63 protein-coding genes and 1 tRNA gene (2 of these 64 cut by a window edge) are annotated in these 53,563 nt (G+C 58.2%); 31 read left to right on the forward strand and 33 right to left on the reverse strand.

Annotated features, from left to right (window positions below; translation table 11 throughout):
* Positions 1 to 710: the 3' portion of an ABC transporter permease gene (locus MHN28_RS03860; protein WP_370645649.1), read on the forward strand. Its footprint begins 97 nt before the window's first position; only the last 710 of its 807 coding nucleotides appear in the window; its start codon lies off the left edge, out of view; it ends in the stop codon at positions 708 to 710.
* Here MHN28_RS03860 and MHN28_RS03865 read toward each other — a convergent pair.
* Both MHN28_RS03865 and MHN28_RS03870 read right to left on the reverse strand, forming a co-directional pair.
* Positions 707 to 1,942, reverse strand: a complete 1,236-nt coding sequence (locus tag MHN28_RS03865) for an MFS transporter (RefSeq protein WP_239336089.1) — start codon at positions 1,940 to 1,942, stop codon at positions 707 to 709. The two genes, MHN28_RS03860 and MHN28_RS03865, sit on opposite strands and share 4 nt — an antisense overlap.
* A gap of 110 nt (positions 1,943 to 2,052) precedes the next feature.
* Positions 2,053 to 2,958 (reverse strand): DMT family transporter, encoded by a 906-nt coding sequence (locus MHN28_RS03870; protein ID WP_239336091.1) that lies wholly within the window; start codon positions 2,956 to 2,958, stop codon positions 2,053 to 2,055.
* Between the two features lie 273 nt (positions 2,959 to 3,231).
* Between MHN28_RS03870 and MHN28_RS03875 the strand changes: the two genes are divergently transcribed.
* Together MHN28_RS03875 and argF are read left to right on the forward strand one after the other, a co-directional pair.
* Positions 3,232 to 4,419: an aspartate aminotransferase family protein gene (locus tag MHN28_RS03875; RefSeq protein WP_239336093.1), complete on the forward strand. Its 1,188-nt coding sequence runs from the start codon at positions 3,232 to 3,234 to the stop codon at positions 4,417 to 4,419.
* A 75-nt stretch (positions 4,420 to 4,494) separates the two neighbouring features.
* Positions 4,495 to 5,421 (forward strand): ornithine carbamoyltransferase, encoded by a 927-nt coding sequence (gene argF, locus MHN28_RS03880; protein WP_239336095.1) that lies wholly within the window; start codon positions 4,495 to 4,497, stop codon positions 5,419 to 5,421.
* Here the strand turns inward: argF and MHN28_RS03885 are convergent.
* On the reverse strand, positions 5,418 to 5,975 hold the full coding sequence (locus tag MHN28_RS03885; RefSeq protein ID WP_239336097.1) for a ferric reductase-like transmembrane domain-containing protein: 558 nt from the start codon (positions 5,973 to 5,975) through the stop codon (positions 5,418 to 5,420). The two genes, argF and MHN28_RS03885, sit on opposite strands and share 4 nt — an antisense overlap.
* A 47-nt stretch (positions 5,976 to 6,022) precedes the next feature.
* A complete protein-coding gene (locus tag MHN28_RS03890; protein WP_239336099.1) occupies positions 6,023 to 6,511 on the reverse strand; it encodes a twin-arginine translocation pathway signal in 489 nt (162 codons plus the stop codon).
* Between the two features lie 193 nt (positions 6,512 to 6,704).
* Between MHN28_RS03890 and MHN28_RS03895 the strand changes: the two genes are divergently transcribed.
* The 3 genes from MHN28_RS03895 (at position 6,705) to MHN28_RS03905 (ending at position 9,680) form a co-directional block, all read left to right on the forward strand.
* Positions 6,705 to 7,553 carry a phytanoyl-CoA dioxygenase family protein gene (locus MHN28_RS03895; protein ID WP_239336101.1) on the forward strand — a complete coding sequence of 283 codons (849 nt, stop codon included), beginning with the start codon at positions 6,705 to 6,707 and terminating at the stop codon, positions 7,551 to 7,553.
* A 123-nt stretch (positions 7,554 to 7,676) separates the two neighbouring features.
* Positions 7,677 to 8,639, forward strand: coding sequence for a pirin family protein (locus MHN28_RS03900; protein WP_239336103.1), 963 nt, complete (start codon positions 7,677 to 7,679; stop codon positions 8,637 to 8,639).
* 66 nt (positions 8,640 to 8,705) lie between these two features.
* Positions 8,706 to 9,680, forward strand: coding sequence for a 2-dehydropantoate 2-reductase (locus MHN28_RS03905; protein ID WP_239336105.1), 975 nt, complete (start codon positions 8,706 to 8,708; stop codon positions 9,678 to 9,680).
* A gap of 26 nt (positions 9,681 to 9,706) precedes the next feature.
* Here MHN28_RS03905 and MHN28_RS03910 read toward each other — a convergent pair whose 3' ends face one another.
* From MHN28_RS03910 to MHN28_RS03925, 4 genes are all read right to left on the reverse strand, one after another.
* Positions 9,707 to 11,185, reverse strand: coding sequence for an inorganic phosphate transporter (locus MHN28_RS03910; RefSeq protein WP_239336107.1), 1,479 nt, complete (start codon positions 11,183 to 11,185; stop codon positions 9,707 to 9,709).
* A gap of 91 nt (positions 11,186 to 11,276) precedes the next feature.
* On the reverse strand, positions 11,277 to 11,741 hold the full coding sequence (locus tag MHN28_RS03915) for an NUDIX hydrolase (RefSeq protein ID WP_370645650.1): 465 nt from the start codon (positions 11,739 to 11,741) through the stop codon (positions 11,277 to 11,279).
* Between the two features lie 102 nt (positions 11,742 to 11,843).
* Entirely contained in the window at positions 11,844 to 14,282 is a 2,439-nt protein-coding gene (hrpB, locus tag MHN28_RS03920) for an ATP-dependent helicase HrpB (protein WP_239336109.1), read from the reverse strand.
* A 41-nt stretch (positions 14,283 to 14,323) separates the two neighbouring features.
* The gene (locus MHN28_RS03925) at positions 14,324 to 15,031 is read right to left on the reverse strand and encodes a DUF3108 domain-containing protein (protein ID WP_239336110.1); all 708 of its coding nucleotides are present in this window, start codon (positions 15,029 to 15,031) and stop codon (positions 14,324 to 14,326) included.
* A gap of 84 nt (positions 15,032 to 15,115) precedes the next feature.
* Between MHN28_RS03925 and meaB the strand changes: the two genes are divergently transcribed.
* The 5 genes from meaB to MHN28_RS03950 all read left to right on the forward strand — a co-directional run bounded on the left by meaB (position 15,116) and on the right by MHN28_RS03950 (position 19,874).
* Positions 15,116 to 16,093: a methylmalonyl Co-A mutase-associated GTPase MeaB gene (meaB, locus tag MHN28_RS03930; RefSeq protein ID WP_239336111.1), complete on the forward strand. Its 978-nt coding sequence runs from the start codon at positions 15,116 to 15,118 to the stop codon at positions 16,091 to 16,093.
* Between the two features lie 146 nt (positions 16,094 to 16,239).
* The gene (locus MHN28_RS03935; RefSeq protein WP_239336113.1) at positions 16,240 to 17,376 is read left to right on the forward strand and encodes a Hint domain-containing protein; all 1,137 of its coding nucleotides are present in this window, start codon (positions 16,240 to 16,242) and stop codon (positions 17,374 to 17,376) included.
* Positions 17,377 to 18,310: 934 nt separating this feature from the next.
* Positions 18,311 to 18,598: a 50S ribosomal protein L28 gene (gene rpmB / locus MHN28_RS03940; RefSeq protein WP_239336116.1), complete on the forward strand. Its 288-nt coding sequence runs from the start codon at positions 18,311 to 18,313 to the stop codon at positions 18,596 to 18,598.
* Positions 18,599 to 19,005: 407 nt separating this feature from the next.
* On the forward strand, positions 19,006 to 19,356 hold the full coding sequence (locus tag MHN28_RS03945; RefSeq protein WP_239336119.1) for a hypothetical protein: 351 nt from the start codon (positions 19,006 to 19,008) through the stop codon (positions 19,354 to 19,356).
* Between the two features lie 44 nt (positions 19,357 to 19,400).
* On the forward strand, positions 19,401 to 19,874 hold the full coding sequence (locus MHN28_RS03950; protein ID WP_239336122.1) for a copper chaperone PCu(A)C: 474 nt from the start codon (positions 19,401 to 19,403) through the stop codon (positions 19,872 to 19,874).
* A gap of 88 nt (positions 19,875 to 19,962) precedes the next feature.
* On the opposite strand, the gene MHN28_RS03955 is transcribed toward MHN28_RS03950, so the two are convergent.
* Positions 19,963 to 20,571, reverse strand: coding sequence for an HdeD family acid-resistance protein (locus MHN28_RS03955; RefSeq protein WP_239336125.1), 609 nt, complete (start codon positions 20,569 to 20,571; stop codon positions 19,963 to 19,965).
* 68 nt (positions 20,572 to 20,639) lie between these two features.
* On the reverse strand, positions 20,640 to 21,335 hold the full coding sequence (locus MHN28_RS03960) for an NAD-dependent deacylase (protein ID WP_239336128.1): 696 nt from the start codon (positions 21,333 to 21,335) through the stop codon (positions 20,640 to 20,642).
* A 28-nt stretch (positions 21,336 to 21,363) separates the two neighbouring features.
* Here MHN28_RS03960 and MHN28_RS03965 point away from each other — a divergent pair, with 28 nt between their 5' ends.
* Positions 21,364 to 21,807 (forward strand): low molecular weight protein-tyrosine-phosphatase, encoded by a 444-nt coding sequence (locus MHN28_RS03965; RefSeq protein WP_239336842.1) that lies wholly within the window; start codon positions 21,364 to 21,366, stop codon positions 21,805 to 21,807.
* Here the strand turns inward: MHN28_RS03965 and MHN28_RS03970 are convergent.
* Entirely contained in the window at positions 21,804 to 22,745 is a 942-nt protein-coding gene (locus tag MHN28_RS03970) for a LysR family transcriptional regulator (protein ID WP_239336131.1), read from the reverse strand. The genes MHN28_RS03965 and MHN28_RS03970 overlap by 4 nt on opposite strands.
* Before the next feature lie 64 nt (positions 22,746 to 22,809).
* Entirely contained in the window at positions 22,810 to 23,118 is a 309-nt protein-coding gene (locus tag MHN28_RS03975) for a hypothetical protein (protein WP_239336134.1), read from the reverse strand.
* A 199-nt stretch (positions 23,119 to 23,317) separates the two neighbouring features.
* Here MHN28_RS03975 and MHN28_RS03980 point away from each other — a divergent pair, with 199 nt between their 5' ends.
* Both MHN28_RS03980 and lepA read left to right on the forward strand, forming a co-directional pair.
* Complete coding sequence (locus MHN28_RS03980) at positions 23,318 to 24,163, forward strand: DUF1963 domain-containing protein (RefSeq protein ID WP_239336137.1); 846 nt, start codon at positions 23,318 to 23,320, stop codon at positions 24,161 to 24,163.
* Between the two features lie 59 nt (positions 24,164 to 24,222).
* Complete coding sequence (lepA, locus tag MHN28_RS03985) at positions 24,223 to 26,022, forward strand: translation elongation factor 4 (RefSeq protein WP_239336145.1); 1,800 nt, start codon at positions 24,223 to 24,225, stop codon at positions 26,020 to 26,022.
* Positions 26,023 to 26,105: 83 nt separating this feature from the next.
* Here the strand turns inward: lepA and MHN28_RS03990 are convergent, their stop codons facing one another.
* A complete protein-coding gene (locus MHN28_RS03990) occupies positions 26,106 to 27,023 on the reverse strand; it encodes a hypothetical protein (RefSeq protein WP_239336147.1) in 918 nt (305 codons plus the stop codon).
* A 393-nt stretch (positions 27,024 to 27,416) separates the two neighbouring features.
* Between MHN28_RS03990 and MHN28_RS03995 the strand changes: the two genes are divergently transcribed.
* The 3 genes from MHN28_RS03995 (at position 27,417) to MHN28_RS04005 (ending at position 29,024) form a co-directional block, all read left to right on the forward strand.
* Positions 27,417 to 27,770 (forward strand): hypothetical protein, encoded by a 354-nt coding sequence (locus MHN28_RS03995; protein ID WP_239336149.1) that lies wholly within the window; start codon positions 27,417 to 27,419, stop codon positions 27,768 to 27,770.
* Between the two features lie 136 nt (positions 27,771 to 27,906).
* Positions 27,907 to 28,392 carry a hypothetical protein gene (locus tag MHN28_RS04000; protein WP_239336151.1) on the forward strand — a complete coding sequence of 162 codons (486 nt, stop codon included), beginning with the start codon at positions 27,907 to 27,909 and terminating at the stop codon, positions 28,390 to 28,392.
* Between the two features lie 182 nt (positions 28,393 to 28,574).
* Positions 28,575 to 29,024, forward strand: coding sequence for a hypothetical protein (locus MHN28_RS04005; protein ID WP_239336154.1), 450 nt, complete (start codon positions 28,575 to 28,577; stop codon positions 29,022 to 29,024).
* A gap of 851 nt (positions 29,025 to 29,875) precedes the next feature.
* On the opposite strand, the gene MHN28_RS04010 is transcribed toward MHN28_RS04005, so the two are convergent.
* The 3 genes from MHN28_RS04010 to MHN28_RS04020 form a co-directional block, all read right to left on the reverse strand.
* A complete protein-coding gene (locus tag MHN28_RS04010) occupies positions 29,876 to 30,067 on the reverse strand; it encodes a hypothetical protein (RefSeq protein WP_239336157.1) in 192 nt (63 codons plus the stop codon).
* Positions 30,068 to 30,257: 190 nt separating this feature from the next.
* Entirely contained in the window at positions 30,258 to 30,395 is a 138-nt protein-coding gene (locus MHN28_RS04015; protein ID WP_239336160.1) for an entericidin A/B family lipoprotein, read from the reverse strand.
* A gap of 297 nt (positions 30,396 to 30,692) precedes the next feature.
* Positions 30,693 to 31,034 carry a helix-turn-helix transcriptional regulator gene (locus MHN28_RS04020; protein WP_239336163.1) on the reverse strand — a complete coding sequence of 114 codons (342 nt, stop codon included), beginning with the start codon at positions 31,032 to 31,034 and terminating at the stop codon, positions 30,693 to 30,695.
* 334 nt (positions 31,035 to 31,368) lie between these two features.
* Here MHN28_RS04020 and MHN28_RS04025 point away from each other — a divergent pair, with 334 nt between their 5' ends.
* From MHN28_RS04025 to MHN28_RS04050, 6 genes are all read left to right on the forward strand, one after another.
* Positions 31,369 to 32,001 (forward strand): ATP-dependent Clp protease proteolytic subunit, encoded by a 633-nt coding sequence (locus MHN28_RS04025; protein WP_239336169.1) that lies wholly within the window; start codon positions 31,369 to 31,371, stop codon positions 31,999 to 32,001.
* 134 nt (positions 32,002 to 32,135) lie between these two features.
* Positions 32,136 to 33,401, forward strand: coding sequence for an ATP-dependent Clp protease ATP-binding subunit ClpX (gene clpX, locus MHN28_RS04030; RefSeq protein ID WP_058282413.1), 1,266 nt, complete (start codon positions 32,136 to 32,138; stop codon positions 33,399 to 33,401).
* Positions 33,402 to 33,464: 63 nt separating this feature from the next.
* Entirely contained in the window at positions 33,465 to 33,827 is a 363-nt protein-coding gene (locus tag MHN28_RS04035; RefSeq protein WP_239336171.1) for a RidA family protein, read from the forward strand.
* 79 nt (positions 33,828 to 33,906) lie between these two features.
* The gene (locus tag MHN28_RS04040; RefSeq protein WP_239336173.1) at positions 33,907 to 34,290 is read left to right on the forward strand and encodes an NADH:ubiquinone oxidoreductase subunit NDUFA12; all 384 of its coding nucleotides are present in this window, start codon (positions 33,907 to 33,909) and stop codon (positions 34,288 to 34,290) included.
* Positions 34,291 to 34,303: 13 nt separating this feature from the next.
* Positions 34,304 to 34,756 carry an outer membrane lipid asymmetry maintenance protein MlaD gene (gene mlaD, locus MHN28_RS04045; protein WP_239336176.1) on the forward strand — a complete coding sequence of 151 codons (453 nt, stop codon included), beginning with the start codon at positions 34,304 to 34,306 and terminating at the stop codon, positions 34,754 to 34,756.
* Positions 34,753 to 35,121, forward strand: coding sequence for a DUF2155 domain-containing protein (locus MHN28_RS04050; protein WP_239336179.1), 369 nt, complete (start codon positions 34,753 to 34,755; stop codon positions 35,119 to 35,121). The genes mlaD and MHN28_RS04050 overlap by 4 nt, the downstream gene beginning before the upstream one ends.
* On the opposite strand, the gene aat is transcribed toward MHN28_RS04050, so the two are convergent.
* From aat to MHN28_RS04070, 4 genes are all read right to left on the reverse strand, one after another.
* Complete coding sequence (gene aat, locus MHN28_RS04055; RefSeq protein ID WP_239336182.1) at positions 35,076 to 35,708, reverse strand: leucyl/phenylalanyl-tRNA--protein transferase; 633 nt, start codon at positions 35,706 to 35,708, stop codon at positions 35,076 to 35,078. The genes MHN28_RS04050 and aat overlap by 46 nt on opposite strands.
* 48 nt (positions 35,709 to 35,756) lie before the next feature.
* Positions 35,757 to 37,106 (reverse strand): acetyl-CoA carboxylase biotin carboxylase subunit, encoded by a 1,350-nt coding sequence (gene accC, locus MHN28_RS04060; protein WP_239336186.1) that lies wholly within the window; start codon positions 37,104 to 37,106, stop codon positions 35,757 to 35,759.
* A 9-nt stretch (positions 37,107 to 37,115) separates the two neighbouring features.
* The gene (gene accB / locus MHN28_RS04065) at positions 37,116 to 37,619 is read right to left on the reverse strand and encodes an acetyl-CoA carboxylase biotin carboxyl carrier protein (protein ID WP_239336189.1); all 504 of its coding nucleotides are present in this window, start codon (positions 37,617 to 37,619) and stop codon (positions 37,116 to 37,118) included.
* 151 nt (positions 37,620 to 37,770) lie between these two features.
* Entirely contained in the window at positions 37,771 to 38,307 is a 537-nt protein-coding gene (locus MHN28_RS04070; RefSeq protein ID WP_239336192.1) for a LuxR C-terminal-related transcriptional regulator, read from the reverse strand.
* Positions 38,308 to 38,511: 204 nt separating this feature from the next.
* Here MHN28_RS04070 and MHN28_RS04075 point away from each other — a divergent pair, with 204 nt between their 5' ends.
* The 5 genes from MHN28_RS04075 (at position 38,512) to MHN28_RS04095 (ending at position 44,422) form a co-directional block, all read left to right on the forward strand.
* On the forward strand, positions 38,512 to 39,807 hold the full coding sequence (locus MHN28_RS04075) for a helix-turn-helix domain-containing protein (RefSeq protein ID WP_239336195.1): 1,296 nt from the start codon (positions 38,512 to 38,514) through the stop codon (positions 39,805 to 39,807).
* A gap of 76 nt (positions 39,808 to 39,883) precedes the next feature.
* On the forward strand, positions 39,884 to 40,264 hold the full coding sequence (locus MHN28_RS04080; RefSeq protein WP_239336198.1) for a response regulator transcription factor: 381 nt from the start codon (positions 39,884 to 39,886) through the stop codon (positions 40,262 to 40,264).
* Positions 40,261 to 40,575 carry a hypothetical protein gene (locus MHN28_RS04085; protein ID WP_239336201.1) on the forward strand — a complete coding sequence of 105 codons (315 nt, stop codon included), beginning with the start codon at positions 40,261 to 40,263 and terminating at the stop codon, positions 40,573 to 40,575. The genes MHN28_RS04080 and MHN28_RS04085 overlap by 4 nt, the downstream gene beginning before the upstream one ends.
* Positions 40,563 to 43,241: a sensor histidine kinase gene (locus MHN28_RS04090; protein ID WP_239336204.1), complete on the forward strand. Its 2,679-nt coding sequence runs from the start codon at positions 40,563 to 40,565 to the stop codon at positions 43,239 to 43,241. Before MHN28_RS04085 ends, MHN28_RS04090 begins: the two co-directional genes overlap by 13 nt.
* 77 nt (positions 43,242 to 43,318) lie before the next feature.
* Positions 43,319 to 44,422, forward strand: a complete 1,104-nt coding sequence (locus MHN28_RS04095) for a FliM/FliN family flagellar motor C-terminal domain-containing protein (RefSeq protein ID WP_239336207.1) — start codon at positions 43,319 to 43,321, stop codon at positions 44,420 to 44,422.
* Between the two features lie 13 nt (positions 44,423 to 44,435).
* On the opposite strand, the gene MHN28_RS04100 is transcribed toward MHN28_RS04095, so the two are convergent.
* Genes MHN28_RS04100 through MHN28_RS04115 form a run of 4 tightly spaced genes read right to left on the reverse strand, consistent with a single transcriptional unit; the run spans position 44,436 to position 46,626 of the window.
* The gene (locus MHN28_RS04100; protein ID WP_239336210.1) at positions 44,436 to 44,867 is read right to left on the reverse strand and encodes a TIGR01244 family sulfur transferase; all 432 of its coding nucleotides are present in this window, start codon (positions 44,865 to 44,867) and stop codon (positions 44,436 to 44,438) included.
* 9 nt (positions 44,868 to 44,876) lie between these two features.
* Positions 44,877 to 45,308: a DUF6691 family protein gene (locus MHN28_RS04105; RefSeq protein ID WP_239336213.1), complete on the reverse strand. Its 432-nt coding sequence runs from the start codon at positions 45,306 to 45,308 to the stop codon at positions 44,877 to 44,879.
* A complete protein-coding gene (locus tag MHN28_RS04110; protein WP_239336216.1) occupies positions 45,308 to 45,730 on the reverse strand; it encodes a YeeE/YedE family protein in 423 nt (140 codons plus the stop codon). The genes MHN28_RS04105 and MHN28_RS04110 overlap by 1 nt, the downstream gene beginning before the upstream one ends.
* Before the next feature lie 32 nt (positions 45,731 to 45,762).
* Complete coding sequence (locus MHN28_RS04115) at positions 45,763 to 46,626, reverse strand: MBL fold metallo-hydrolase (RefSeq protein WP_239336219.1); 864 nt, start codon at positions 46,624 to 46,626, stop codon at positions 45,763 to 45,765.
* A gap of 244 nt (positions 46,627 to 46,870) precedes the next feature.
* On the opposite strand from MHN28_RS04115, the gene MHN28_RS04120 reads away from it, so the two are divergent.
* Complete coding sequence (locus MHN28_RS04120) at positions 46,871 to 47,086, forward strand: hypothetical protein (RefSeq protein ID WP_239336222.1); 216 nt, start codon at positions 46,871 to 46,873, stop codon at positions 47,084 to 47,086.
* 9 nt (positions 47,087 to 47,095) lie between these two features.
* On the opposite strand, the gene MHN28_RS04125 is transcribed toward MHN28_RS04120, so the two are convergent.
* Complete coding sequence (locus MHN28_RS04125) at positions 47,096 to 47,314, reverse strand: hypothetical protein (protein ID WP_239336229.1); 219 nt, start codon at positions 47,312 to 47,314, stop codon at positions 47,096 to 47,098.
* Positions 47,315 to 47,475: 161 nt separating this feature from the next.
* Here MHN28_RS04125 and MHN28_RS04130 point away from each other — a divergent pair, with 161 nt between their 5' ends.
* The gene (locus tag MHN28_RS04130; protein WP_058272185.1) at positions 47,476 to 47,742 is read left to right on the forward strand and encodes a DUF2312 domain-containing protein; all 267 of its coding nucleotides are present in this window, start codon (positions 47,476 to 47,478) and stop codon (positions 47,740 to 47,742) included.
* Between the two features lie 18 nt (positions 47,743 to 47,760).
* On the opposite strand, the gene MHN28_RS04135 is transcribed toward MHN28_RS04130, so the two are convergent.
* Positions 47,761 to 48,657 (reverse strand): hypothetical protein, encoded by an 897-nt coding sequence (locus tag MHN28_RS04135; RefSeq protein WP_239336232.1) that lies wholly within the window; start codon positions 48,655 to 48,657, stop codon positions 47,761 to 47,763.
* A gap of 162 nt (positions 48,658 to 48,819) precedes the next feature.
* Between MHN28_RS04135 and MHN28_RS04140 the strand changes: the two genes are divergently transcribed.
* Positions 48,820 to 48,895, forward strand: a tRNA-Thr gene (locus MHN28_RS04140).
* 249 nt (positions 48,896 to 49,144) lie between these two features.
* On the opposite strand, the gene MHN28_RS04145 is transcribed toward MHN28_RS04140, so the two are convergent.
* From MHN28_RS04145 to MHN28_RS04175, 7 genes are all read right to left on the reverse strand, one after another.
* Positions 49,145 to 49,558, reverse strand: coding sequence for a hypothetical protein (locus MHN28_RS04145; protein WP_239336235.1), 414 nt, complete (start codon positions 49,556 to 49,558; stop codon positions 49,145 to 49,147).
* Positions 49,555 to 50,547 carry a hypothetical protein gene (locus MHN28_RS04150; RefSeq protein ID WP_239336238.1) on the reverse strand — a complete coding sequence of 331 codons (993 nt, stop codon included), beginning with the start codon at positions 50,545 to 50,547 and terminating at the stop codon, positions 49,555 to 49,557. Before MHN28_RS04150 ends, MHN28_RS04145 begins: the two co-directional genes overlap by 4 nt.
* A gap of 5 nt (positions 50,548 to 50,552) precedes the next feature.
* Positions 50,553 to 50,822 (reverse strand): hypothetical protein, encoded by a 270-nt coding sequence (locus MHN28_RS04155; RefSeq protein ID WP_239336240.1) that lies wholly within the window; start codon positions 50,820 to 50,822, stop codon positions 50,553 to 50,555.
* Positions 50,823 to 50,870: 48 nt separating this feature from the next.
* Complete coding sequence (locus tag MHN28_RS04160; RefSeq protein WP_239336242.1) at positions 50,871 to 51,683, reverse strand: DNA adenine methylase; 813 nt, start codon at positions 51,681 to 51,683, stop codon at positions 50,871 to 50,873.
* A 135-nt stretch (positions 51,684 to 51,818) separates the two neighbouring features.
* Positions 51,819 to 52,214, reverse strand: coding sequence for a hypothetical protein (locus MHN28_RS04165; protein ID WP_239336244.1), 396 nt, complete (start codon positions 52,212 to 52,214; stop codon positions 51,819 to 51,821).
* A complete protein-coding gene (locus tag MHN28_RS04170; RefSeq protein ID WP_239336247.1) occupies positions 52,214 to 52,900 on the reverse strand; it encodes a hypothetical protein in 687 nt (228 codons plus the stop codon). Before MHN28_RS04170 ends, MHN28_RS04165 begins: the two co-directional genes overlap by 1 nt.
* 2 nt (positions 52,901 to 52,902) lie before the next feature.
* Positions 52,903 to 53,563 carry the 3' portion of a phage tail protein gene (locus MHN28_RS04175; protein ID WP_239336251.1) on the reverse strand. 488 nt of this gene lie beyond the right edge of the window, so 661 of the gene's 1,149 nt are visible here — the last part of the coding sequence; the start codon falls outside the window, past its right edge — the gene reads right to left on this strand; its stop codon occupies positions 52,903 to 52,905.

Genomic DNA, 53,563 nt, shown 5'->3' on the forward strand with positions numbered 1-53,563 from the left:
TGGCGGTCTGGACTCAGACGCTTTTGGCTCCGCTGGTGACCGCGGGGCTGTTACTTCTGATCTTCAATATCGCGATCGGGCCGGGACGGCCCGACGTGATGGGGGTGCCGTTCCTGACGTTTCTGGCGCCGGGCATAATGATGATGACGGTGATCCAGAATGCGTTTGCCAACACCTCTTCCTCGATGGTGATCGCCAAGGTGCAGGGCAATATCGTCGATACGCTGATGCCGCCCTTGTCACCACTTGAAATTTTGTTGGGGTATCTGGCGGGCGGTATTGCCCGAGGCGTTCTGATCGCGTGCGTGGTTGCTGTCGCGCTTGCGCTTGTTTTGGGCATTTACCCTCAGAACCCGCTGATCGCTCTGGTTTTTGTTGTTCTGGGTGGTTCATTCATGGGCGCGCTGGGTCTGTTCGCCGGGATTTTTGCCAACAAGTTTGACCAGATGGCGGCGATCACCAATTTCATCGTTACCCCGCTGGCGTTTCTGTCGGGTACTTTCTATTCGGTTCAGGCGCTGCCCCCGGTCCTGAACCGCCTGAGCCACGTGAATCCGGTTTTCTATCTGATCGATGGACTGCGCTATGGGATGATCGGAGTTTCCGACAGCTCTCCCTGGTTGGGCATTGCGGTATGCACGGGCGCGACATTGCTGGTCGGCGCTCTGACCTGGCAGATGCTTCGGACAGGCTACCGTCTCAAGGCTTAACCCGCTTCAGCCAAGGCCCCCGGTTGAAACGTGATTCTGGGCCGCCCGAGGCGCGGATGCAGGTTTGCCGCAATGGCCCAGGCACCGAACAGTGCAAACCCGCCGACGGCGAACACCCCGGCAACCGGTGAGACCAGCAAGACAAGCGAGGCAATGCCGGGTGTCAGAATGCCTGACACATCCCGGTAGCTGGAGTAGATTGCAGACATCTCGGTCCGCTCGGACGGTTTGACAGCCATGAGGAACGGCAATCCAGCGCAGATATCCAGAACGATCAGCCAGATGGACCCAAGCACCAGCGCCGCAACCGAAGCAACAGGCCATCCCGCGATGGCCCCAGCGGTGACAAAGCACACCCCACAGGCCGCAAATCCAACACGCACCGCCGTGCGCAGCGAGCGTCCCTGCACCCAGCGCAGAATCAGCGGCGCGGCAAACAGCATGCCGTTAGTCGCCGACAGAAGGATGCCGCCCAACTGCTCTCCCAATCCGTTTTCGATGGCGAAAATGGGCAGGTAGACCACGTAGATCCACCAGCCGCAGGACCGGATCATGGCGAACAAGTACCCGGCAACAAGCCTTGGCTGTGCAAAGAAGCGCGGCAGAAAGGCCAGCGGGTTTTTTGCCGGGCCGCGCGCTCGGGCGATTAGTTTTCCGTTGCCCAGCCGCATACGCCAGAACTGGATTAGCATGACTGCGCCAGCAACTGCGCTGATGACGAACGGGGCCGGGGTCCAGACCTCCATTAGCAGAACGCCTGCCATCGGGCCACCGGTCCAGCCGAGGGCGCTGTAGAACATGCGGCTGGTCTCGCAACGGCCCAGTTCGATCTTGCTGATGTAATCCAGCACATAGGCGTTAAAGCAGATAAAGGTCACAACTGTCGCAACAGTGTTCAGCGCCAAAGCGCCGACAACCGCTGCGGGGCTGCCTTCGATCGCCAAAATCGCGCTGCCAATGAACATGAGGCAACCGACGGTATAGGCCCATCTGCGCGGCACATACCGGATCAGGAAAGGCACCATCAGGCCGGCAAGCAACGAAATGACCCCGACCAGAAAATACAGGAACGAAACCGAAGATGCGTCCCCCAGTGCCCGGTACATGGCCAGCGGAAACACCGATATCAGAATGCCGCGCACAACCGCTTCGAACCCGGCCAAGATGCCGAAATCGCGGACTGAAGGGGCAGGGGCGTGGCGCACCCATTCGGGGATACGGCGTTCGTGCATGGCAATCTCTCAAATCAACTGAGGTCACATTGCGCCCGATGAGCATGCATTCTTCAGAGTTTGCGACATGCAGGTCGCGCTTGGGCTATGTCAGGAAAATTTTTTGGACTTCAGGCCTGCCGCGCCCGCGCCTCTCGCCAGACAAGAATCAGTCCTCCGGTCAGAATAATGGCTGAACCGATCATGCTGATCCCGTCTGGAATCACTCCGAAAATGGCGAAGTCGTAGAACGCCGCGAAAATAAGCGTCGCGTAGCTGATCGGGGCGACGAAAGAGGCATCCGCACGGGCCATACCGTTGACAAAGCACGCTTGCGCGCAGGCCATCAATACGCCGATCGCCACCAGCGCCGCCCATTGTTCTGGTGTCGGCATCTGGAAGACGAAGCTAACTGCAACTGATGCAATCGTCAGGCCCATGGCGTTGTTGATCAGCAGTATCTGGATTGGGATCTCACGGCCTGAAAGCTTTTTGATGAATATCAGCTCCATTCCTATGATCGCGGCTGCCGAAAGTGCCAGCAGGGCCGCTGGCTGAAAACTCGCCGGAGTGGGCCGCAGCAGGATTAGCGCCCCCGCCAGCGCCACCGCGGCGGCCAGCCAGCGCCACGGGCCGACGCCCTCTTTCAGCAAGGAAATTGCCAGCACCATCGCGAAGACCGGGTTCAGGAAGGAAATCGCCGTCGCATCCGCAATCGGGATGAACGCGACCGAGGCGAACATCAGCGTAATCCCCGCCCATCCAAAACTTGTGCGCCCGATATGCAGCCCCCAATGCGGGCGTTGCAGGCGTGGGCGCATCACACCGACAGCGGTGACGATCACCAGAAAGGCAAACAGGAAACGCCCGTGGCTGATCTGCATAGGATGCAGCGCCGGGCCCAGCGTATCGGTCCCCAAAGCCTTGGCCAGCAAAGTTGTCCCGGCCAACAGCGCGCTGGCGGCTGTGATCAGCACGGCCGCAAGGGGCGGGTTATTTGCTTTGGCAACGAACATGACACAGCGGTGCGTCAGCATCAGTCAAATGGCAAGCGGCAATTGCAGCAGGCGCCAAGTATTTTTGTGGCCCGCTAAATTCAGGGTTTTCAGGGGCGCGGCACACGGCTATACGGCCCCTCATGATCAAACACGCACATATCCTGCGACTCCGACGCCGACGCATTGCCGCGTAACCGGCCCGTTTGATCCATTTGTGCTGCCCAAATCGGCACAATTCTTACCAAATCAGTTGACGAACACAGGCCGAGTGTATCACTCACGAGGCTCAAGCTATCTGAAAAGGATGATCCCATGATCCCGTCCGTTTTGCCGACCTATAACCGTGCGCCCCTGACCTTCGTAAAGGGCGAAGGCTCCTGGCTGACCGAGGCGGATGGCCGACGTTTTCTGGACCTTGGCGCAGGGATCGCCGTAAATGCGCTGGGCCACGCCCATCCGGCGCTGGTCAATGCCCTGACCGAGCAGGCGCACCTGTTGTGGCATGTCTCGAACCTATACCACATCCCACAGCAGCAGGCGCTTGCCGACAAGCTGGTCGAGCACACGTTTGCTGACACCGTGTTCTTCACGAATTCGGGCACAGAATCCTGTGAGTTGGCGGTCAAGATGACCCGTAAGTATTTCTATGACAAAGGTCAGCCCGAACGGGTTGAGATCATCACCTTTGATGGTTCGTTCCATGGTCGGTCCTCGGCGGGAATCGCCGCCGCCGGGTCGGAAAAGATGACCAAAGGCTTTGGTCCGCTTTTGCCCGGTTTTGTGCACGTCGCGTTCGGTGACCTCGATGGCGTCACCAACGCCATCAGTGACAAGACCGCCGCAATCCTGATCGAACCCATTCAGGGTGAGGGCGGCATTCGTCCTGCTCCGGATGGGGAACTCAAGGCCCTGCGTCAGATCTGCGACGACAACGGAATCCATTTGATTTTGGACGAAGTTCAATGCGGCGTCGGTCGGACTGGTAAGCTGTTCGCGCATGAATGGGTGGGGATTACCCCCGACATCATGATGGTGGCCAAGGGGATCGGCGGAGGCTTTCCGCTGGGCGCGGTTCTGGCCACCGAAGATGCGGCCAGCGGTATGACCGCAGGCACGCACGGGTCCACCTATGGCGGCAACCCGCTTGGCTGTGCCGTCGGATGCGCGGTGATCGATCAGGTTGCCACGCCCGCATTCCTTGAAGGCGTCAACCGCAAGGCCGGGATGCTGCGCCAGAAGCTCGAAGGTCTGATTGCCAGCCACCCGGACGTCTTCGAAGAGGTGCGCGGCGTTGGTCTTATGCTGGGCCTCAAATGCAAGCCGGCCAATATCGACGTGGTGAACGCCGGTTATGACAACGAGGTCATCACCGTTCCGGCCGCCGATAACGTGATCCGACTGCTGCCGCCGCTTACCCTGACCGAGGATGATATCGCACAGGCGCTGATCCGCCTTGAGAAAACAGCCGAGCAGGTCGAGAGCAAGCTCGCCGACGCCTGATCTTCATCCATTCAATATCACGCGGGTATCCGGGCGGGATTGCCCGGACGACCCTCAGACAAAAGTGACAGTGAAATGAACCACTTCCTCGATATCCATAAAACCGACGCAGCCGATCTGCGGGCCATGATTGACCAAGCGGGTGCCATGAAACAGGCACGCCTCGGTCGACCCAAGGCGGCGCTGGACGAAGAACAGCCGCTCAAGGACCGCATGGTTGCGCTGATCTTCGAAAAACCATCCACCCGGACACGCGTCTCTTTCGACGTTGGTGTACGCCAGATGGGTGGGCAAACCATGGTTCTGTCCGGCAAGGACATGCAGCTGGGTCACGGTGAGACCATCGCCGATACTGCCCGCGTGCTGTCGCGCTATGTCGACATGATCATGATTCGGACGTTTGACGAGACTATCCTGACCGAGATGTCAGAATACTCAGACGTGCCGGTTATCAACGGCCTGACCGACCGCACGCATCCTTGCCAGATCATGGCAGACGTGCTGACCTTCGAAGAACATCGCGGCCCGATTGCAGGCAAAAAAGTGGTCTGGACCGGCGACGGCAACAATGTTTGCGCCTCGTTCCTGCACGCTGCAGGCCAATTTGGGTTTGACCTGACCTTCACCGGGCCAGCCCAGTTTGACCCCGAAGAAGAGTTCATGGGCTTCGCCCGTCAGAAAGGATCGAAAATCGTTGTCGAGCGGGACCCGTTCAAAGCCGTTGAAGGTGCCGACCTAGTGGTGGCCGATACCTGGGTTTCTATGCACGATTCCCAATCGGCCAAGGAACGTCGCCACAACTTGCTGCGGCCCTATCAGGTCAATACCGAGCTGATGTCTCACGCAAAATCCGACGCTTTGTTCATGCATTGCTTGCCAGCGCACCGCGAAGAAGAGGCGACCTCCGAAGTGATGGACGGCCCGAACTCGGTCATCTTCGATGAGGCCGAAAACCGCTTGCACGCGCAAAAGGCAGTGATGCGCTGGTGTTTGGGCGTCTAAGTACGACGCCGCACATCCCACACGCGCAGTTTGGCGAGCGTCCGGGCGCTCGCCAGCAGAACCAACCCGCACAGAGCCCACTTGGTCATGACCTCCATCGTGCCTTCAATCAGAAGCACATGCACGACGCTGCCAATGATGGTGACTACCGCCAGGCTCGTATGCCCCAACCTCCAGACCCGAAACCTTAGGCCCAGGCGTTGACGAAACAGACCCAGCAAAGCCACCAAGAACGCGGCCCACATGGCAATCACGCCCCAGGCTGAAAATGGTGTCGGCGAGACAAACATCAGGGCATCAATGACGTCCGGACGGCTTGTGATCCACAATCCGCCTACATGGATCAGAATGGCTGCGACCAATGCCAGACCGCACCGTCGATGCCAATGGCGGCTGGCCACAGGGGACAAGCCCGGCAACCAACGCCCGGCAAGCAGTGGCTGCATCAGCAACAAGCACATTGCGATAACTCCGGCGAACCCGGCCGCGATATAGATCGGGTCGCGCCACGCCAGCAGCGGGCTGGTCGCCGCAGCGATGATCGGTGCGGCCATGGCAAGGAGCACACCGGCCCAAATTACCAAGCTTCGGCGCACTATCGTCAGGCAGGCTGCAGCACGAAATGGGCGGCCAATGTCTTGTCCTTTGAACTCGCCATGATCGGGCGCAGGAACACCGTTTGGAACTCACCGCTGTCATAGGCCAGATGACCATGCGGCTGGCCAAACGCCGGAACGATCTGCGGCATTTCCAAGCGGAACTCACCATTGGCATCCGTCAAGGTGGCACCGTGGCTCTGTGGGTCGCGTTCGTGGCCTTCGGTCGTGTGCGCCCAGATCTGAATGCGCTGACCGGGCAGGGGGGCACCTTCCCCAGCTCGTCGAACGCTTCCGGTCATCCAGAACCCGCCGCCTCCAATTCGATCGACAATGGGCGCACCGGGGCGGTAGTTGTTGGATCCGCCACGCATGGACGGCGTGGGTGCCACACCTTTAGCGCGCGCGGGCACAAGCAGGCCGGTTGCGCCTGTTGCCAGAGCGGCCCCGCCCACCACAATCACAGAACGACGAGAGAAAGAAATACCAGTCATAGAAACCTCTCTTCCCAGGCGATTTATCACGCCCCAGCAGCATCAGGGGCTCTTTTGCCGCAAAGATAGCACGATTGTTTCGGTTTCCGAGGTGCAGAGCAGGCAGAACACGCAAATTGTGAATTCCTTTGACTGCCACCTTATCCCGGTGCGATCCTGACACCCGTCATCTCATGTCAGGAAGGCCTGTAGCATGATCCGCGAAGACCCTGTCTCAGACGAAGAAATCAATGCCTTCAAACGTGACGGCGCAGTCGTGCTGCGGTCCAGGTTCTCGGCAGATTGGCTCGAGCTGCTGCGAGATGGTATCAAAGCGGATTTGGTCCGTCCGACGGATAACTTCACCCGCCATACCAAAGATCCGCGCGCACCTGCCTATTTCGAAGATTACTGGGCCTGGAGCAAAATCCCGCAATTCACGGATTTCGTGTATAATTCGCCCTGTGCGCCACTCGCCGCACAGTTGCTGGGCGCACCGTCGATCAATCTTGTCATGGACAATTGGTTCCTGCGCGAGGCGGGGTCGACCTCTCGCCCTCCGTTCCATCAGGATCTGTCCTATTTCGATTTCGAGGGTACAATGTGCGTCCTGTGGTTGCCGCTTGAACCCGTGAAAAAGGAAAACGGTATCGCCTTTGTCAAAGGTTCGCATCTTTGGGATAAACTGTTCATGCGGGTGCGGTTCGCCGATGGTCATCCCAGCTATGAGCCCACCGAGGTGGCTGGGCTGACCTATCATCCGCCGCCTGACGTCAACGCGGACCCGGATGCATATGAACTGCTACAATGGGACATGGAGTCGGGCGATTGCATCTTTTTCGACATGCGTACGCTGCACGGCGGGCTTGCGTCTGTCACGCCAACCGAGACCGTGCGTCGATTTACGCTCAGGATGACCGCACCGGATGGTATCATTCGCTATCGGGGTGATTGGGCCAAGGACGAACGCGCTCAGTTCGAAGCGGCCGGATACCGAGAAGGCGACCGTATCGACGGGCCATTTTTCCCCAAGCTTTGGCCACGCGAACCCGGCCAGCCCTGAGTGGGCTCTAGCGCATGATGAAAACCTCGCACCCATTGTGTGCATTTGTGCAAATTGAAACGCATATATTTGAATTATATCCTGCACCAGTGAACGAACCGCACAGATCACGGGAGAGCAGGCATGAGTTGGAACCCCACCCACAACCCCGAATGCAAGACGGATAACGCATCGCTTGAGACATTGATTATCCCGCGCGCCCGCGATCTGGGCGGGTTTGAGGTGCGCCGCGCGCTGCCTTCGGTCAAGCGTCAGCTTGTCGGGCCGTTCATTTTCTTCGACCAGATGGGGCCTGCCGAGTTTATCACCGACGGTGGAATCGACGTTCGCCCGCACCCGCATATTGGTTTGGGTACGGTCACTTATCTGTATCAGGGTGAGTTTGAACACCGGGACAGCCTTGGTACGCATCAGATGATTTACCCCGGCGAGGTAAACTGGATGGTTGCCGGTCGCGGCGTGACCCATTCCGAGCGCACCAGCGAAGAAACGCGGGGCAAACGGCACAGCCTGTTCGGCATCCAGACCTGGATTGCCCTGCCGGAAGCGCATGAGGACATGGCCCCCGATTTCGAACATCACAAGCAGGTTGCTTTGCCGCATATTGAAGACAAAGGTGTCAGCGCCCGGTTGATCCTGGGATCGGCCTATGGCGAAAACAGCCCTGTCACGATGCTGTCCGAAACCTTCTATTTGGACGTGCAGCTAGAGCCAGGTGCAGCATTCCCATTGCCCGACGACCACGAAGATCGCGGCGTGTATGTCACTCAGGGTTCGGTCGAGATCGCGGGCGACACGTTCGAAGAAGGCCGCATGATGGTGTTCCGTCCGGGTGATCATCTGTCGGTCAAGGCTGGCCCCCTCGGGGCGCGGCTGATGTTGCTGGGCGGCGCGACATTGGGCGAAGACCGCTATATCTGGTGGAACTTCGTATCCTCCTCGAAAGAAAAGATCGAAAACGCCACCCGCGAATGGAAGTCTGCCGATTGGGCGAATGGTGCTTTCCACCTGCCGCCGGGCGACGATGAGGAATTCATTCCCATCTCGGAAGAACTGGAGCGCACGCGGCCACGGTTGGCACGCTGACCAAGCGTCAGGGGGCCTTGTCCGAATGCCTGATACCGGCAATCCTCCCGATTGGGGAGGGATGTCATGAAGATAGTGATCGCGGGTGCGGGCAGCATTGGATGTTATTGCGGGGCGTTACTGGCCGATGCCGGCCATGACCTGACTTTATTGGGCCGCGCCCGTATTCTGGACCCGATCCGCGCGCAAGGATTGACCGTCACTGATTTCTCAGGCCTGCGCTGTCACGTGGCGGCAAAGAAACTGACGTTGACCGAAGACGCCGAGTGCTTGCACGGTTCAGAGTTGGTGATCGTGACCGTGAAGGCCGCGGCCACGGCCGATATAGCAAGTCAGATTGCACGGCTTGTCCCTGTATCGGCGCCCGTTTTATCGTGGCAAAATGGGATGGAGAACGCGCGGACGCTGCGCTCTGCTTTGCCGGATCACGACGTCCGGGCCGGAATGGTACCCTTTAATGTTGTGCCCTCCGAACCGGCTGGTTTTCACCGTGCGACGTCCGGCGATATCGTGATCCAGTGTGGCCCCGGCGGTTTGGGGCAGATGCTCAGTTCTCCTGATCTGCCGGTGATCGAAAGCGACGACATAGAGGCCGTCCAGTGGGGTAAGCTGGTTATCAACCTGAACAATGCGCTGAATGCGCTGTCGGGTTTGACGTTAAAGGATCAACTACTGGATCGTAAGTGGCGTTGCCTGATGGCCGACCAGATGGCCGAAGCTTTGGTCGTACTACGGGCCGCTGGTCATCCGGTTGCGTCGACCACTCCATTACCTGCGTGGATGACGCCTCATATCCTGCGTTTGCCCACACCTCTGTTCACCCGGATCGCAGCGCGGATGTTGACCATCGATCCCAGTGCGCGAACATCAATGGCTTACGATCTGATGGCAGGGCGACCGACGGAAATCGACAGTTTGCAGGGTGAAATCATTCGTCAGGGTAAGCAATGCGGGCGGTCGACGCCGATCTGCGCGAAAGTTAGGACACTTGTCGAACAAAAACCCGACAAGAGCCTGTCCCCGGATCAAATCATACCATGAACGAAGCGTCGTTCTGGCCGTACGGCTCAGCTGAACGCCGTCAACATCCAGAAGATCGCAGCCGACATGAACGCAGCCGCCGGAACAGTAATCACCCAGGCGGCGACGATCGTCATGAAATGCGACCGACGTACCAGCTTGCGCCGCCGCTGTTCTTCCCGCGCAAGTCGCTGCTCGGGCGGGCGCTGACGGTTGGTTCGGTCCCGCTGGCGATTCTGGTGCCACTCGCGATAGAACCCGACGCCAAATACGGCACCAACGGCGATATGGGTTGAACTGACTGGCAGACCCAGCCAGCTTGCGATGATCACAGTAATCGCCGCAGACAGCGCGACGCAGAATGCGCGCATCGGGTTCAGTTTGGTAATCTGGCTGCCCACCATCCGGATCAGTTTGGGGCCAAACAGGAACAGACCGAACGAGATACCAAAGGCACCGATGACCATCACCCAGGTTGGGATCGACACTTTTGTGGCAAAATCTCCGAACTCAGCCGCGTGCACGATCGCAGCCAGCGGACCAACAGCATTGGCGACGTCATTGGCGCCGTGCGCAAAGCTCAGGAATGCGGCCGAAATGACCAAAGGCAGACCGAACAGCGTTTTCAATGACTTTGTGCGGTTTTCCAGCCCTTCGGATTTGCGGCGAACCCATGGAACGGTCATGGACCAGACCAGCGCGCCCGAGGCCAGTCCGATCAGCAGGGCGAATTCGAGATCGACTTTTACGATCCGCTTCAGGCCTTTGACGGCCAGATAGGTGGAAAACGCGCCTGCCATCAAAGCCACAAGGATTGGCACCCAGCGACGGGCAGCCGCAATCTTGTCGTCCTGGTTTTGTATCTTTGCGTTGATCAGCGCGAGAAAACCCGCGGCGATGACACCGCCCAGAACCGGTGAAATCACCCAACTGGCGGCAATCGCGCTCATTGTGCCCCAGCTTACGGCGCTTAGGCCAGCGGCCGCGATACCGGCCCCCATCACGCCGCCCACGACCGAGTGTGTCGTTGATACGGGTGCTCCGACCCAGGTGGCGAGGTTGACCCACATCGCCGATGAAATCAGCGCCGCCATCATCGCCCAGATGAACACGTTGCTGTTCTGGACTGATGCAGGGTCGATGATCCCTTTTGAAATCGTGGACACCACATCTCCGCCCGCCAGCAAAGCGCCGGCACTTTCCGCGACGGCGGCGATTGCGATGGCACCGCCCATGGTCAGGGCATTTGCCCCCACCGCAGGACCCATGTTGTTGGCGACATCGTTTGCACCGATGTTGATCGCCATATAAGCCCCGAAACCGGCGGCCGCGATCACGATTAATCCGCCATCTGCCCGGCCGAACAGCACCGCAGCGGTCAGCCCGGCAAGCGCGATAAACGCCAGTGCAATCCCCGGGGCCAACATCGGGCGCGCCACATGGACGTTCGCGTGCTCAATGCGGGAAATTCGGTGCAGATCGCTGTCCAGCGCCTGCCAGCGGGCTTTTCGGTTTGTGTTCGACATCGGTTTTCTGAGGGTGGTTTGGTTTAACCGGTGCGGTTAAAGGCTTGCCACAGGTGTTGCAACCAGCCTCACAGAAGTTTGTTGGAATTTGTTACAAATGCCGCAGCAGGGCGCTGAGTTCTGGTTCGTGCACCAGATTCGCGGCCTCTTTCGGAGGAAACCATTTGCGCTTGCGCTGACCGGCCTCGGGGTAGTCCTCTGCCAGATCTTCTATGTCTATGCGGTAAACGCTCGTGCGGACAGGCACTGCTGACCCATCGTCCAATTTCTTGTCATATGTGAAGTGACCCACCGAATCCCGGTCCAGGTGCTTCGCACGTACGCCAGCCTCTTCCCATGCTTCTTGCATGGCGGCTTCGGCCCCGTCCTTACCGTCCATCGGCCAACCCTTGGGAATAACCCAGCGACCCGTGTCGCGGCTGGTTATGAGCAGCACTTCTTCGCCATCTTCTGTGTCACGTACGCACAGGGCTGCAAACTGCACCCTGTAAGGGCGCAGGATAAAAGGTCGGGCGACCTCTTCCCACATATTTTGCAGCCATGACGTCATGAGCATAAACTGTGTCGTGCGCTTCCAGTTTTAAAGTGACGCGTCTTAACAGTTTATTTCTGATGCATCAATGTTTCTGTTGTGGGCCGAAAGTTTCCTAAAGGAAAATTAACGAGCTCGTCGTTTGGCGCGCAAAGTCGGATCAGCTTGGGTTGGATCCTCGGGCCAAGGATGTTTCGGGTACTGCGCGCGCATATCCTTGCGGACGTCCTCATAAGATCCTGCCCAGAACCCCGGCAGATCGCGTGTGATCTGGATTGGGCGTTGCGCCGGAGACAGGAGCGTGATCTTCAAGGCTTCGCCACCGACAATCGGGTGCCGGGTGACGCCGAACAGTTCCTGTAAGCGGACTGAAATCTCGGGCACGGCACCACTGTAGTCAATCGGCACCTTGCGGCCCAGCGGGGTCTCGAAAGATCCCGGCGCGCGGCGATCCACCTCCTGCGTCTGGGTCCAGTCCAGACGAGCGCGCAGAGCAGGCAGTAGATCGAACTTCTTCCAGTCGTCGGCATTACGCTGGCCCGAGAGCATGGGCAGCAGCCAATCTTCAAGTGTGTCCATCAACGCGTCGATCGAGAAATCCGGCAGATCGACACCTTCAGCCCGCACCAGTTCCACACGTGCGGCCAACCGCGCCGCAGCGCCGTTTAGGCGCAGACCCAGATCGCGTACTCCGTCAAGCATTGCGCGGGCTACGGCCTCATCCGGTGCGTCCTTCCAGATGCGGTCATCCAGAGTAATTGCGCCAAAGCGTTCCTGACGGCGTGCAATAACGCGACGCTCGCGTTTTGACCAGTCGCAGGTCTCAACCCAATCGATCTGATCCGCAAACAGGTCCCTGATTTCGCGTTCCGAGATCTGAGCCGCCATTCGCACACGCGCTTCGCGCGGGTTTCCGTCGGTGTCCGTGACCACCAGATACGGCGCGGCGGCGAGTGTGTCGTCATTTGCCAGCACCACGCCTTTGCCGCCTGACAGAACATAGCGAGGGACGTCGCCCTTGCGACGTTGCCCAATCCGGTCGGGGTAGGCCAGGGCGGCCATCGCGGCGGGACTCAGGTCAGTGGGGCCACCCGGTTTTTTAAGTCGTTTGGTTTCGGCCTTGATCCGCTCCAACGCCCCGGAATTGACCTGCCAAACCCGGTTGCGTTGAAACGCACGCGGATCGCGCAGCGCCTCAAGCCGCAGCAGCATATCCGCGGGGGCACCTTTCAGGGGATCTCGTTCGGCCATCAGGGCAGCCAGCGTTGCGCTCTCTGATCCGGCGGATTCCAGCATGTGCCCCAGTCGGGGGTGCAGAGGCAGTGCTGCCAAGGCCCGGCCATGGTCGGTGATCCGGCCTTTGGGGTCCAAGGCCCCCAGCATTGCCAGCAAGGCGCGCGCCTCGGCCATCGTGCCCTCGGGCGGTGGTGTCAGAAAAGCCAAATCGTCGGGTTCCGCGCCCCATAACGCCAGTTCCAGCGCCAGCCCGGTCAGGTCTGCGGCTTCAATCTCGGCGGGCGGGTAGGCGGCCAGCGCACCGTCTTCGCCCTTGGACCACAGACGATAGCACACGCCCTCGGCCACGCGTCCCGCGCGGCCAGCGCGCTGGGTGGCTTCGGCGCGCGTTACCCGTTCGGTCACCAGCCGTGACATGCCAGAGCCCGGATCGAACCGCGCCCGCCGCGCCTGTCCCATGTCGACCACCACCTGGATGTCAGGAATGGTCAGCGAGGTCTCGGCGATCGAGGTCGCCAGCACCACCTTGCGTCCCATCTTAACCGGAGCAATCGCCGCGCGCTGCGCGGCAAAGGGCATTGCGCCGAACAGAGGGCGCACCGTGCAGTCACCCGGCAGCCGACCGGACAAAGCGGCCTCGACCCGGCGGATCTCGCCCTCGCCGGGCAGGAAGACCAGCATCCCGCCTTTGGTTTCACGCTCGGCCTGAACCACCAGATCGACAAGCGCATCCAGTCGTCGCGCCTGTGCACCCAAGGGGCGGTCCAGCCAGCGGGTTTCGACCGGGTAACTGCGGCCCTCGGACGTCACCAGCGGCGCCCCCATCAGTTTACCAACTGGCTCTGCGTCCAGCGTCGCGGACATGGCCAGCAGGATCAGGTCGTCACGTAGCGCGCCAGTGACTTCAAGGCACAACGCAAGCCCAAGATCAGCATTCAGAGAACGCTCGTGGAATTCATCGAAGATTACTGCGCCGACGCCCGGCAAATCCGGATCGGATTGCAGCATTCGGGTCAGAATGCCCTCGGTCACGACCTCGATACGGGTTGCCTTGGAGACTTTCGCCTCACCACGCACGCGGTAACCTACGGTCTCTCCGACGCGCTGCCCCAGCGTTTCCGCCATCCGTTCGGCGGCAGCGCGTGCGGCAAGCCTGCGCGGCTCTAGCATGACAATTTTGCCGTTGCATAACCCGGCCTCGTGCATAGCCAAAGGCACCCGCGTCGTCTTGCCCGCACCCGGAGGAGCCTGCAGAACAGCCCGGCCATTGGCCTTCAGCGCGGCTAGCAGATCAGGAACGGCGTCATCGATGGGCAGTCGTAAGGTCATTGGCGCTTTATCCGCCAACCATCGGGTAAGGTCCAGTTCCGCTATTTGCGAAGGACGACGGCCGGGCCGTAAATCGTCTGCGCCTCGACCCGCGTCGCACGCATCACGCTGCCAGCAGGCTCATAGGTCACTGATACAGGAAATCGGCTGCCGGTGCGCAGGTCACCGGGCGGGTAACCCGCAAGCCGGGTAAAGGTGCCCACGCAGCGAACACCACCGTTTTCATCTATCTGACGGGTAAGAGCGATTTCTGTCAGCCGTTCGCCGTCGAACAGTTTTTGCCGCAGAGTACAAAGCTCGGTCGGGTTCTGATCCCGCAGAACCATGAAAATGCCGGTCAGCGGATCCACCGCGCCGCGTTGCTGTGCATCCGTCACGGCATAGTTGCTGCGATCACTGATCTTAGGGCCACTGGCACGTGCAATACCGTTCCTGTAATCAAGCCTCACGCGTGATATCCGACGGCCCGTGTCCATATCCTCGACGTAAAGGCTTGGTATAAACCGTGCGCCTTTCCGGCGACCCTGAGCCTCAAGCACAAAGCGCACACGCTTGATCGCTCCGGCCAGACCGGTTGTCGTAAGCTGTCCCTCGACGACATAGCGGGACGCGTTCAAGTCTGACACCAGAACCAATTCGCCCACCTTGACCCCCAGCGCCCGCAGGGCAAATCGACTCTGTTCGGCCATGCCCGTGGTGGGCAGCCAACAGAGGACCATAAGCAACACTTGGGCGCGAATTGCATGCATTGGGTACCTTTCCTCAAAGGTCCGGTCTGGACAAATCACCCGCCGGGGCGGCAAGTAGTCGTGCCGCAAAATATCGGGGTCGGAATGGAAATAGACAGCCTAGGTGACAAGATTTTGAACGGGGACCGGCGCGCGCTGGCCCGTGCAATCACTCTGGTCGAAAGTGGCCGCGCCGATCACCGTGCGCAGGCGTCCGAATTGCTGGCACATCTGGCCAAGTCCGGGCGGCAATCCCTGCGCATTGGGCTGTCAGGTACGCCGGGGGTGGGTAAGTCCACCTTTATCGAGAGCTTTGGTATGATGCTGACCGGTCAGGGGCTGCGTGTGGCGGTTCTGGCTGTCGACCCAAGCTCAGCGCGTTCGGGGGGGTCGATTCTGGGTGACAAAACCCGGATGGAGCGCCTGAGCCGCGAGAAAAACGCCTTTATCCGCCCGTCGCCCAGCCAAACGCATCTGGGCGGTGTTGCGCGCCGCACGCGTGAGGCGATTGCCCTTTGTGAGGCTGCCGCGTTTGACGTCGTGCTGATCGAAACCGTAGGGGTCGGGCAATCCGAAACCGTTGTTTCCGAAATGTCCGACCTGTTCCTGCTGTTGCTTGCGCCCGCAGGCGGAGATGAGTTGCAGGGTGTGAAGCGTGGGATCATGGAAATGGCCGACATGATCCTGGTGAACAAGGCGGACGGAGATCTGAAGGCCACCGCCACCCGCACCTGCGCCGATTACGCCGGTGCCTTGCGCTTATTACGCAAACGCCCGCAAGACCCCGAGGGTTTCCCCAAGGCGATGACTGTCTCAGCAGTCGAGGAACACGGGCTTGAGAAGGCCTGGGAGGAAATGCAGGCCCTGACAAGCTGGCGGCGTGAGAGCGGGAATTGGGACGAAAATCGCGCGGCACAGGCACAGTTTTGGTTCGATCAGGAAGTGCGGCACGCCCTGCTGTCACAATTGGACACACCAGCTGCTCGCGCCGAGATGGAGCGTCTGGGTTCTGAGGTCGGTTCGGGGAACCTGAGCCCGACGGCAGCTGCAAGCCGAATGCTGCGCATACTGGCAACAGACTAGGCGACAGCGATTGCCAGAGGTGGTGAGAGCGTCGAAAACATGTATTCTGGTCCGGAATACAATCTTTTGATTGCGCCGATATGGAGGGGGGCTGTAGGTCCAAATCTGCGCAAGCCGCAAGATGAGCGCACCGGAGACCGCCGCACATGCCCGATATCAGAGGGACAAATGGTGCCGACAATATTGACGTCACGGGCGACCAGGGGACGCTGAACGGGTCGCCCGAAGGCTCGCCTATTGATGATATCCGCGCCCGCGGCGGCGATGATCAGATCAACGTGGTCAGTAGCACGATTTCCGGCGACGTTCGCGGCAACGCCGGAAATGATGACATTACGATCTTCAACGCCGAAATTGGCGGGCAACTCAACGCCGGTCGCAACTCGGACACGGTCACTGTCTATGACGCGCTGATTGGCGACATCCGTCTGGGTCAGGGAAATGACACCCTGAACTTCATTCGTACCGAAGTCACCGGGGATGTCAGAGGCGGTTCCGGACAGGACGCCCTGAACCTTCCGGTGGGCACTGTTGTAACCGACGCCAATTTCGGGACGTTCACCGTTGTCGACGGGGTATCTTACTCACTTTCCAGCGGCACTTTTGAATTGCCCTCGGGGATTGTCACCACCTACAGCGGCTTTGAATCCGGAACCGGGTTTCTCTGTTTTACGCGTGACACTCTGATCCAGACGCAACATGGACCAGTCCGAATTCAGGATCTTCGGACCGGAGACCTGATCGCGACGCAAGGGAACGGACTGCAACCCATCCGCTGGATCGGTCGCCGTGTGTTTGTGGCCAGCGAGCTTGCAGACGATCCAAAACGTCGCCCTGTGCGCATTCTGGCCGGTGCGCTGGGCAACGGCTTGCCAGATCGCGATCTGTTGGTCTCACGGCAACACAGGATGCTGGTGCAGTCAAAAATCGCCGAACGGATGTTTGGCGCGACCGAGGTTCTGATTCCGGCGATCAAGCTGACCGCGCTGCCGGGGATTTTCGTCGATGAAACGGTCGACAGCGTCGAGTACTACCATCTGCTGTTTGATCGGCACGAAATCGTTTTTGCCGAAAATGCCCCGAGCGAAAGCCTGTTTACCGGGCCCGAGGCGCTCAAGGCCCTCAGCCCCGAGGCGCGGCGTGAGATATTCGATATCTTTCCGGAGTTGGCAGATGTGAACCACAATCCAAACCCGGCGCGATATATTCCAAAAGGACGTCAGCAGGCACAGCTGGTCGCCCGGCACCTCAAGAACAAAAAGCCTCTGGTCCGGGTCGGCTGAGTTGCGATATTTAGCCGCGCGGAAAGGGCGGCCTTGTCACGTGCAATTCAATGTGCCAAGCGCCGGGTGGACGGCCCAGTCGTTCAATTATCAGAGTGGTCGAATTTTGCGGCAATACAGGGTTTTCGACGGAGATCGATTGCGCGCCTCACTTAAGAATTCGGGCTAGCCCCGCCTGAACGATTGGTATGTCAACTCTGAATCGACCGAACCTGAAGCTTGTCTCTCAAGACTGACGCGGGGTTTGGAACAAGTACCGTCGATGGGTTTTCCAATGGGCGGATATGCCGGCCTGCGCCTTGCAAGGGCGTTGAACCTAAAGTCGGTTGTCGCCGTTTCCCCCGGAGTTTTCGATTTACGAAGATCACGTCCCGTTTGACCGGCGGTTTAGAGAATGGGCGAAAGAGTTCGATCCCGATCTCGGGGCGTTGTCGAGTCGCGGATGTCCTGTTCAGGGCCTCTTTCTGGTTGATCCGTTCAATCGGGCCGATTTGTTGAACGCAAGGATGCTTCAAGAGGCGTTCCCGGCGATGAAAACCGCAAGGTTGTGTTTCGAAGGTCATTCTGTAACTTCGGTGATCGGTCAAAGTGGCCGATACGTCAGATTGCAAACGCTGTTGCTGCGGCAGCGACTATTACCTGAAAGAGTCGTTCGGCTAACATCGGGCAGCGCGTCCGAAAAACCCTCGCTACTGGGGAGGATTGGCCGCGGCAGCGGCGAATTCCAGGTGGGTGGTGCTGGAAGAACACGCATTGAAACGCGTTGCGGGCATAAATAAAAACTTGGTGTCGTGAAAGCGTGGCATATGGCTTGACCCCGCCAGCGATTCCCACTACACGCATCCAACCAGTTTTCGGGCGCGACTTCGGGTTGCGCCCCTTGTGATTTGGCCGAGGGCGTAATGCCCGGCCTCCAGAAACAAAGGAAGAAACCATGTCGCGCCGTTGCGAACTGACCGGAAAAGGCCCGATGACTGGCAACAATGTCAGCCACGCCAAAAACAGAACTCGTCGTCGTTTTCTGCCCAACCTGAATGACGTCACCCTGCAGTCGGAAACTCTGGGTCGTGGCGTCAAGCTGCGCATCTCGGCTGCTGCGCTGCGTTCGGTGGACCACCGCGGTGGTCTGGACGCGTTCCTGGCGAAAGCCAAGGACGAAGAGCTGTCCGAAAACGCACTGAAAGTGAAAAAGGAAATCGCCAAGGCGCAAGCTTCGGCCTAATTCCTTTTTACTGAGAGAATTTGAGCCCTGTACCACCCGGTGCAGGGCTTTTTTCATGGGCAGTGCGTCTGTTCTTAAAATCGAATTAAATTTGCGGTTTGGGTGACATTGTTCACATACAATACGCCTCTGTCATCTTATGTTTAGGCATATTCATCTGGCGGAGTTAATTCTCATGTCTTTCAAGTCTTTCAACTCTTTCTCCCTGTTGGCCGCATTATTCGGCAAGTCAGTTGGGGCATGTCTACGGATGCAGCGTCAGGTGAATCGGCTGCACACAAGCCTGACCAAAGGGTCCGTCAAGCGTCCCGAGCCGGATCGCTGACATAATCCTCCCGGCCTAGGGCTTCTTGCGCATCTGATTGCGCTTGAAGCCCCCTTTGTCCCAGGCCTATATCGGGGACAGGATGAAGCCTGTTCTGAATAGATTCCTGCCGTTTGTGCTTTCGCTGCTCGTCATTCTGACGGGGCAGGGGGTTTCGGCATCGCGTGGAATGGACCGGGCCGTTGGTCAGATGGTGCTATGTACCGGCTCTGGGCCCGTCGTGGTCTATATGGATGCCGAGGGGCAGCCAACTCAGCCTCCCCATTTCTGCCCGGATTATGCGCTGACCCTGTTGGGGGCGGTAACCGTCGCGGATCCAGCGCTGCCGATTGCACCCGAAAGCGACCGTCCGGTACCTTGTCGCGAGGCGGACAATCTGATCGCTCTGCCGGTCCCATCCAAGCCGGCCCGTGCGCCTCCTGCAGGTGTCTGACTCGTTTCCCTACCTTATCAGACACTAAGTACAGGAGAGGCGCCATGTCCCTCACATCCAAACTTCTGGCCACCCTGGCCGCTGCAACACTTGCCACTGCCGCTTTTGCGCAGGATACGATCACCGTTGACGACGCTTATGCACGGTCATCGGGCAAGACGGCTAAGGCGGGTGCCGCCTTCATGATGATTCAAAACACCGGGGATGCCGATGATCGGCTGATCGGTGTGCAATCGGACGCTGCTGCACGGGTCGAATTGCACACCCATATTGTTGACGAAAATGGCGTGGCCAAGATGACTCACGTAGAAGATGGATTCGCAATTCCTGCCGGTGAGACCCACATGCTGAAACGCGGCGGCGACCACGTGATGTTCATGGGCCTGACGGCCCCGTTCGAGCAGGGCGGGATGGTTCCCGTGAAGTTGATTTTCGAGAATGCGGGCGAGGTAGAGGTCGAGATTCCTGTCGACCTCGAGCGTCAGGACGCTGGCGGTCACGGCACGCATTCTCACTGAAGCAACGCCTGTCTTCAGACCGCTTTGCGGCCGTCATCCATGCGTCAGGCCGGGTTTCACCCGGCCTGTTGTCCTTGTGGGACCGAGATCAGCGATTGACCACCCGCATGGCCACGCGGTCATGGGCGCGTTTGAATCGCATAGCCAGCCAGAGCATGATTGCGGAAAAGGCTAGCGCAGAGAATGCGATTGCCCAGCCGAGAGCCACCATGCCACTTCCGGGCCAGAACAGTAGCACGAGCCCGATCACAAGCGCTACGATTCCCGAATTGCGTACTGTTGGGGCATCAGGGTGATCTCCCGACATCTGCCGCCATGCCATCAGAGAGCCAATGCCGACGATCAACGCCCAGGCACCCAGCAGGAAAAACGCCAGCCGGGCAACGCCTTCCGGCCAGATTAGCAGAACCAGCCCGATCAAAAGGGCGCCAACGCCAAAGCCTCCGATCAGCCCGCGCCGTCCGAAGCCCAGCAAGGTCAGGCCACCATCGAGAACCAGAAGCAACCCAACCAACCGTAGCAACAACGCGATACTTCCTGTCGGCCAGAACAGGGCGGCAATCCCCAATGCACCGGCCAAAATCCCGCGCAGAAGGAATGTCCACCAAAGGTCGGTCAGCTGATTTCCAAGGGCATCACGATCATCGAGGGTGCCATCGTCAAGGATTTCACCCTGTTGGTTTTGGGGGTCTGCCATCTGGGTCTCCCAGCTTGTTACGCCTTTACTATAAACAGGAAAATCCGCCCGTGTCTGCGGATTTTACCTTAGCGTTGGCCCATTAGACGGTCGACCCAGCGCGGAACGGTTTCGGTGGCGGGGCCCAGTATGACTTCGTCGAAACTCGACGCGCCGGTTGAAGGGGCGAGATTCAGTTCAACTGTTCTGGCACCCGCCATAGCGGCCTCATGCACGAAGGCTGCCGCGGGATAGACCTGACCTGAAGTGCCGATGGCGGCAAACAGGCGAGCCCCGGCCAGATGGTCGTAAATGTCGTCCATGTGGTAAGGCATCTCTCCGAACCAGACCACATCTGGTCGCGCTGTCGGGGCCGCGCAAGCGGGGCAGGGCTCCCCTACTGCCATTTCTGGCGGTGCGGTCCAATGGTGGTTACAGGCCGCGCAGAGCGCGCCTGCCAGTGTGCCGTGCATGTGAATTACGTCCCTGGCGCCGCCGCCTTCATGCAGGCTGTCGACGTTTTGAGTGACGATCACAACCTCGCCGGGCCAGTCACGTTGCAGCCTCGCAATCGCTTCGTGAGCTTCATTGGGTTGCGCCTTGGCGGCTTGCGCCCGACGGGCGTTATAGAACCCGTGTACCAGCTGCGGATCGCGGGCAAATCCTTCTGGGGTGGCAACGTCTTCGATCCGGTGCTGCGCCCACAGGCCTCCTTCATCGCGGAACGTGCCCAGCCCGCTTTCGGCGGAAATCCCGGCCCCTGTCAGAATGACGATCTTTTCCATCTCAACCCTTCGCGTTACACAATGGTTCATGACCCACCGTATCCTGTTCGTCTGTCTGGGCAATATCTGCCGTTCCCCCGCGGCCGAGGGCGTCTTTCGCGCCCGCGCGCCCCACCACAATACCGACAGTGCCGGAACCTCTGGTTGGCATATCGGAGAACCGCCTTATGGCCCGATGCAAAAGGCTGCGCGGGCGCGAGGGATAGAGTTGAACGACCTGCGAGCGCGTCAATTCGTGGCCGGGGATTTTGACCGGTTCGATCTGATCATAGGCATGGATGCCAACAATATTGCCGATATCGAGGACTTGCGGCCTGCAGGCAACGAGACCCCGGTTCGTTTGCTGACGGATTTTGCGCCACAGATTGGCGCTGACCACGTGCCCGACCCGTACTATACCCGTGATTTCGACGGCGCGCTGGACCTGATCGAGGTGGCGGTCGAGGGTCTTGATGCCCATTTGCGCGGCTAGTTCATCAGCTTCAATCGGTTGTTCAGCCACGGTAATTGTGCCAGCGCCGGGTCGACGATCTGACTGCCCATCAGGCGGCGCATCATCCCGGCGACCTCTTGCGGAACCTGGTCGGACCAGTCTGTGCGGGTGAATAGAGATATCGTTCGCGAAACGTCTCCGATTGGGGCGGGGTGCGCCTCAAGCCCGTCATGAAAACGCGCCGCCCGCATAAATCCCAACGGTGTCGTGATAGCCCAGCCGAGGCCGCGTGCAACCATCGCCATCAGTGCCAAGTGCGAGCCGATCTCGAAACGCTCTTCGAACTCCAGCTGCTGCCGCGCCAGATGTGCCTCGATCTGGCGGCTGATCAGTTGCTCGCGCGCATAGCGCAAGAAGGGCAGTTCCTGCATGGCGTTCTCAATCCCTTTGGGTGTCACCAGAATAAACGGGTCACGCACAAGCGGATACTCAACGACGCCCTCGAGCACCTCGCCACTATGGGCTGATACCACCAGATGAAGACGCTGGGCTTCAAGTTCCTCGAACAGATCAAGGCTGGGCAGGGTGATCAGTTTGAACTTTGACCGCGTCAGACTTTCAGCCAGCAGTGTCGCGAGGCGCGGCGTCAGGTCATTGTCGAAATCGTCGATCAGGCCGATGGACAGGGTTGCAAGGTGGCCAAGGTCCATCACGGTCAACTCACTCTGCGCCATCTGCAGCTCGGCCAGAACTGCCTCGGTTCGCGCCAGAAAGCTGCGCCCGGCTTGTGTCAGACGCATCGGGCGCCGTCCGTGGTCCACCAGATCGGTGCCCAACGCATTTTCCAGATTGCGCAATTGTTGGGAAACCGATGGCTGACTGAGCCCCGTGATTTCGGCGGCTTGCGCCACCGAACCCGTCCGCGCCAGTGCCTCGAACACTTCGAGACCACGCAGGGTCAGCCCTTTCATAACCATTTGACATACCTTTCGCTGCGCCTTTTCTGAGGCGCAGCGTTGATCAGGTCAAGGATTGATCAGACTAGCTGCAGATCGCCTGCGCCATCTGGCCGAAGTTCTGATAGCGATCCCACAGCGCATCATCGCGCGCGGATTTCGACATCTTGAGCTCTTGCGCCTGATGCGGGTCTTTGAACCACTTTGCAACGGTCTTCTGATCGCTGCGGGTCAATGCCTGATTGGCCACCCGCTGAATGCAACTGCACCGATCCCGCGTCGCCGCCGAGCGATCCGACGCCAGACACGCCCGTTTGATCTGCGCCGCGTCCACAACCGGAGCTATTGCTGTCAGCGATGCCGCACAAAATGCGATTAGGAGGAACTGTTTCATGCTCATGCCTCGTTTTTGCCTGCCCGGACGGGTCTTCTGCCCCTCTCGGTCTGCGGCGGAGTATGAATCAAAGTGGATTCGGGATCAATCGGGAGGTGCGAAAAAGTGATTGTACTGGCTGGGAATGTCGCGTTTTGTGCCACGGTACTAATTTTGAGAATTTGACCAGCTTGGTAGCTTAGGGGCGGAAATCATCAAGATGCAAAAAACAGACAAAGAGGCTTTGTACGCTGAATGGGCGCGTGAACTTTCGGAATCTGAACTCAATGCGGTTGTAGATGATGCAAAGAGAACCGGTATCTTGCTTGTCAAATCGCCCAACAGAGACGTGACAGGAGCGCCGGGATGTTGGCTTGGTGGCGAACCTCACTTGCCGCCAGAAATTGAGTGGCCTTATTTCGAAGAAAATGGAGTTCCTCAGGCTCCGATGCATTTTCTCGCCCAGATCAATCTCGCTGAGCTGCCACCGGAATCGGTTGAGCTGGGATTGCCCCAAACGGGTACGCTGTTTTTCTTCTATGATACAATTGTCGCACCGCTTGGCTCGCTGGATAGTGGTGGATCAAAGGTGATCTATGTACAGGAAGATGTTAGCGGGATTTCGCCTCGACAGACGCCAGAGATGCCAACCGTAGATGAAACATCTCTCGCTTCGTTTTGGTACATCGACCGCCCGACAAAAGGCTACCGGCAATGGAATATTTCATTCCACAAATTTGAAGGAATCAACACAGGGCAGGTCAACCGCTATGCTTCCCAAGCAACTTTGGATGCCTCAGGTAGAATCCGAAGAAAACTGAACAAGCACCTCACTGATTTCTTGGCTTCTGGTGTGGATCGCCGGAACCCTATGCCAAGGATCACCATCAACTATCTTTTGGGCGGGACAGAGTTAAGTAGTGATCGATCGGCAATCCCGCTTCTTACGTTAGAGGAAGATCGAGACATTGACTTCGAACATGCAGGTGCGATCCTCACATTTTGGATCGAAGTAGAAGATTTGCGCCAAGGCCGGTTCGATCGGGTCTTCCTGACTGAAAGATAGGGGCTGGGGCAAGCCAATCCACCTTGACCAACCCACGATTCCTCTACATATCCCCTTCCATGACAGACCTCGCTCATATCCGCAATTTCTCCATCGTCGCGCATATCGACCATGGCAAATCCACCCTTGCTGACCGGCTCATTCAAGAGACCGGAACGGTTAAGGATCGCGACATGAAGGAACAGCTGCTCGACAGCATGGATATCGAGCGCGAGCGTGGCATCACCATCAAGGCCAACACGGTTCGCATCGACTATACCGCCGACAATGGCGAGAAATATGTGCTGAACCTGATCGACACGCCCGGCCACGTGGACTTCGCCTATGAGGTCTCGCGGTCCATGCGCGCGGTCGAAGGCTCGTTGCTGGTTGTGGACTCGACCCAAGGGGTCGAGGCGCAGACGCTTGCGAACGTGTATCAGGCCATCGACGCCGATCATGAGATCGTACCGGTGCTGAACAAGATCGACCTGCCCGCGTCCGACTGTGACCGTGTGGCCGAACAGATCGAGGATGTGATCGGCATCGACGCGACCGACGCCATTCAGGTCTCGGCCAAGACCGGGCAGGGCATCCATGAGACGCTCGAGGCCATCGTGCAGCAACTGCCCGCACCGCAGGGCAACGTGGACGCGCCGCTCAAGGCAATGCTGGTGGATTCCTGGTACGACGCCTATCTCGGCGTCATTGTTCTGGTCCGCATCATGGACGGCACGCTGAAAAAGGGGATGCGGGTCAAGTTCATGTCGAACAACACTCTGCACCATGTGGACCGCGTTGGCGTCTTCCGCCCGGAGATGGAGATGGTCGACAGCCTCGGCCCCGGTGAGATCGGCTTTCTCACCGCTTCGATCAAACAGGTCCGCGACACCCGCGTCGGCGACACGATCACCAATGACCGCAACGGGACCGAAGACGCGCTGGACGGCTTCAAACCCGCGCAACCGGTGGTGTTCTGTGGTCTCTTCCCCGTCGATAGCTCCGAATTCGAAGACCTGCGCGATGCGATCGACAAACTGGCCCTGAACGACGCCAGCTTCAGCTTTGAAATGGAAACCTCGGCCGCTCTGGGCTTTGGCTTCCGCTGCGGCTTCCTCGGGCTGTTGCACCTTGAGGTCATCCGCGACCGCATTGAACGCGAATATGATATCGAGCTCATCACAACCGCGCCGTCGGTGATCTATCACGTCTACATGAAAGACGGCGAGATGATCGAGCTGCACAACCCCGCCGACATGCCCGACCCGTCGAAGGTCGACCATATCGAAGAGCCGCGCATCAAGGCGACCATCCTGGTGCCTGACGAATACCTCGGCGACGTGCTGAAACTCTGTCAGGACCGCCGCGGCATCCAGCTGGACCTGACCTATGCGGGCAGCCGCGCCATGGTCGTTTATGACCTGCCGCTGAACGAGGTCGTGTTTGACTTCTACGACCGCCTGAAATCGGTGACCAAGGGCTATGCCTCATTCGACTATCAGATGACCGGCTATACCGAGGATAATCTGGTCAAGATGTCGGTACTGGTGAACGACGAACCGGTGGATGCGCTGTCGACCATGGTTCACCGCGACCGGGCCGAGATGCGGGGCCGCGCGATGTGCGAAAAGCTGAAGGACCTGATCCCGCGCCACATGTTCAAAATCCCGATCCAGGCCGCCATCGGAGGCAAGGTCATCGCCCGCGAGACCCTGAGCGCCTTACGCAAGGACGTGACCGCGAAATGCTACGGAGGCGACGCCACGCGGAAACGCAAACTGCTGGACAAGCAGAAGGCGGGGAAAAAGAAGATGCGTCAATTCGGGAAGGTGGATATTCCACAGGAGGCGTTTATTAGCGCCTTAAAAATGGACAGCTAAAAGCTGGCTGTTTTTACGGCGGGTGGGCGGAAGCGGTTGGCGCGGCCAACTGCGTGCCCACACGGTGGGGTAAGGGAATGACCTTATGGGCTAAGTACTGTTTTGCCGCTTTCATCTCTTACAACATACTGCCCTCCCTCGACGCCAACTGTAGCCGTTGATCCACTGTCAACCGTCCAGTGTAATTGTTTCCCGGTCCAAACCAGAGTGTTGTCTGTTAGGCTTGGCTTAGCGTAGTCAATTCGATTTATTTCAAAGCTTTCTTCCGACTTACGCCGGAAGTGGATTTCTTCGACGCAATCTGGGATTAGGTGCCTATTCGCATAACTTGGGATCATCGCCACATTTGGACCACGGCCTGTTGCTTGTACGCTTGGGTAGATTATGCAGCCCAGCCCCTCTCCTTCTTTGGGTGTAATTGGAAAACCGTCATTGGCTTCTTCGGAAAGGCTTCCAGAGAGAGCCTTTTCTGCAATTGCTGCGGTTACTTTATAGTCGTTTGAGTAAGTTTCGTGTACACGACCCACGAATTTTGTTTCGATGAATGTGTCAACGATTGCTTGTGTTCTACTCGTATCCATTTCAGCCTGGTTTTCTTTCGGTAGAAGTTCGACCGCAAAGAAACCTTCGGGTGCCACCCACCTTGAAACGAATATCTTTCCGTCGGATGTGTCCGGTCCAATTACTTCCGCAAAAATGGCCCCAAGAACGAAACCACCATAAAACATGGGATTGCCGGGCGAGTTGCAGCGTTGAAAACCTTTAACTGCTTCGGCTGGTGGTGCTTTTAGTTCATCAATGCTGCTGGGTTTTCCTGCCATCACACGTCCCCGATAGATCATTTGATCTTGGGCTAAAGACATTCCTTTGAGGGCGTAACCTTGAAATAGCTCGTTTATTTGGGACTGTAGAGTCTTGTAGTTTGATCGATCTAAATGTGCAGAGTTTATTGCAGTAATCAGTTGTCGCGCGCGATGCGTTGAGATGCTTGAGCGTTTCAATTTCTTCACTCTTTCAATAATTTAACGCCAGATGACACTAGGCCGAGGCATCTTGCAAGTCGTATTGGTCTTGAGTTTGGCTACAGTGTTTGCTTTGCGTTTCAACCCACTCGCCTGGCGGCACCGCCGGGCCGCGCCGACCCGCCCCCATGGGGCGGCGCGTTTGCGCCTCCCCTCGGGTCGGCGCTGCCCTCAGCTCTGCAGATTAAACGCTGCAAACGCTTTTACGCCCCGAGCCTCCGCCCGTTCGGCCCTGAAACGGTCCACAGGACCGTTTCCGAGATGAGCCTCTCCCCCTCTGACCCGCACCGCCCAACCCTCAAATTTCTGAAACCCCGCAATAAGTGATACACTCCCCTCATTCCAAACAAGTTTTTCATAGGGGGAAGTGTTATGGACCCGCAGCTGCGTTCTCAGATTTCGATGCATCGTCTCGACCACTATTACGACATCATGCGCACCTCGATCTTTGCCTTTGTCGGCCTTGCCGCGATCATCGGGTTTGGTCCCGAGGGGCTTGCTCTGCCGTTGATCGTGTTGGTGATTGGGGTGACGGCCTATGGTGTTCTTGCGGGCAAGACCGCGCTTGAGGACGTCGAAAACCTGCGTGGCGACATGGACGACGCTTTTGCGAACAGCAGTTTTGGCCGCGGGATAAAGGCGCGAAATTTGAAAGGGCTGATCCTGACGTCGAACGTTTTGCTGGGCTTAATCGGATTGGCCGAACTCATCGCGATCGTGCTGTGACCAGTCCGTCAGCAATCTGACAGTTTTAGACCGATACATCGCAATGTGTTATTGTGTCCGGGGGAGCCGCGTTCAAGCGGATTCAATGATTGTTCAGACGCTTGCAACGCCCGAACCTCAGAAAAGAGAGGGTATTATGCACAAGTTCTTTGAAGCAACTGCCGTCACTATCTTTGGCATCGCTTCGTCCACCGCCTCAGCAAATGCGGAAACGTATGACGCTGCGGGCAAGGGGATGGGGGTGAATTCGAACAAGGTCATCGAAATCTCGGACGGCCATGCCGTGGTGAACACGCAGACCGGATATGACAGTTTCGAAGTTGCCGCCGGTCATCCGCTGGAAGGGGCAAGTGGCGCGTGTTTCGGTGCGCTGCTGATTAATGGGGCCGGGGTCTCGGGCACTGGGAACTGCGTGTTCGAAACCGCATCGGGGGAAAAGGCGGTGATGACCTGGACGGCCACGGGATTTGGTGCGGACGGTGCTCTGACCGGCGACTGGACCGTGTCCGGAGGTTCGGGTGGATGGGCCAGTGCAACGGGCGGCGGAACATTTTCTTCGCTGACTGATCCCGACACCAAGAAATTCGTAAACACGATCACTGGCAACATCACGGTCGAATAATTGCGTTGAACAGCATTGTCTGAGGGCAGGGGCGCGCAGTTTTGTGTGCCCCTGGACACGCCCGGCGTCTGAGTGTTGCGTTAACCCACTGTGAAGTTTCCCTTAGGTAAGTTGCAACGCGGTCACACCCTCCCAATCTGTTCAGCAGGCCAGCAACGGCCCTGATCTCAGGAGGAGAGCCAATGACCAGATATTTGACTGCCGGAGCAGCCGCTCTGGCCACGACCCTCACCCTTGGAACGGCCGCGCTGGCCGACAATACCCCGGACCTGCGGGGCACATGGCTAGGGTCTTATACGACCGTATCGCCAAGCCACTACCAGAGGGGAGAGGAACCTCGGTTCAATCAGGCCGAGTGGATGCTGGATGTCCAGATTCAGGAAGACAATGTCTTTTGGGGTCCCAGCAAGTGGCGCCGGGATGGCGACACCGAATGGAATGAAAACGAAGCCACCGGAACTATCAGCCTGGATGGCTCGGGTTCGATTGGTATCGTCGAAACCTCACCGATGGTGATCGGCGCGAATGCGTTGATCGATGCACGGTACGAAGACGGCAAGATCTTTGCCGATTTCCGTAGCCTGCGTAACGGAACGACTTACAGCACCGTTCTGGAACGACAGGTGAACTGAAGCGTTTCCGGCCCGACCGGCTGTAGGGGGTACTGGCTGCACTGTGTGGCGGCGCATAATAGGTAATCCCGGTCGGGTCGGAACGCTTCTCAAAAACGGAACCAGTGTCTCCACAGGGAGGAGACGGGTCGGACGGCAACCTGACTGCCTGCGATAGGGTCCAGACTGCTGCGTGTCGGAATGCGGCGTTCCTCGGCACGAGGCGTGTGGATCACGCGATCCTTCAGCGCAATTCGTTTGCAGTGTTGGTGTCGTCCGGCCCCGGCCTTCGCGTCCCGTGTATGCCGTTAAGCCAGATCTCTTCGACAGCAGATACCAAGTATCATTTCCTAAATGCGGGTGGCGTCGGCCGAGGTACGCATTTTTCAGACCGGCGAGTTGAAGGAAGAGTGCCGCAAGTCGACGAACCTGTACCTATGCGATTCGACAGATTGGGTCTCTGACAGTGTTCAACTCGGGCAAATTGTCTCAAATGGCCGGTGTGGCGGCCTTTGCAGGTGCAGAAAGCGCTAAAAAGTGACCGATCGCTTCGCATTTGGCCTTTTCCATCTTCAAGGCCGCGCGGTACTTCGATTTCCGGAGTTATCCACAAAACTTTCCCGCTGGATATCAACACTTTATCCCCGTCTAATTTTCATGCTGCAGTGCTATTTTCTTGCCGGGCCATGACCCGGATGTAACAGTTCGATTACCGCAACGGTTCTTAGGAACCTGGGTGGTACGCAAAGGCCAAGGGGGTCAGCGCAGTAAAGGCAAGTCTTAGGATTTGTTTTTATGTGCAAAGGCTTACCGGTGGATGATCAGCTGAGTTGGGTGTCAGACCCGGATCAGGTGATCAGACTCTCAGAAGGTCAATGCGTGTTGTGAGGCACCTTAGGGTGCCGCTCAGCGGTCGTGGCCTGCTTCAGGGCCAGGGCAACTGGATCGGGCGTCCCGCGGGCGCATCGACCCGGCAAGGCGTCAGGAGTGTCCGAGAGGATACGTGCAAAGACCGCGTCTGCGCACCTGACGCCTTTTCCTTTTTCTTCGGGCTTTTGGCTCATGCGGATTACCACTCTACCCCCCTCGTAAGACGGGAACGGGGTTCTTGTGCGTGCACAAGAACCCCGAGGTTGTGTCAGAAATGCAATGCCGCGTCTATGCACCTGTACCAGAAACACTACCGGAATCGGGCGCAACCATCAACCATATCTTGTGTTTGTTGGCGAGAATTTCGCAACATAGTGAAGGGCGTTAGATGTTCTGCTGGACGTCTGTTGCCGCTTCCTGAATGGCGTCACCTGCATTTTCGATGTCTTTTCCTGCACCCTTTGCTGTCTCGCAAGCTGCGAGGGAAAACAGGGCAAGCCCAACCAGAATTGCGCGGATCATCAGTACCTCCATGTGTTTTTTATGAAACTTGCGTAGCAGTTTTCTTATGCAGGAACCAGTATTTTGCCGTACCTCCATTTTGGTTGGAAGACGTTCGAACTGGGGCGGCGCTCAGGATATCCGAGCCCAAACAAACGAGACGATACGTCGGCAATTCTGTGAAGGGCGCGCACCAAGGGGGGGCGTGGATCACCTGCACTCAGCGGAATGGATCCGCCCGGACAACGCGATGCTGCGGAGCCGCAGACGCTCCGGGCCCATAAACCCGCGGATCAGTCAGTTACAAAAAAGGCGGTGTCAGCTTTTTTCGTCGTTGCAGAACAACTCGTACACCACTTCCAGCATGCGGCGTGGTCTGTCGTCCGCCAGCCTGTAGTAAATCGCTTTGCCTTCGCGCCGGGGAATCACCAGACCTTCCAGACGAAGGCGGGATAGCTGTTGCGAGACCGCCGCCTGCCGGGCGGACAGCAGGTCTTCCAGTTCAGTCACGGACTTCTCGCCGGACACCAAATGGCAAAGGATCATCAGTCGGCCTTCGTGACTGATTGCCTTGAGGAAATTCGATGCGCGGGTCGCGTTTCCGGCCATCCGGTCGAAATCGTCAGATGTCATGTTCTGTGATACCTGAGGCAAAGCCATTGGTGTATTCCTTTCGGGCCCTGAGGCGGGCGCGTGTTTTCTTTTCGAGTGGTCCGCAAAGGCGGTTCGCATTGCTACACGTTCTGGGCATGAATTTCCATATGCACGGATCAAAATGATGTGATGGGAAATGAGAGGCTTAGATTCCAGCATCTCAATTCGAACTTTTGTTCTGTGTCGCTGCGGGGCTTAAGACGGCACTTTGACCCCCTTGATCGCGCGGGTTGAGCGCGATCTATCCTGCCCCCCTTGCAGCCCCCCCGTGGCGACACTAAGACTCGGGTAACGTTTCTTCGGGTAGTGTCCCGATCCATAGCAAAACAGGCAGGTTCTCATGTTCGATCCCGTTGATACCTATATGAATACGCTCGTTCCCATGGTCGTCGAACAGACCAGCCGGGGTGAGCGGGCATACGATATTTTCTCGCGCCTTCTGAAAGAGCGGATCATTTTCATCAACGGTCCGATCCATGATGGCATGAGCCATCTGGTCGTCGCGCAGTTGCTGCATCTGGAGGCGGAAAATCCCAGCAAGGAGATCTCGATCTATATCAACTCGCCTGGCGGCGTCGTGACCAGCGGTTTGTCGATTTACGATACAATGCAGTACATCAAGCCGAAATGTTCGACATTGGTGATCGGTCAGGCGGCCTCGATGGGATCAGTTCTGCTGGCCGGTGGTGAGAAGGGAATGCGATTTTCGCTGCCCAACAGCCGTATCATGGTGCACCAGCCCAGCGGCGGGTATCAGGGTCAGGCAAGCGACATCATGATTCACGCAGCCGAAACGCAAAAACTCAAAGATCGCTTGTATGACATTTACGTGCGTCATACCGGCCAGACCAAAAAGGCGGTTGAAAAAGCGCTGGATCGTGACAATTTCATGAGCCCGGAAGAAGCGAAAGACTGGGGTCATATCGACGAGATCGTCGAAAACCGCGCCAAGATGGATGGCGAAGAGGCCTGAGAATAAGTCCCCACGTCCTGGGCGTGGGGAACATTTTTGAGATTGTAGCCGCCCCGGTGGTGGCCTAAGCTGCAACCACATGTGGCAATCGCGGCCCGACAGTGGCCGCAGGGATGAAGCCCGAAAGGTAGAACATGGCGACGAATTCAGGCGGTGACGGCAAAAACACGCTCTACTGCAGCTTCTGCGGCAAGAGCCAGCATGAGGTGCGCAAGCTGATTGCCGGCCCGACCGTTTTCATCTGCGACGAGTGCGTCGAGCTATGCATGGACATCATCCGCGAAGAGACCAAGGCCAGCGGCCTGAAGTCCAGTGACGGTGTGCCCACGCCCAAAGACATTTGCGAAGTGCTGGACGATTACGTCATCGGTCAGGCCACCGCCAAGCGGGTCCTGTCGGTCGCGGTGCACAACCACTACAAGCGTCTGAACCACGCGCAGAAGGCGGGCAGCGATATTGAGCTGGCCAAGTCCAACATCCTGCTGATCGGCCCGACCGGCTGCGGCAAGACGCTGCTGGCGCAGACGCTGGCGCGGATTCTGGATGTGCCGTTCACGATGGCTGACGCGACCACACTGACCGAAGCCGGTTATGTGGGCGAGGATGTCGAGAACATCATCCTGAAACTTTTGCAGGCCAGCGAATACAACGTGGAACGCGCACAGCGCGGCATCGTTTATATCGACGAGGTCGACAAGATCACGCGTAAGTCCGAGAACCCGTCTATCACCCGGGACGTATCGGGCGAGGGTGTGCAGCAGGCGCTGCTGAAGCTGATGGAAGGCACCGTAGCCAGCGTTCCGCCGCAGGGCGGGCGCAAGCATCCTCAGCAGGAGTTTCTGCAGGTGGACACCACCAATATCCTGTTTATCTGCGGCGGTGCCTTTGCGGGACTGGACAAGATCATCGCTCAGCGCGGTAAGGGCTCGGCCATGGGCTTTGGTGCGGATGTTCGCGACAATGACGAGCGTGGTGTAGGTGAGATCTTTAAGGATCTTGAGCCCGAAGACCTACTGAAATTCGGTCTGATCCCGGAATTCGTTGGCCGTCTACCTGTTCTGGCGACGCTGGAAGACCTGGACGAAGACGCTCTGGTCACTATCCTGACCAAGCCCAAGAACGCTCTGGTCAAGCAGTACCAGCGTCTGTTCGAACTGGAAGATGCCGAGTTGGCCTTTACCGACGATGCGCTGAAGTCGATTGCCAAGAAGGCCATCGAACGGAAAACCGGCGCACGGGGTCTGCGTTCAATCCTCGAAGATATCCTGCTGGACACTATGTTCGAACTGCCGGGCATGAAAAACGTGACCGAGGTTGTGGTGAACGAAGAGGCGGTGTCGTCGGACAAGCAGCCACTGATCATCTACGCAGATGCGGCGGAATCAGCTTCGGCCGGATAAAGCGAAACGGATAACAAAAACACGGCGCGGCACTGACCGCGCCGTTTTCCTATGAGGGGTAGCATGGCGATCAAACGCATTTCGTCCGGCGGTGAATTTGAAGTTAAGATTGGGTATTGCCGCGCCGTGGTCGCGGGGGGCTGGGTTCACGTTGCCGGTACAGTTGGTCAGGGTGAAGATGTCACCGAACAATGCCGATCTGCATTGTGCACAATCGAAAAAGCCCTGGCCGACGCTGGTGCCAGCTTTGCCGATGTTGTGCGTGTGACCTATATGCTGCCGGATCGGTTCGAATTTGAACCGTGCTGGCCGATCCTGCGCGAGGCCTTCGGGGCCAACCCGCCGGTAACGACAATGATCGAATGCGGGTTGATCGACCCGAAATACCGGATCGAAATCGAAGTTACCGCCTTTTTGCCAGAATAGGGGGTGCGGTCCTTGTGACACTGGACCTTGGCGTGCCTTTGGTCCATATCTGCGTGTACAGAAATGCCGGAGGCAGCCGATGGGAATCCTGAACAGTCTTTTGCGGGCCGTAACCTGGTGGAACGGTGCCACTTTGAACACGCAGATTTACACTGCGCGCAAGGGCGTTAAGGTCGGCGAGGACGACGAAGGTAACGTATTCTACCGCAACGCGGACGACAGCAGGCGCTGGGTGATTTTCAACGGTGAAGCCGAGGCAAGCAGAATTGATCCGGACTGGCACGGCTGGCTGCACCGCACCTGGGACGAGCCGCCGACGGACAAACCGTTAAAGCATAAATCCTGGGAAAAGCCACATCAGGAAAATCTGACAGGCACCGCGTTGGCCTATGCGCCTGCGGGATCTCTGCGCCGCCCGGACCCGGTCGAGCGCAAAGACTACGAAGCCTGGAGCCCGGAATAACACGAGGCGCGCAATGTCGACCTACAATGCAACCGAAGTTCTGGTCGGCGGAGCCGTTCTGGCTTGTGCGATCGCCTTTGGCGTCTACGCCAGTCAGTCCACCGGCCTGTCGCAAAACAGCAATGGCTACGAACTGGGCGCCTCATTCCGGTCCCTGGAAGGGGTGGGGGTGGGCACTGATGTGCGCCTTGCGGGCGTCAAGATTGGCACCGTAACCGGCGTGACCCTGAACTCTGAGACCTATCGCGCCGATACGACCTTTACCATCTCTGACGGAATCCTTGTGCCGGATGACAGCGCGATTGTCATTTCGTCCGAGGGGCTGCTGGGCGGCAACTTTGTCGAAGTCATGCCGGGCGGCTCGCCGTTCTATTTCGAAGCGGGTGATCAGGTGGAAGATACGCAGGGTGCGGTCAGCCTGATTTCCCTGCTGGTAAAATTCGTGGCCGGAGATGGAAGCGAATGAAGCAGATTGCCCTGATCGCAGCACTACTGACCGCTACGGCAGCAACGGCTCAGCAAAAAGCTACCTCCGGTCCCGGCGCGATGCTGCGCGGGCTGGACAAGGTCAATGGGCAGACAGTCGACGTTGAAATGCAAAACGGCCAAACCCAGGCAGTCTTTGGTCTGGATGTGGCGTTGGGCGATTGCCGCTACCCAGCGGATAACCCGACCGGCGACGCGTTCGCGTACCTGACCATCTGGGAAAAAGGTAAGACGGATCAACTGTTTGACGGTTGGATGATTGCGACGTCACCGGCCCTGAACGCGCTGGACCATTCGCGTTACGACGTTTGGGTGATCCGTTGTATTACGCCTTCGGGCGACTGAGGCGCATCTGCGGTAAAGTCTGCGCTGGCATCAAGCGCTTCTTCAAGCTCCCGCCGATATTGCGAGCGGGGTATTTCGATTGCCCCCAACGAAGCAAGATGGGCAGTCAGAAATTGGGTGTCGAACAATCGAAACCCGGTTTGGCGCAGGCGGTCCACCAGATAGGCCAGCGCGATTTTTGAGGCATCCGTTCGGCGAGAAAACATGCTTTCACCGAAAAACGCCCCACCCAACGCGACGCCGTAAACGCCACCGACCAAGGCCTCTCCGTCCCAGATTTCCAATGAATGGGCGCGGCCAGTTTGGTGGAGTTGTTGGTACAGGCTGCGTAACTCGGCGTTGATCCAGGTGTCGGCGCGATCGGCGCAGCCTTCTACAACCCCGGCAAAGTCATGATTGATAGTAATGGTAAAACCGCAATTTCGGATGCGCCGCGCCAGGCTGCGCGAGATGTGAAAGCCATCAAGTGGGAAGACGCCGCGAAACTTGGGGTCGACCCAGAACAGTTCCGGATCATCGCGGTGCTCGGCCATCGGGAAGATGCCGATCGAATAGCCGTGCAGCAATAGTTCTGGGGTCAGGCTCATGCGGGGCACCATGGGACCAGAGCGCCAACACCCTCTGGTCCCGAAGATTTATTGGGCCATATTCGCCGCAAGCCACTGTTCCAGCCAGTGAATGTTGTAGTCACCGCTGTGAATGTCGGGTTCTTGCAGCAGAGCGTGGAACAGCGGCACGGTGGTATCGATGCCGTCCACGATCAACTCTCCCAACGCACGATTCAGGCGGGCCAGAGCCTCTTCCCGGTCGCGGCCCTGAACGATCAGCTTGGCAATCAGCGAGTCGTAGTAGGGCGGGATCGAATATCCGTCGTACAGCGCCGAATCCATCCGTACGCCCAAGCCGCCGGGCGCGTGGTAGGCCGTGATCTTACCTGGGCAGGGAGAGAAGTTCGGCAGCTTTTCGGCGTTGATCCGAACCTCGATGGCGTGGCCATTGATTTCCAGATCGTCCTGACCGAACGACATCGGTTCCCCAGCCGCGACGAGAATTTGCTCGCGCACCAGATCGACGCCGAAAATACCTTCGGTCACCGGGTGTTCCACCTGCAGGCGGGTGTTCATCTCGATGAAATAGAACTCGCCATTCTCATACAGGAACTCAATCGTGCCCGCGCCGATATAGTTGATTTTGGCCACGGCGTCGGCGCAGATCTTACCGATCTTGGCACGTTCTTCGGGGGTTATGCAGGGACCGGGAGCCTCTTCAAACACTTTCTGGTGGCGGCGCTGCAGCGAGCAGTCGCGTTCGCCCAGATGCACCGCCTTGCCCTTGCCGTCGCCAAAGACCTGGATCTCAATATGGCGCGGCGTGGTCAGGTATTTCTCGATATAGACCTCGTCATTGCCAAAGGCGGCTTTGCCTTCGGCGCGCGCGGTCATGAAGGCGCTTTCCATCTCATCAGCGCTTTGCGCGACTTTCATGCCGCGACCGCCGCCACCGGCAGTAGCCTTGATGATGACCGGATAGCCGAATTCCTCACCGATTTTCTTGGCCGTAGCCAGGTCGGGGACGCCGCCGTCCGAGCCCGGAACGCAAGGCACACCAAGTTGTTTCATGGTGTCCTTGGCGGTGATCTTGTCACCCATGACGCGGATGTGTTCGGCGGTGGGGCCGATGAAGGTGATGCCGTGATCTTCGACGATCTGCACGAACTCGGCATTCTCGGAAAGGAAGCCATAACCGGGGTGGATCGCTTGCGCGCCAGTGATTTCACAGGCCGAGATAATCGCGGGTACGGACAGATAGCTTTGCGGGCTGGGCGGAGGGCCAATGCAGACCGATTCGTCCGCCATACGCACGTGCATCGCGTCGCTATCGGCGGTGGAGTGCACGGCGACCGTCGCAATCCCCATCTCGCGCGCGGCGCGGATGACGCGCAGTGCGATCTCGCCTCGGTTGGCAATCAGGATCTTGTCGAACATGGGCCCGCCTTACTCGATGATTACCAGAGGGGTGCCGAATTCCACAGCATCGCCGTCACCCACCAAAACACGTTTGATGGTGCCGGATTTGGGGGCGTGGATGTGGTTCATGGTTTTCATCGCCTCGACGATCAGCAGGGTGTCGCCTTCGGACACCGATGCGCCGACGCTGATGAAGGCAGGTGCGCCCGGTTCGGGCTGCATATAGACGGTTCCCACCATTGGCGAGGTAACGGCGCCGGGGTGGCTGGCCGGGTCTTCCTGCGCGGCGGGGGCGTCGGCAGGGGCGGCCGCTGCGGCGACGGGGGCGACCGCGGGGGCCGGAGCCGCGGCCGGAACGGCCACCTGAACCGGAGCGGGTGCGACCTGTGACATGCGGCTTACGCGCACGTTCAGGCTGTCTTCCTCGCCATATTCACGCTTGACCTGCAGTTCAGTCAGGTCGTTTTCGCGCAGCAATTCGGCCAATGCCTTGATGAATGCCACATCCGCTTCGTGTTTGGTGTCTGTCATGAGTGTCCTCGACGGTTCCCCTTTGGCCCGTCTATTTGGTGCGGGCTTTGGTCTGATTACGCAGCGTTATAAGCTATGCGCCCTGTCATGAAAAGCGCGTCTCGGCCTGTCAGATAGGGGTTTTACCCAAGTTTTTGAGGGGCAAAAGTGATTAGAGGGGCATTCCCGAGAGTTTTGCCACAAGTTCCGGTAGTTTACGTGCGCCAAACTTCTCAAGCAATCGCGCGCGATACGCTTCGATCGTGCGGTAACTCAGCCCCAGTTCCACACCGATCTCCTTGGCTGACAGGCCCCGGCAAGACATGATGGCGACTTCGCGCTCCCGGGCTGTCAGTTCGACGAGGGGGCGTTCCTCGGAGATGTCAGAGAAGCTCCAGATGCCGTGACGAAACGGGTCATCCGGAGTCAGGGAACGCCCGCGCGCCCGGCACCAGAACAGATCGCTGTTGCGTCTGCGCATGACACGCTCGTCAGTGTAATACCCGGTGTCGCGCATCACTTGCAGGCTGCGGGCACCAATTCGTTCCCAATCTGCGACTGACGGGTAGAGGTGCAGCAGAGGCATATTGCGATATTCTGCTTCTTCGCCGCCAAAGGTGCGTGCGAATTGCAGATTGCAGCGTCGGATGATGCGGTTTTCCAACTCGACCAATCCGATGGGGGCATATTCGAAAGCTGGATCGCTCATCCGGCTATCGTGCCGGGATTTCGGGGAAATTAGAAGAGGGGTGGAGAAATTTTGGTTGTACGGCGGTCATTTGGGTGTTCGCGATGCAAGGTGAATTCCAGGGTGCACTTGTGAAGTTTGTAAATAAGCTATGAAAACTGGCTGTTAAGCGTTAGAAATCTATAAGGAGTTCTGAAAAGATAGGGGTAGTATGGGCGCGAGATCATGCGTGATACGCTGACGGGCAGCCGTATTCGTGAGCGACGCCAGATCGCGGGTCTGCGTCAGGCTTCGCTTGCGCGGCAGGTTGGAATTTCAGCGTCTTATCTGAACCTCATCGAACACAACCGCCGACGGATCGGGGGCAAGCTGTTGGTCGATATCGCCAATGCCCTAGCCGTAGAGCCTTCGTTGCTGACGCAGGGAATCGAGGCGACGCTGATCTCGGCATTGCGCGAAGCTGCGGCGGATGCAGTTGGACAAAAGGCCGAGGTTGACGGGCTCGAAGAATTCGCGGGGCGGTTCCCGGGGTGGGCAGGTGTGCTGGCTCAGATGCACCGCCGGGTCGTGTCGCTCGAGCGCACTGTCGAAACGCTGTCAGACCGTTTGACCCACGACCCGCACCTGGCCGCGTCTATGCATGAGGTTCTGTCAACCGCTGCCGCGATTCGGTCAACGGCGGCTATTTTAGCCGAGACGCAGGAGATCGAGCCCGAATGGCAGGACCGTTTCCACCGCAACTTGCATCAGGACGCGGAACGGCTGGCGGACAGTTCCAAGTCATTGGTGGCGTATCTCGATGATTCCGAATCTGCTGAGGACCGTCGCGGAGTACCTTCCGAAGATGTTGAAGCGTTCTTCGATGCCAACGGACACCATTTCCCTCAGATTGAGGAAGGTGGAACCAGCTCGGACATCGATCTGAGCAAACTGGATTCATCTGCCGCAAGATCTGTGACCAAGAGCTTTCTGGATATTTATGTGGCCGACGCCCGGGCAATGCCTTTGGCCGAAGTTCAGGCAGCTCTGACCGGGGCTGAACCCGACCCGTTGCAGTTGGCTGCACGGTTTTCGGTGGATGTTGCGACGGTGCTTCGGCGGCTGGCCGCGTTGCCCGAAGGATATCTGGGGCGGCCAACCGGGCTGGTGGTTTGTGACGCGTCCGGCAGTATTCTGTTCAGCAAGCCCGTGCCCGGATTCGCCATGCCCAGATTTGGCGAAGCATGCCCGCTGTGGCCAGTGTTTCAGGCACTCAGCAGGCCATTGGTTCCTATCCGCAAACGTGTCGTGCAGCTGGGTCGAACCGCAGCCGAATTTGATTGCTACGCCTATGCCTGGCCTCAGACGGTGTCCGCCTATGACGATGCGCCGGTTTACCACTCGGTCATGCTGGTCCGTGCGGTTGAAGAGGGTGGTCAGGACGCGCAATTCGCGACTCGGGTTGGTCCAAGCTGTCGGGTCTGTCCCAATGGCGACTGCAAGTCGCGCCGAGAGCCGTCGATTCTGAGCGAAGGTTTTTGACAGTTTCCTGACAGAGCGCGTAAGCTGACGCCGACGGGTTCACGGACAGATCCCGTCACGGGGAGGGATGGAACATATGAGCCGTAAGGTTCTGTTAATTGAGGACGAGCCCAACATCGCCGAGGCTATTCGATTTTTGCTGACGCGCGAAGGTTGGCTGGTGGAAACGCATGCCGAAGGCTCGGATGCGGTTCAGGTCATTCAGGGTGCAAACCCTGATCTTGTTATTCTGGATGTTATGCTGCCTGGAAAAAGTGGCATGGAGATTTTGCGTGATCTGCGCGAGATAGAAGACCTGCAGGGTTTGCCCGTCCTGATGCTGACGGCCCGGGGCCAATCACGTGATCGGGAAATGGCTGAAAACGCGGGAGTCAGCCGCTTTATGACCAAACCCTTTTCCAATGCCGAAGTGCTGACGGCTGTGCGAGACCTGCACGCGCAGGCAACACGGTCATGAGCCTGGGCGAAGATCGACAGCCCAAAGGGGCGCGGCCTTCGCTGTTTCTTGAGCGTCAAAGCTATCGACGCCGCAGGCTGACAGATGCAGCTCGGCTGCTGCCAATTCTGGGGGCAGTGCTGATCGCGCTGCCGTTGCTATGGCCCAGTCAAAGCGCGTCCGGTGACGGTGTGCCTTTGTCTTCGGCTATTTTGTACATCTTCACATGTTGGGCCTTGCTGATTGTGATCAGCCTGATCTTTGGTTTTGCCGCCAGACGCATGGCAGCAAATGACGATTCCGAGCCGGAGTCGGATCGATGGCCACGCTGAATGTTCTGATCCTCGTTTGCCTTGGCTATGTCGTTCTGTTGTTCGGCGTGGCCTTTGCGGCCGACCGGATGGCTGCTGCTGGCAGGGGGGCTTGGCTGCGGTCTCCGTTGATCTACACACTGTCGCTTTCGATCTACTGCACCGCTTGGACGTTTTACGGTGCGGTAGGCAACGCGGCTCGATCAGGGTTGGAGTTCGTAACGATTTACCTCGGACCTACGCTGGTCATGCTCAGCTGGTGGTGGGGTCTGCGTAAGTTGGTGCGGGTCGGGCGCAGCCAGCGGGTAACTTCCATCGCTGACCTGATCTCATCGCGTTATGGCAAGTCCAATACGCTGGCGATATGTGTGACCATTTTGGCCGTTCTGGGCGGGACGCCCTACATCGCGCTGCAGTTGCAATCCATTACACTGTCTTTTTCCATCTTTGCCGAGGCTGACCCGTCAGGCCTGTATCGGGAGGGGGCCAGTGTGTTCTGGGTGGCCGCCGGGCTGGCGGTGTTTGCGATTCTGTTCGGGACCCGAAATCTGGACGCGAACGAACGCCACCACGGGGTGGTGACGGCAATCGCACTGGAATCAGTCGTAAAACTCTTCGCGTTGCTCGCAGTCGGGATATTTGTTGTCTGGGGTATCGCTGGTGGTGTCGGTCCGATGATGGATCGCATCGATGCGTCCGAGATCGGACAATGGAACGTGGATGGCGGGCGCTGGACAACATTCATCTTTCTATCTGCCGCCGCCTTTATCTGCCTGCCGCGCATGTTTCAGGTGATGGTGGTTGAGAACGCTGATGAAGGCCATCTGAGAACTGCGGCCTGGGCTTTTCCACTTTACCTGCTGCTAATGAGTTTGTTCGTCATTCCCATCGCAGTTGTAGGTCTGGATTTGATGCCCGAAGGATCGAACCCGGACCTGTTCGTTCTGACCGTGCCCTTGTCACAGGGCAATGACTGGCTGGCGATGTTCTCCTTTATTGGCGGTTTTTCTTCGGCAACCTCCATGGTCATCGTGACGGCGATGGCGCTGTCGACCATGGTGTCGAACCATCTGGTCATGCCGATCTGGCTGAGCACGCAGGAAGGCTCCGGCTCGGTGTCCGGGGATGTTCGCAACGTTGTACTGGTTGCGCGACGTGTGTCCATCGCGGTCATCATGGCGCTAGGCTTCTTCTATTATCGTTTGTCCGGCGGCGGCACCGCCCTGGCTTCGATCGGGCTGGTGGCCTTTGCGGGGATCGCCCAGATTCTGCCGGCGCTGGTCGGTGGCCTGTTCTGGCGCGGGGCTACGCGAACCGGGGCACTGGTTGGGCTGACGGTTGGGTTCCTTCTGTGGATCTACACCCTGCTGCTGCCGGGGATGGGTGGCGCCCTGATGCCCGAGGCGGTTTTGCAAAACGGCCTGTTCGGTTGGAGCTGGCTGCGCCCGCAGGCCCTGTTCGGGATCGACGGTATGGATCCGATGGTCCATACGGTTATGTGGTCGCTGACCCTGAACACATTTGCATTCTGCACCGCATCCTTGCTGAGTTTTCCCAGCCCGCTGGAACGTCTGCAGGGTGCGCAATTCGTCAACGTTTACGACCACTCAGTCGCGGCGCGGGGCTGGACAGGGTCAGTGGCGCAAAGCGAAGACCTCATGATCATGACCCAGCGAATTCTTGGCGCAGGTCCGGCGCAGGAGTTCTTTCAGGCTGAGGCCAAGGCGCAGGGCGGCCGGGCAAGCCTGCCTGAACCAACGCCGGGCTTTCTGGAACGTCTGGAGCGCGAGCTCAGCGGTTCCGTTGGGGCTGCGACGGCTCATGCGATGATCGGGCAGATCGTCGGCGGTTCATCGGTTTCGGTCGAGGATCTTTTGGCCGTGGCGGACGAGTCCGCGCAACTTTTGGAATACTCCAGCCAGCTTGAAGTCAAATCCGCAGAGCTCAGCCGCACCGCGCGGCAGCTGCGTGAGGCAAACACCAAGCTGACGCAAATTTCCGAACAAAAGGACAGTTTTCTCAGTCAGGTCAGCCATGAATTGCGCACGCCTATGACGTCGATCCGCGCGTTCTCTGAAATCATGCGCGATACGGATGGACTGAGTACTGAGGAACAGACCCGATATGCAGCGATCATCCATGATGAAGCGCTGCGGCTGACGAGATTGTTGGACGATCTGCTGGACCTGAGCGTGCTGGAAAGCGGCCGGGTCAACCTGAATATGGGCGGGGATACTCTGTGCTCGGTTCTGGATCGGGCAGTGTCCAGCGCGCTGGCCGGATCACGACCGACGTTAAAGGTTCGGCGGTCAAGGTCGTCCGAGCGAATCCCACTGCACACCGACCTTGACCGGCTGGGGCAGGTCTTCATCAACCTCATTTCGAACGCACAGAAATACTGCGATGCGGATGAGCCGGTCTTGACGATTTCAGCCCACGACGTCGGTGGGCAGGTCGTAATCGACTTTGCCGACAATGGCAGCGGCATCCCGCCCGAAGCGCAGTCGATGGTATTTGAGAAATTTGCCCGCGTTGGTGTGGACAAGGCCGGTGGCGCCGGGTTGGGTCTGGCGATCTGCCGCGAGATCATGCAGCGGTTGGGCGGCGAGATCAGTTACCTGCCCGGTCAGGGTGGCGCGGCTTTCCGCGTCCGCCTGCCATTGGCTTACCAGCAGGCCGCGCAATAAGGCGGCCATAAAGACATTGGTAACCTGCGTCGGGTTAGACCGGATATCAGATTCAGATACTCAGAGCGGTAACCGGAATGACGCAGTCTGTCAGCACAGCTTTGGCACGCAAACTTTCGGCAGGGCAGGAAGAGCAGGGTGAAAAGCCGCGTTCCGTTCTGCGTGCGTTGCGACTGGCGTTTGCCCGAACAGCCGGTGACCGAATTCAATTGCCGCTTTCCGTTATCGGCGCAAAGCAATCCAACAGAGCGCCGGACGACCTGACCGATGCAGCGGGCCAAGATTGGCTGCTGCTTCAGCTCAGCAACGATGACGGGATGTCTGCGGCTGTTTGCATGGACATGGGGGCTGCTTCCGCAATCGTTCAGGTGCAGACAATCGGGGAAGTTATGTCGGCCCCTCCGGCTGCACGGGATTACACAGATACCGATGCCGCTATGGTGGCCCCGCTGATGGAAGAGGCACTGACGAGGGCCGTTGGTCTGGTCGAAGCGGCGACCGATCGGTCCAGCCTTTCGGGTTATGAATTCCGCGCGCGGCTTGTCGATCTGCGTAGCCTGACGCTGGCTATGGTCGAAGACGCATATCGTGTGTTTGAGCTGACAGTGGAACTGGGCGGGGGGCTCCGACAGGGTCAGATCTCGGTCCTGCTGCCCGAACTACCGGCAGAGCAGGGTGCCGGTGATACGAAACCGGAGGAGTTGGGGCCGAATCTCGAACAGGCGTCCGGTGTCGTTCGGGCAGAATTAAATACTGTGATCAGCCGGATGTCTTTGCCCTTGGCCACTCTTTCCGGGCTTGTGGTGGGTGATGTTCTGCCGCTGGTAGGGTCAAGGCTGGACCGCGCAGAAGTCCTGACAATCGATCGGACCCGAGCTGCGGTAGGACGTTTGGGGCAATGTGGAGGGATGCGCGCTGTAAGGTTAAACGAATATGCCGCATCGTCGCCTGAACATTCGGATACACCCGATTTCCTCGAAGCCAGATCAAACGTAGCACGGCAAGAGGTTTTGGACGAACCGGCGCAGGCCAGTCTTTCCCATAGTGTTGTGCCCTCAGACTCAGCGGCGATGAGCGACATAGGAAAGGGGCTGGGCTTTGAAAACCCGGATCAAATGGTAGCCGAAATTTCGCAACTGGCGGGTCTGACGGGGTTGGGTGACAAACCCAGCCAAACCTGATGAGCCAACAACCTCAACGGTCAATGTTTCGCATGTGGTCCAACGCTGGTCGCAGGTTTTCCAAGGCATAACCAGCTTTGGTTGTGGCCTGCAGAATATCATCTGTACTCATGCGGTCGCATTGGCCAAGGGCCCACACTACCGAACAGCGCGTGCCAGACGCACAATAGGCCAGAACCGGCCCCGAACAGCTTTCGGCAAGCTCTCGTTGCAAGGCCACGTTGCTGGGCGTCATGGTCTGATGTGTTAATTCCAGAACTTCGTATTCCAACCCCGCTGCCCGCACGGCCTGACCAATCGCATCCGACTGCATATCGTAGGGAACTTCGGCATTCGGTCGGTTGCAGATGACCTTAACGAAACCTGCAGCGGCAATGGCTGGGACGTCCTCGACCGTGATCTGGGGCGAGACGGCGTAGCGGGGGGTTATTGGTCGAATCTCCATGACAATTGCTTAGGCCGCGTTTGCGGTCCTGTCCAGTTGCGCGCCAAGGCCAGGGGCCGCAAACATTCCTGCAATCATGGCGACCAGAAACACCACACCCCCGAAGCCGCCATAGGTGACGGATGCGATCGCGGGGCCAGGGCAGAGCCCTGCCAAGCCCCAGCCCATACCGAACATCACAGAACCCGCAACAAGGCGGCGATCCAGCTCGAGCGAACCCATCTTTGGAAAATGGCCACCGGTCAGCGGACTAAGGTGGGGCGTCATCCTCCACGCGATGAACATTGGCAGGATCGCTCCACCCATCACAAAGGCCAATGTAGGATCCCAGTTCCCGAATACGTCCAGCCAGCCCTGAACTTTCGTGGTGTCTGTCATGCCCGAAATCAAAAGTCCGGCACCGAACAGAGATCCGGCAAGCAAAGAAATGAGACCGCGCATCAGATCAGCCCCCAGACGTGGCGCATCAGCGCAACGGTCACTCCACCTGCACCAATGTAGATTAAGGTTGCGACGATGCCTCTGAGTGAAAATCGAGAGATTCCGCACACCCCGTGCCCCGAAGTGCACCCGTTGGCAATCCGAGTACCGGCGCCGACCAACAACCCGGCGATGACGATCACAACGAAATTGCTGGTCAGATGCGTTTCGGAAGCCGATGAGAATAAGGGTCGCAGTAGGACAGGCATGCCAATGACCCCGGCAATGAAGCAAAGCCGCTCAAATGCCCGGTCGCTGCCATCAACCAGCCCCCCCAATATCCCGCTGGCACCCATGATGCGGCCATTGCCCAAAAGGTAGACTGCGGCACCAAGCCCGATCAGCAGGCCGCCGACCAGCCCCCATATCCATTCCGTATGCATTGAGTATCCTTTGTCCGATTGATCGGCGCGTGTCACAGCTTGTTGATTGGGATTTTTAAGAACACGTCACCCTCGTCATCCGCCGGAGGCATCTGACCCGCGCGCATATTGACCTGCAATGAGGGCAGGATCAGGCGCGGCATCGGCAATGTCGCATCCCGCGCATCGCGCATTTCGACGAATTCTTCGATCGTCCGACCTTGCCCAATATGGACGTTCAGGGCCTTTTGCTCTCCAACCGTCGTTTCCCAGGCATATTCGTCGCGCCCGGGTGCTTTGTAGTCGTGACCGACGAAGATCCGGGTCTGGTCCGGCAAGGACAGTATTTTTTGGATCGACCCGAACAGCGTCTCTGACGACCCGCCCGGGAAGTCGCACCGCGCCGTGCCGAAATCGGGCATGAACAACGTGTCGCCGACGAAAGCCGCATCGCCAATCACATATGTCATACATGCGGGCGTATGGCCGGGCGTGTGCAAGACGTCGCCGCGCATCTGACCGACATGAAAGCTGTCGCCGTCGCGGAACAGCGCATCGAACTGGCTGCCGTCGCGCTGGAACTCGGTGCCTTCGTTGAAAATCTTGCCGAAGGTTTCCTGAATTGAGACGATCTGGTCCCCGATGCCGATTTTCCCGCCCAATTCCTGCTGCAGGTAGGGCGCGGCCGAAAGGTGGTCGGCGTGGACATGGCTTTCCAAAATCCACTCGACCCGAAGTTCATTGTCCCGGACGTAAGCCACAATCTGATCTGCCGAGCTGGTGTTCGTACGACCAGAGGCGTGATCGAAATCGAGAACGCTGTCGATGATGGCGCAGGCCGTACCTTCGGGTTCTTGAACGAGGTAGGAAACCGTAAAGGTCTCGGGGTCGAAAAAGGCTTTCACAATCGGTGTCATTTGGCCCTCCGTCAGCGCGTCTTTATTCGTATATTATTTTTCGAATGTGACGCAATCGGCATTTTTTATTTGATGCCTGTCAAGGCAACTTAATCTGAATCCGAGTAGAATTTAATCATTCTGCTTTAGGTTGCCGAAACGGCGTTGCGGGCAGGCGGGTTTCCGCGCGTTTGCCGGCTAAGATCGGCAGGTCTTAAAACGGTTACCTATATCAGTGACACTGACAGCAATTGGGAGGATGAATATGTCTACAATGAATTTGTATTCCGAAGCCGAACACTTGGAGCAAAAGCTGCAGAATGCCTGTCTGGAAACACGTCTTGCCCTGCAGCCCAGCGTGACCAATGTGATTGCTCGCATGCGTCAGCAAGGTGTGCATGTGCCTTCGCGCCTGCGTCGGCTTGATGCGGCTTTGTGTGAAGATGTCATGGAAGCGCATTTCGACAACATGCCGATCTGAGGCCCTGAATCAGCCGAAAGAAATTCCTAGAATAACCAGCATCAGGCCAATCACCGAAAGAAAAAGCGAAGCCAGATTCCACGGTAGAACGCTTTGAACAACGGCGCGCAATTCGTCATCCGAAAGGCCGGACTTGCGCGCCTTCATCACACGCAGGATACACCAGACCAGGCCCAGCAAGCCGGCAAGCGACAGGGCGGCGCCGCCCCAGGTGATGAATTCGAACATGGATTCTCACATCTTCCCGCAAATCTTGGTTGCGCTTAGCGGATCGGTTGTCCGCGCACAAGCCCGCCCGGGATTGGATGCTTGCAGCCCACGCGGTGGCAATGTATCCGGCTAACTGCCGTTGCTAATGCATCAGATCGCAGCCTTTTGGAGAGATGAATATGGAAGATGTGACCGAAGATCAGGCCGCCGCCAACTACCGAGTGACAGCGGGCGAGCTGCGCCAGTTCGTGGAGCGGATCGAACGCCTGGACGCCGAAAAAAAGGATCTGGCGGAACAGCAAAAAGAAGTGATGGCCGAAGCCAAGGCGCGTGGCTACGACACCAAGGTCATGCGTAAGGTCATTGCGCTGCGCAAGCGCGACAAGGACGATATCGCCGAAGAAGAAGCTGTGCTTGAAATGTATAAAGAAGCATTGGGCATGTAAGCTGCAACGGGGTTGTATTCAGGGCTTCAGTACCCTTACCCCGGTCATCGAATCCAGCTTGCTCAGGTCTTGCTCGTATAACTCGAAGAACGCGTCGACGATCTCTTCGCTCCAGCCGGGCAAGTCCAGCTCTTCTTCTATTTTTTCCGGCTGGGCATGGTCGTCCAATACCGCGGCAAGAGCGTCTCTTGTATCGGCCTTCGGTTGATCGGAACCTGCATCCAGAATTGCCTTGGCCAGCGCTTTTCCCTTATCGGTCAAAAGCGATATCAGCAGATCGTACTCATCCACAATCTGGGCGTCGTCCGGCAACCCACCGATGCTGCGCAGGATATCGCCCCAGATCAACGGAGTGTCTTCGTTAGCCCATAGCGTGATCTGCACGTCCGGAGCGAAGTCCCGGATATCTTCAATCATTCCGATCCAACTGAGGTGGCTTAGATCATTGCTGCGGATGGCGTTTTTGCGTTCCTCTTCGGTGAGGGACATCAGGTGTTTGGGGATAAAGCTACCGGGATTCCTGAGCGCCAGAAACAGCTCGACCTGACAGTCGCGAAAGGCTTCCTCCAAAACCGACATTCGTTTTCCTGCGGAGGGATAGAGCTGTCCATCCGAAAGCAGTGTGCCTTTCTCTCCGGCAAAGCCGTCGCTTGTGAAAATGGTGCGCTGCATTTCCGGATCGGTCGGCAGATTGCCTCGAATGCGTTCGATCTCGTCCGGCATTGGCGGCCGGGCATTCAGTGCTTCAAACGCTGGTTTGAATACCTGCCGATATCGGCGAGGGCCAAAAAGCGCGACACCGTATTGTGCAAGCATATCCCCATTGGCCTGCAACGAACTCAGCAGCCGCCCTTCGTCGGTAAACGCTGCGCCTGCGTGGATAGCAACCTGCATATTCGGTTCTTGTCCTTGCATTCTTGTGCCTGCCTGTCGAGTTACAGGCTGTGCTTGGGACAGTCAAATCGCCCCCGTGGTGGCAAGTGACTGATCGCATCACAAGGAAATTCGAAAATCCCTAAGTTAGGATGAAAATTGAGGCTTGCAGTCCGGTAAAAGAGACAGTAATCGACACCCAGCGCCCCTATAGCTCAGCTGGTAGAGCAACTGATTTGTAATCAGTAGGTCCGCGGTTCGAGTCCGTGTGGGGGCACCACAAAACTCATGAAATCTCTTAAATATCAGCGTGTTAAAGCGCATTCGCTGGATTCGAAGGTGACACACGAGGTGACGCTATGCCTCTAGTCATCGCTGAATTTGGAGCGATTATGATCTCAGCGAATATAGCCGGACGCGGCCTTCGGGACACAGGGACGCTACAATCGGGACAAAATCTGTATCGCGGTATAGCGCGGCACGGCTATTGGCAGACGGCGGCGACGTTATTGTCGGCGTGCGCGCCGGTTCAGACGACCTCGGCTGCAATCACCCCCAATACCGCTAGCAACGATACCGCGTCGTCACTGACGTAAGCCGTGATCTTGTCTGGCACGGGTGCAGGCAACGGCAACGGATTGCCTTCACCATCAAAACTGGGCTCGACCAGGATGAACGACGCCTGCGCCGTTGCTGCCTGCTCCAGATCGACACCGTCAGGCACTCGGCTCTCAGCGACCAGTTGCGTCAGGATCGCCGGATTCGCCACTCCGGCAATCTGCATATCTGTCCACATACCGGAAGAAACGGCGTAACGGTCACCACCCTTTTTCCACGCCGCCGCGTGGTAAGTGTTCAGGTGGTCGCACTTGCCCAGCAGCATATGCACGTGATTTGCAGGGGCCATCAAGCCTTCACCAACAACAACGGTTATTCGTTTCATGCTGAGGCCCCCGATTTCATTTCAAGGTATTGCTGCAACTGAATGGTTTCCGGCCCCGTCAACGCGCGGTCTATGATGCCATGGGCATAGAGGTGCGCACTGCCAGGTAACGGCCTGCCGCCCGCCGCAATGGTTTGCCCGCCGTTAATTGTAATGCCATCCTGATCCGCCCAGAATTCTGTGGCATCCGACCCGAGGTCTGGCAGGGTCACGGTAAGTTCATCGTCAATCTGATCGTCCGACAGATACCAAATATCGCGCTGACCGGTTTCCGTAACGTCGTACCGATCAACGCGCTTTTGATAGGGTGTTATCGCAGTTCCGGCTTCATGCTGTGGATGCCAGACCTCTATCACCCGAGCCGTTGAACCCGCCCATGTGCTGATGTTGAACGACGTAGGCATGGCACCCGAGATCGAGCCGCTGATTTGCTCCCAGCCGCCATCGAACGCGTGGGTAAACTCACCCCCGCCACTTAGGCGGCAGCGGATCGTCTCGCCAGCTACCCCTTTGACCCAGAGGCTTCCTGTGTAGTCACCCGAGGGAAGGTTCAAAGTCTGCGTAAACACTTGATTGTGAGCGCTGAACGTGACGCGTGCCGCCGTCTGACTACCATCTGGTGCTATGGCGGCATCAACCTCAAGCGTGTTGCTTCCTGATCCCGATCCGCCGAAGTTGAACGCGGAAAAATCAGACGTGCCATTCAGATTCTGCCGCAACCCACTTGCAGGATGCCGCGCCAGCGTGGGTCGGTAATCGTCGTTCACCGGCTGTAGCGCATGGTGTCCGTTGCCGCTCTTGTCAGTTACCTGCGCCACAGGATGACCCGGTGCCGTTGCCGGGATACTGCCCGCCGCATCCTGAAACAGAGTTCCGTCATTCGACAGCTCGGCCAAAAAGAGCGGGTTCAGTGCGTCTGTAAATAACCCACCGCCACGCCCAAAGCGACCGGAAGCAAATCGGCCTGCGCCAAAACGCCCGACACCCATGCCGGTCACTCCTCAACAACCAATGTTGCCGGGCCGACCATCCAGAGGCGCTCGCCGTCCTTCAGCTGCATCGGCTTGCTGTCCAGCGGCAACAGAGGATGCCCGTTCTCGACAGCGATTGTCGGCAGGTCATCCGACATTGTCGTGACGTAGCGCGCCAGTTTGCTGCGGTGGCTGTCTTTTGGGTAAGACAGCAGGATATCGGTGTCGCCGTTCGCCGTGTAACGGGCGCTGGCGTCCCAGTTGTCCAAAGCGTTAATAACGGTGCTGGCCATTGCTTTTTTCCTTCACTTTTAACGGTTCCCGTAGGCGGCGATCACGCATCATTCACCCCACCAGAAATTGCTGATCAGCAGCTCGGCGCGTGCGCCTCGGGTGTCATTGGTTTTGCCGATGGAGTAGGTGGTCTCGATAGGCGTGATCCGGAACGCCGAGAAGATTTCGCGGATCTCGGGCACATCGTTGATCGACATGAGGAACTGACCCCGGATATCCTTTAGATGTACGGCCATTCGCTCAAAATCGGCCCGCTCAAACAGGTTCTTCCCGTAATCGTTCTCACAGCCCCAATAGGGTGGATCGAGGTAGAAGAATGCACTCGGCCGCTCAACGCGCCGGATGAATTCCGCATAATCCAGACAGGTTACTGTAACGCCGGACAGGCGCGTGTGCAGCGCTTCCAGATCCGATTCCAGCGTCGTCAGATTGAACCGGGCGGGACGGTCAACTGAGAGGCCGAAATTCCGTCCCGAAATCTTGCCGCCAAAGGCGGTGCGCTGCAGGTACAGGAAGCGCGCTGCGCGCTGCATATCGGTCAGCGTGGATGGGTCGGTATCAACCAGCCGGTTGAAGTTGGCCTGCGTTGTCAGTTGGAACCGCATCAGGTCCAGAAAGGCCACGTAGTGCTCCTGAAGGACACGGAACAGGTTGTAGACGTCCTGCTGGGCGTCGTTGATGAACTCGGCCCGGGCCTGTTTGCGGCGGCGCAGGAAGATACCGCCCATGCCCACGAATGGCTCGGCGTAGGTCAGGTGTGGGTCTGCGTCGATGATGGCGCAGATGCGCTTGGCCAAATTGCGTTTACCACCCAGCCATGGTGCGATTGGTTTGGTCTGCTCGATGTCATGCTTTGACATTTGTTCTCGAATCGTTCTCTTATGCGGCCATCTCATGATCATGAGTGCGGACGGCCTTGATTTGCGTCAGGTCGGCGGGGGGTCTTGGCTGGCTTCCCCGTGGTATTGGGCGGTTGCCGCCGCCCATGCCTCCGCTTAACGGTAGGTGTCCAAAACCCCCTGAAGGGTTGCGTAATAGTCCCGGTATTCGAAGGAGCCGAACTGGCCACCAACGCGCACTGCGAGATAGAAGATGAAGCTGACCAAAATGGCGGTGGTGGCTTTGGCTGGCCAACCAAGATCCTGATCTTGCGTAACGGCGTCCTTCAGCATCGCCTTCAGGAACTTCCAGTCGCATCGGGCTCGGTCCCAGCGGTCACCACCGACCGCGTAGCCGAAGTCATGGTGCCGCCAGCTGGCGTCCTGGAAGAACCAGCTGGCGGTTTCTGTAATGAAGCGACGCACCGCGTCGGGCAGCCAGAACGGCCCCAGTCCGTTGCCGAACTTTGCCTGCTGATCCGGGGTCAGATCATGAAACGACGGGCGCAGCATCAGTCCACCTGCACGCCAAGAGAGATGGCAAGAGCCTTGGCTTCCGCGATCCCGCCCTTCAGGATTTCTTCCCATTTGAACGGATCGGTTTCAGCTTCCAGCCTGTCGTCCAGTTTGACCCGCAAGCCCGTTGCCCTCGCAATGATGGCTTCAAACTGAGTGGCTCTGGCGATGATCTTGTCTGCAACCTCCGTCGCGGTCTTGTCCTGTACGTCCGCTTCACCCTTGATCATGGCGGACTGGTCCGGGCGCGCAGTTCCGGCCTTGACCGCGCGTGCGGCTTCCGCCTTGGCAGGCCAACTGGCACGTTCATATTGCGGGACTCGACCGCTGATCTTCTCAAGAAAGCCGTCGATCCACGAGACCATTGCCAGGCGCGCCGATGACCGATCCGGGTAGAGCGGCAGAACCGGCTTCTCGGTCAGCGCTTCGTCAGGCAGCGGGCCAAGGTCTTTGACCACATGCTCTGCACCATCTGCGGTCCAGTAGGTCGTATTCCGAAGATCGTCGACGAGTTTCCACGCGCCGTCTTTGAACACGCGCGCCTTGCCTTCCAGCTTGGCGGGCGGTTTGGTCAGCGTGGCATTGCCCGGAACAAGCGGCGTTCCGTCCTTCGGATCGGGCCTCGCGGTGCCCTCCGACAAAAACTCGCTCGTCTTGGCGTCGTAGTGATAAATCGATGTCATGATCAGGCTCCGAAGTTGTAGTCGGCCACGATGAAGCGCTTCACGGCAATGTTGCGCATGCGGTTTTCTGAGGCCGTTGGAACCACGCGTGATGCATCAAAATCGACCCAACCATACGTGGGACCACCAGCTTGCGTTGAATTTTCCAAAGCGGTGGGTGTGCCAGATGCCGGATCGAACCAGAATGGGCCGGTGGTGTCAGACCCACGAAACATCCAACCGTTGTCAGTCCCTATATGACCAACGATGTTTCGGATCGCGTCGCCCTGTTCTTCGGTCAGTGACCGGCCGACATCGATGCCGCGCCCACCGTCCAGCACCCGGTCAACTGTCGCCCTTGCGTCGATCAGATCGAAGGTGGTTGCACCATCGCCGGGACCGTAAGCAGCGGTTGACGCGCCTGTGGCGTCATAGCGGCCTGATGCCTGAACCTTCGCCCACAGGTCAGGATAAGAGGCGCGCGAAACAGCAGAACGGTCCAGTTCAAGTGCGATCACCTCGGCAGGCACGTCGGGCAGATCGTGGTAAGTCGTCAGGCGCTTTCCGATGGGATACACGGCCTGAATCAAGGACTGTCTGGCTTTGGCCAGCGTCAAAGGCGAGATGACTTTGTCTGGCTTTGCACCCGCTTGCGCTTCGGCCTCGGTGGCAAATGCTACAGCC

Origin of the sequence: Ruegeria sp. Ofav3-42 (assembly GCF_022347725.1) — a bacterium.
Classification (GTDB): domain Bacteria; phylum Pseudomonadota; class Alphaproteobacteria; order Rhodobacterales; family Rhodobacteraceae; genus Ruegeria.

Excerpts from the sequence above, each read along its gene's own strand:
- MHN28_RS03865 (WP_239336089.1), bottom strand. The coding sequence starts at position 1,942 with ATGCACGAACGCCGTATCCCCGAATGGGTGCGCCACGCCCCTGCCCCT.
- MHN28_RS03870 (WP_239336091.1), bottom strand. The coding sequence starts at position 2,958 with ATGCTGACGCACCGCTGTGTCATGTTCGTTGCCAAAGCAAATAACCCG.
- MHN28_RS03875 (WP_239336093.1), top strand. The coding sequence starts at position 3,232 with ATGATCCCGTCCGTTTTGCCGACCTATAACCGTGCGCCCCTGACCTTC.
- argF (WP_239336095.1), top strand. The coding sequence starts at position 4,495 with ATGAACCACTTCCTCGATATCCATAAAACCGACGCAGCCGATCTGCGG.
- MHN28_RS03885 (WP_239336097.1), bottom strand. The coding sequence starts at position 5,975 with ATGGCCGCACCGATCATCGCTGCGGCGACCAGCCCGCTGCTGGCGTGG.
- MHN28_RS03890 (WP_239336099.1), bottom strand. The coding sequence starts at position 6,511 with ATGACTGGTATTTCTTTCTCTCGTCGTTCTGTGATTGTGGTGGGCGGG.
- MHN28_RS03895 (WP_239336101.1), top strand. The coding sequence starts at position 6,705 with ATGATCCGCGAAGACCCTGTCTCAGACGAAGAAATCAATGCCTTCAAA.
- MHN28_RS03900 (WP_239336103.1), top strand. The coding sequence starts at position 7,677 with ATGAGTTGGAACCCCACCCACAACCCCGAATGCAAGACGGATAACGCA.
- MHN28_RS03905 (WP_239336105.1), top strand. The coding sequence starts at position 8,706 with ATGAAGATAGTGATCGCGGGTGCGGGCAGCATTGGATGTTATTGCGGG.
- MHN28_RS03910 (WP_239336107.1), bottom strand. The coding sequence starts at position 11,185 with ATGTCGAACACAAACCGAAAAGCCCGCTGGCAGGCGCTGGACAGCGAT.
- MHN28_RS03915 (WP_370645650.1), bottom strand. The coding sequence starts at position 11,741 with ATGCTCATGACGTCATGGCTGCAAAATATGTGGGAAGAGGTCGCCCGA.
- hrpB (WP_239336109.1), bottom strand. The coding sequence starts at position 14,282 with ATGACCTTACGACTGCCCATCGATGACGCCGTTCCTGATCTGCTAGCC.
- MHN28_RS03925 (WP_239336110.1), bottom strand. The coding sequence starts at position 15,031 with ATGCATGCAATTCGCGCCCAAGTGTTGCTTATGGTCCTCTGTTGGCTG.
- meaB (WP_239336111.1), top strand. The coding sequence starts at position 15,116 with ATGGAAATAGACAGCCTAGGTGACAAGATTTTGAACGGGGACCGGCGC.
- MHN28_RS03935 (WP_239336113.1), top strand. The coding sequence starts at position 16,240 with ATGCCCGATATCAGAGGGACAAATGGTGCCGACAATATTGACGTCACG.
- rpmB (WP_239336116.1), top strand. The coding sequence starts at position 18,311 with ATGTCGCGCCGTTGCGAACTGACCGGAAAAGGCCCGATGACTGGCAAC.
- MHN28_RS03945 (WP_239336119.1), top strand. The coding sequence starts at position 19,006 with ATGAAGCCTGTTCTGAATAGATTCCTGCCGTTTGTGCTTTCGCTGCTC.
- MHN28_RS03950 (WP_239336122.1), top strand. The coding sequence starts at position 19,401 with ATGTCCCTCACATCCAAACTTCTGGCCACCCTGGCCGCTGCAACACTT.
- MHN28_RS03955 (WP_239336125.1), bottom strand. The coding sequence starts at position 20,571 with ATGGCAGACCCCCAAAACCAACAGGGTGAAATCCTTGACGATGGCACC.
- MHN28_RS03960 (WP_239336128.1), bottom strand. The coding sequence starts at position 21,335 with ATGGAAAAGATCGTCATTCTGACAGGGGCCGGGATTTCCGCCGAAAGC.
- MHN28_RS03965 (WP_239336842.1), top strand. The coding sequence starts at position 21,364 with ATGACCCACCGTATCCTGTTCGTCTGTCTGGGCAATATCTGCCGTTCC.
- MHN28_RS03970 (WP_239336131.1), bottom strand. The coding sequence starts at position 22,745 with ATGGTTATGAAAGGGCTGACCCTGCGTGGTCTCGAAGTGTTCGAGGCA.
- MHN28_RS03975 (WP_239336134.1), bottom strand. The coding sequence starts at position 23,118 with ATGAAACAGTTCCTCCTAATCGCATTTTGTGCGGCATCGCTGACAGCA.
- MHN28_RS03980 (WP_239336137.1), top strand. The coding sequence starts at position 23,318 with ATGCAAAAAACAGACAAAGAGGCTTTGTACGCTGAATGGGCGCGTGAA.
- lepA (WP_239336145.1), top strand. The coding sequence starts at position 24,223 with ATGACAGACCTCGCTCATATCCGCAATTTCTCCATCGTCGCGCATATC.
- MHN28_RS03995 (WP_239336149.1), top strand. The coding sequence starts at position 27,417 with ATGGACCCGCAGCTGCGTTCTCAGATTTCGATGCATCGTCTCGACCAC.
- MHN28_RS04000 (WP_239336151.1), top strand. The coding sequence starts at position 27,907 with ATGCACAAGTTCTTTGAAGCAACTGCCGTCACTATCTTTGGCATCGCT.
- MHN28_RS04005 (WP_239336154.1), top strand. The coding sequence starts at position 28,575 with ATGACCAGATATTTGACTGCCGGAGCAGCCGCTCTGGCCACGACCCTC.
- MHN28_RS04010 (WP_239336157.1), bottom strand. The coding sequence starts at position 30,067 with ATGAGCCAAAAGCCCGAAGAAAAAGGAAAAGGCGTCAGGTGCGCAGAC.
- MHN28_RS04015 (WP_239336160.1), bottom strand. The coding sequence starts at position 30,395 with ATGATCCGCGCAATTCTGGTTGGGCTTGCCCTGTTTTCCCTCGCAGCT.
- MHN28_RS04020 (WP_239336163.1), bottom strand. The coding sequence starts at position 31,034 with ATGGCTTTGCCTCAGGTATCACAGAACATGACATCTGACGATTTCGAC.
- MHN28_RS04025 (WP_239336169.1), top strand. The coding sequence starts at position 31,369 with ATGTTCGATCCCGTTGATACCTATATGAATACGCTCGTTCCCATGGTC.
- clpX (WP_058282413.1), top strand. The coding sequence starts at position 32,136 with ATGGCGACGAATTCAGGCGGTGACGGCAAAAACACGCTCTACTGCAGC.
- MHN28_RS04035 (WP_239336171.1), top strand. The coding sequence starts at position 33,465 with ATGGCGATCAAACGCATTTCGTCCGGCGGTGAATTTGAAGTTAAGATT.
- MHN28_RS04040 (WP_239336173.1), top strand. The coding sequence starts at position 33,907 with ATGGGAATCCTGAACAGTCTTTTGCGGGCCGTAACCTGGTGGAACGGT.
- mlaD (WP_239336176.1), top strand. The coding sequence starts at position 34,304 with ATGTCGACCTACAATGCAACCGAAGTTCTGGTCGGCGGAGCCGTTCTG.
- MHN28_RS04050 (WP_239336179.1), top strand. The coding sequence starts at position 34,753 with ATGAAGCAGATTGCCCTGATCGCAGCACTACTGACCGCTACGGCAGCA.
- aat (WP_239336182.1), bottom strand. The coding sequence starts at position 35,708 with ATGAGCCTGACCCCAGAACTATTGCTGCACGGCTATTCGATCGGCATC.
- accC (WP_239336186.1), bottom strand. The coding sequence starts at position 37,106 with ATGTTCGACAAGATCCTGATTGCCAACCGAGGCGAGATCGCACTGCGC.
- accB (WP_239336189.1), bottom strand. The coding sequence starts at position 37,619 with ATGACAGACACCAAACACGAAGCGGATGTGGCATTCATCAAGGCATTG.
- MHN28_RS04070 (WP_239336192.1), bottom strand. The coding sequence starts at position 38,307 with ATGAGCGATCCAGCTTTCGAATATGCCCCCATCGGATTGGTCGAGTTG.
- MHN28_RS04075 (WP_239336195.1), top strand. The coding sequence starts at position 38,512 with ATGCGTGATACGCTGACGGGCAGCCGTATTCGTGAGCGACGCCAGATC.
- MHN28_RS04080 (WP_239336198.1), top strand. The coding sequence starts at position 39,884 with ATGAGCCGTAAGGTTCTGTTAATTGAGGACGAGCCCAACATCGCCGAG.
- MHN28_RS04085 (WP_239336201.1), top strand. The coding sequence starts at position 40,261 with ATGAGCCTGGGCGAAGATCGACAGCCCAAAGGGGCGCGGCCTTCGCTG.
- MHN28_RS04090 (WP_239336204.1), top strand. The coding sequence starts at position 40,563 with ATGGCCACGCTGAATGTTCTGATCCTCGTTTGCCTTGGCTATGTCGTT.
- MHN28_RS04095 (WP_239336207.1), top strand. The coding sequence starts at position 43,319 with ATGACGCAGTCTGTCAGCACAGCTTTGGCACGCAAACTTTCGGCAGGG.
- MHN28_RS04100 (WP_239336210.1), bottom strand. The coding sequence starts at position 44,867 with ATGGAGATTCGACCAATAACCCCCCGCTACGCCGTCTCGCCCCAGATC.
- MHN28_RS04105 (WP_239336213.1), bottom strand. The coding sequence starts at position 45,308 with ATGCGCGGTCTCATTTCTTTGCTTGCCGGATCTCTGTTCGGTGCCGGA.
- MHN28_RS04110 (WP_239336216.1), bottom strand. The coding sequence starts at position 45,730 with ATGCATACGGAATGGATATGGGGGCTGGTCGGCGGCCTGCTGATCGGG.
- MHN28_RS04115 (WP_239336219.1), bottom strand. The coding sequence starts at position 46,626 with ATGACACCGATTGTGAAAGCCTTTTTCGACCCCGAGACCTTTACGGTT.
- MHN28_RS04120 (WP_239336222.1), top strand. The coding sequence starts at position 46,871 with ATGTCTACAATGAATTTGTATTCCGAAGCCGAACACTTGGAGCAAAAG.
- MHN28_RS04125 (WP_239336229.1), bottom strand. The coding sequence starts at position 47,314 with ATGTTCGAATTCATCACCTGGGGCGGCGCCGCCCTGTCGCTTGCCGGC.
- MHN28_RS04130 (WP_058272185.1), top strand. The coding sequence starts at position 47,476 with ATGGAAGATGTGACCGAAGATCAGGCCGCCGCCAACTACCGAGTGACA.
- MHN28_RS04135 (WP_239336232.1), bottom strand. The coding sequence starts at position 48,657 with ATGCAAGGACAAGAACCGAATATGCAGGTTGCTATCCACGCAGGCGCA.
- MHN28_RS04145 (WP_239336235.1), bottom strand. The coding sequence starts at position 49,558 with ATGAAACGAATAACCGTTGTTGTTGGTGAAGGCTTGATGGCCCCTGCA.
- MHN28_RS04150 (WP_239336238.1), bottom strand. The coding sequence starts at position 50,547 with ATGGGTGTCGGGCGTTTTGGCGCAGGCCGATTTGCTTCCGGTCGCTTT.
- MHN28_RS04155 (WP_239336240.1), bottom strand. The coding sequence starts at position 50,822 with ATGGCCAGCACCGTTATTAACGCTTTGGACAACTGGGACGCCAGCGCC.
- MHN28_RS04160 (WP_239336242.1), bottom strand. The coding sequence starts at position 51,683 with ATGTCAAAGCATGACATCGAGCAGACCAAACCAATCGCACCATGGCTG.
- MHN28_RS04165 (WP_239336244.1), bottom strand. The coding sequence starts at position 52,214 with ATGCTGCGCCCGTCGTTTCATGATCTGACCCCGGATCAGCAGGCAAAG.
- MHN28_RS04170 (WP_239336247.1), bottom strand. The coding sequence starts at position 52,900 with ATGACATCGATTTATCACTACGACGCCAAGACGAGCGAGTTTTTGTCG.